This window comes from Streptomyces sp. NRRL S-31 (assembly GCF_000718775.1).
Classification (GTDB): domain Bacteria; phylum Actinomycetota; class Actinomycetes; order Streptomycetales; family Streptomycetaceae; genus Streptomyces.
In genome coordinates, this window is the sequence record NZ_JOCB01000004.1 from 1 (window position 1) to 57,671 (window position 57,671).

Sequence of the window (57,671 nt, forward strand, 5' to 3'; positions counted from 1 at the left end):
GCGGAAGGGGGCCTCCGTGCCGGCCGGCGGACGCCTCGGCTCCCTCCGGTCCCCGACGCCGGACCGCGCCGGCTCGGCCGTCCGGGAGCGGCTCGCGGCCGGCTCGTCGGACGCGGACCGTCCGGGCCCGCCGGTCAGGGCCACCAGCCGGTCGGCGACCTTGCGCTTGACCGGGCGCGGGGCGGCGCGCAGCGCGAGGGTGCCCATCACGGCGAGCAGCGACAGGCTGTAGAGCATCACGAAGACCGGCTTCGCCGAGCGGCCCGCGTACAGGCCGTGCAGCAGCGCCGCGCACCAGGCCGGATAGGCCAGCATGTGCATGGCACGCCAGCGCGCGGCGACCGGGGCCGGGGTGGCGAAATTGCCGCGCAGGGCCCCGGTGATCCCCACGAAGACCATCAGCAGTCCCGCCAGTGAGCCGAGTCCGATCAGGCCGCCGATTCCGGTGACGCCGAGGGAGAAGGGAACGACCGCCGCGATCAGCCGGGTGTGGTCCAGCGCGAGCTTCGTGGTGATGTGCAGCAGCAGGAACGCGATCGAGGCGACCGCGGTGGTGCGGTGCACCGCCTGGCCGACGATCCGCTGGCGGGTGTTCAGGAAGATCCGGTCCTGGGCCAGCAGGCCCCAGATCACCGAGCAGCTCAGCGAGACGAGGGACAGCACGCCCGCGCCGAAGTCCAGGAAGTCGCGGAACCGGTCGCCGCCCGCCCGCACCACCACGGGTATCAGCAGCAGGGCGACGGCGGACGCCACCCCGTAGGCCGATCGGCCCGGCGCGGGGAGCGAGCTGGTACGACGACGAGCGTTCATGGGGGCACTCCGAGCAGTTCCGGGGAAGCGGTCCCGCTGCCGCACTCTAAGTGGGGTCATACCGATCAGTACGTAGGTTCGTGTTATTGCGTTGTTGTCGACACACAATCTGATTGCCGGTGTGTCCCACGGGGGCGCTACGCGAAGTGATCGCCGACCCCCGTCCGGCTCCCGGCGGGCCTCCGGTGTCTCCCCCGGGGGTACGGAAGCGCGTGGCCGCTTGCTCAGGGGCTGCGGTACCCTAGCGCCATGCGTGCCGTACGCCTTCTGCTTAGCGGGCCGCGCTGATCAGTACCGACCCCGGTTCAGCCGTGAGGTCGGCATCGGCGCGGCGTCCCCTCCTGTGCGAGGGGATTTTTCGTTTCTTTGAGTGTCACAGCCGCAGGCAGAGACGATCGATGGAGCTTTGAGGATCATGAGCGAGACGAACCCTGCCGCCACCGCCGCGTCGGCGGAGGCCGCGCCGCACCGCTACACGGCCGCCATGGCGGCCGACATCGAGGCACGCTGGCAGGACTTCTGGGACGCCGACGGCACCTACGCGGCGCCGAACCCCAAGGGTGACCTGGCGGGCGACGCCGAGCTGGTCGCCCGGCCCAAGAAGTTCATCATGGACATGTTCCCGTACCCCTCGGGCACGGGCCTCCACGTCGGCCACCCGCTGGGTTACATCGCCACCGACGTCTACGCCCGGTTCCAGCGCATGACCGGCCACAACGTCCTGCACACCCTGGGCTTCGACGCCTTCGGCCTGCCCGCCGAGCAGCACGCCGTGCAGACCGGCGAGCACCCGCGGATCACCACCGAGGCCGCCATCGCCAACATGAAGTCCCAGCTGCGGCGGCTGGGCCTGGGCCACGACAAGCGCCGGTCGTTCGCCACGATCGACCCGGAGTACTACAAGTGGACCCAGTGGATCTTCCTCCAGATCTTCGACTCCTGGTACGACGAGGAGGCGCGCAGGGCCCGGCCGATCTCCGAGCTGATCGCCCGGTTCGAGTCCGGTGAGCGTGCCGTTCCGGGCACCACGCGCGCGTGGGGCGAGCTGAGCGCCCAGGAGCGCTCCGACGTCCTGGGCGAGTACCGCCTGGCCTACGCCTCCGAGTCGCCCGTCAACTGGTGCCCCGGCCTGGGCACCGTACTGGCCAACGAGGAGGTCACCGCCGACGGCCGCTCCGAGCGCGGCAACTTCCCCGTCTTCAAGGCCAAGCTGCGCCAGTGGAACATGCGCATCACCGCCTACGCCGACCGGCTGCTGGAGGACCTGGAGGAGCTGGACTGGCCCGAGGCCATCAAGCTCCAGCAGCGCAACTGGATCGGCCGCAGCGAGGGCGCCCGCGTCGACTTCCCGATCGACGGCGAGCGCATCACGGTCTTCACCACCCGCCCGGACACCCTGTTCGGCGCCACCTACATGGTGCTGGCGCCCGAGCACCCGCTGGTCGACAAGTTCACCCCCGCGGCCTGGCCCGAGGGCACGCACGAGGTGTGGACCGGCGGCCACGCCACCCCGGCCGAGGCCGTCGCCGCCTACCGCGCGCAGGCCGCCTCCAAGTCGGACGTGGAGCGCCAGGCCGAGGCCAAGGACAAGACCGGCGTCTTCACCGGCGCGTTCGCGACCAACCCGGTCAACGGCGAGCGGGTCCCCGTCTTCATCGCCGACTACGTCCTGATGGGCTACGGCACCGGCGCGATCATGGCCGTCCCGGGGCACGACACCCGCGACTTCGCCTTCGCGCGCGCCTTCGAGCTGCCCATCCGCTGCGTGGTCGAGCCGACCGACGGCCGTGGCACCGACCCGTCCACCTGGGACGACGCCTTCGTCTCCTACGACGCGAAGATCGTCAACTCCGACAGCGACGACGTACGGCTGAACGGCCTGGGCGTCGCCGAGGCCAAGGCCCGCGTCACCGAGTGGCTGACCGCCGCGGGCATCGGCGAGGGCACCGTCAACTTCCGGCTGCGCGACTGGCTGTTCAGCCGCCAGCGCTACTGGGGCGAGCCCTTCCCGATCGTCTACGACGAGGACGGCGTCGCCCACGCGCTGCCCGAGTCGATGCTGCCGCTGGAGCTGCCCGAGGTCGAGGACTACCGCCCGCGCACCTTCGACCCGGACGACGCCGACACCCAGCCCGAGACGCCGCTGTCGCGCAACGAGGACTGGGTCAACGTCACCCTGGACCTGGGCGACGGCCCCAAGAAGTACCGCCGCGAGACCAACACCATGCCCAACTGGGCCGGTTCCTGCTGGTACGAGTTCCGGTACCTGGACCCGCACAACGACCGCGAGCTGGTCGACCCGGAGATCGAGCGGTACTGGATGGGCCCGCGCGAGGGCCAGCCGCACGGCGGTGTCGACCTGTACGTCGGCGGTGCCGAGCACGCCGTCCTGCACCTGCTGTACGCGCGCTTCTGGTCCAAGGTCCTGTACGACCTGGGGCACGTCTCCTCCGCGGAGCCGTTCCACAAGCTGTTCAACCAGGGCATGATCCAGGCCTACGTCTACCGCGACAGCCGGGGCATCGCGGTGCCGGCCGCGGAGGTCGAGGAGCGCGACGACGCCTACTACTACCAGGGCGAGAAGGTCAGCCGCCTGCTGGGCAAGATGGGCAAGTCGCTGAAGAACGCGGTGACTCCGGACGAGATCGCCGCCGAGTACGGTGCCGACACGCTGCGCCTGTACGAGATGGCGATGGGCCCGCTGGACGTCTCCCGCCCGTGGGACACGCGCGCGGTGGTCGGCCAGTTCCGGCTGCTCCAGCGGTTGTGGCGCAACATCGTCGACGAGACGACCGGCGAGGTCACCGTCACCGAGGCGGCGCCGGACGACGAGACCCTGCGCGCCCTGCACAAGGCCGTCGACGGCGTGCGCCAGGACCTGGAGGGCCTGCGCTTCAACACCGCCATCGCCAAGGTCACCGAGCTGAACAACCACCTGACCAAGGCGGGTGCGGCGGTGCCGCGTTCGGTCGCCGAGCCGCTGGTGCTGATGGTCGCCCCGCTGGCCCCGCACATCGCCGAGGAGCTGTGGCGCAAGCTGGGCCACACCGACTCGGTCGTCCACCGGGACTTCCCGGTCGCCGACCCGGCCTACGTCGTGGACGAGACCGTGACCTGCGTGGTGCAGATCAAGGGCAAGGTCAAGGCCCGGCTGGAGGTGCCGCCCGCCATCTCCGAGGAGGAGCTGGAGAAGCTGGCGCTGGCCGACGAGAAGGTCGTCGCGGCGCTGGGCGGCGCGGGCATCCGCAAGGTGATCGTGCGGGCGCCGAAGCTGGTGAACATCGTCCCGGCGTGACCAGGTGAGCAGCTGACCGTGTGACCCGGTGACCGCGTGAGCGTGTGACCACCGGACGGGGGACGCCGACGGCGTCCGGGTAGTCCCCTACGGGCAGGTTCGGGGTTCTTCAGGAACCTCGGGCCTGCCCGTTGCGTTTACCGTGGAGAGCGCGGGAGCGTGGCGAGCGCGACCGCGCGCACCGAACCGACCGGAGGAGGAGCGCCATGGAAGTAGTGCTCACCGTGTTCGCCCTGCTCTTCCTGCTCTTCGTCGGCCTGGGAGCGTACGCCACGGTCAAGGCCGTCGGCGCCGCCAAGCGCGGTGTGGACCGGACGATCGCGCAGGCCCGCCGCACGGTCGAGGACCACACCTTGCGCGCCAAGTCCTTCGCCCAGCTCGGACCGGCCGGCGAGATCGCCCAGCTGCGGCTCGCGCTGCGCACCTCCATGCGCGCCACCCAGGACGCGCTGCACGCGGGCGTGGCCGAGGACGAGTCCCTGAAGGAGTCCCTCGGCCTCTTCGAACGCCTCAGCACGCACGGACACGAGCTGGACGCCGACCTCAAGCGCCTGGAGTCCGAGCCGGACCGCGCCGCTCTCGCCGCGCGCCTGCCCGAACTCCGCGGCCGCACCGAGCGGATCACCCAGTCCGCCGACTCCCTGCGCTGGGCCGTCCGCGACCGCGCCCGCCGCTTCTCGGAGGACGACCTGGACACCCTCAGCGCCCAGATCGACATCGAAGCGGGCGCCCTGCGCCACTGGACCCGGAGCGAGCCCGGCCAGGCACCCCCGCCCTGGCCGGACGCGTCCGCCGACGGCCCGGCCACGGGACAGGCCCGGCCGAAGGCGTCCGGTGCCCGCGCCGCCGGGGAACCCGACGCGATCGCCGCGCCGGCTTGGCGTCCCACCGCCCCCTGGCAGAGGAAACCCCGTCCCGAGAGCACCACATGAGCGAGCCGCTCCCGGGCCGCGCGACAGGGGCCGGGCTGCCGAGCGGGCACTACGCCAGGTAACCTCCAGCTCATGTCCCGCCATGTCGCGATCGTCACCGATTCAACGGCCTACCTGCCGCCCCGGGCGATGGAGCGTCACGGCATCACCGCGGTCCCGCTGACCGTGGTCCTCGGTGACCGAGCCCTCGAAGAGGGCACCGAGATCTCCACCCGCTCCCTGGCCCAGGCGCTGCAGAAGCGGCGCTCCGTCACCACCTCCCGCCCCAGCCCCCAGGTCTTCGCGGAGACCTACCGCAGGGTCGCCGAGTCGGGCGCGAGCGGCATCGTCTCCCTGCACCTCTCCGCCGAACTGTCCGGCACCCACGACGCGGCGGCCCTCGCCGCGCGCGAGGCTCCGGTGCCCGTGCGGGTCGTGGACACCGGCATGGTCGCGATGGCGCTCGGCTTCTGCGCGCTCGCCGCGGCCGAGACGGCGGAGGCCGGCGGCACGGTGGACGAGGCCGTCACGGCCGCGGAGAAACGGGCCGCGGGCACATCCGCCTACTTCTACGTCGACACCCTCGACTACCTGCGCCGCGGTGGCCGGATCGGCGCCGCGCAGGCCCTGCTGGGGTCCGCGCTCGCCGTCAAACCCCTGCTCCAGCTGGACGACGGCCGCATCGAGCTGCTCGAGAAGGTGCGCACGGCGTCGAAGGCGATCGCGCGCCTCGAGGAGCTGGCCGCGGAACGGGCGGGCAGCGCGGAGGTCGACATCGCCGTCCACCACCTCGACGCCGCCGATCGCGCCGCGGCCCTCGCCGACCGGCTACGGGCACGCGTCCCGGGCCTGGCCGACCTGCACGTCAGCGAGGTCGGCGCGGTGATCGGCGCGCACACCGGCCCCGGCCTGCTGGGCGCGGTCGTCTCACCTCGCTGACAGCCGGACTCCCCGGGCGGCCTTCCCCGGCGCGCGGAGTGCGGCCGGCTTCACCCGTGCGGGTGGCGGAGTTTTCCACAACCGGTCGGTAACGCACGGGAATTCACCAAGATCATCGCAATGCGGCGGAATGCCCCATCCTCGTCGCATGGCACTTCGATCACGCACACGCACCGCGACCCCGACCAGCGGCCCCGGCCGTGGGCCCGCCTCCGACGGGCGCGCCCGGCAGCGCGGCACCACCGGACACGGCCGTGCTCGCCGCGGCACGCCCGCGCCGACGGAGGAACTGCGCCGTCGCGCGGAACTCCTCTTCGGCGAACGAGCCGTGCAGTGGCGGGAATCGGGGAACGCCCCGCCGGTCCCGGCCCCGGCCCCGGCCCCGGCCCCGGCCCCGGCCCCAGCCTCGGCCCCAGCCTCGGCCCCGGCCTCGGCTTCGGTCCCGGCCTCGGCTGAGGCGGGCGGTGCGTCGGCGTCGATGGTGGTGCCGGTGGTCGCGGAGAGTCCGGCGGGGGCGAGGGTGGTTCCGGTGGGGGAGGGGGAGCCGCAGGGGCCGCCGGACGGGCGGGACGGACCTGCGGTTGTGGACTGGCGGGCGCGGGCCGGGATGGCGTTGCGGGAGCGGATGCCGGTCTGGTTGCAGGCACGGTACGGAGTCGAACGGCGAGGAGTCGTGGCGCTCACCGTGATCCTCGTCGCCGCCACCGTCTTCGCCGCACAGCACTTCTGGTCGGGCCGGACCCAGTCGGTGAACGCGCCCCAAGTGGTCCGTCCGCACGCGTCGTTCGCCGAGAAGGACGAGAAGGCGGCGGCGGGCACGCCCGTGGGCGCGTCGGCGACACCGGGCGCGGGCATCGTCGTGGACGTCAGCGGCAAGGTCCGTGAACCGGGGATCCGGCGGCTGCCGACCGGTGCCCGGGTGGCCGACGCGTTACGGGCCGCGGGCGGGGTCCGGCCGGGCGTGGACACGGAAGGGCTCAACCGCGCCCGCTTCCTGGTCGACGGCGAACAGGTCGTCGTCGGCACCCCCGGCGGAACCGCCGTACCGCCCGGCCCGGCGGCCGGACCGCTCCTCGGCCCCGGCGGCACCGGCCCGGCCGCGCCGGTCTCCCTCAACACCGCCACCGCGGACCAGCTGGACACCCTGCCCGGGGTCGGTCCGGTACTGGCCCGGCACATCATCGACTACCGCACCCAGCACGGCGGTTTCCGCTCGGTGGACGAACTGCGCGAGGTCAACGGCATCGGCGACCGCCGGTTCACCGATCTGCGTGAGCTGGTACGGCCGTGAACCGCGCGCTCGACGTGACCGGCCCCGGCGCGCGACCCGAGCCGGACGGGACCGCGCACACCGTCCGGAGCGGCCCCCTGGACCTGCGCCTGGTGCCGTCCGCGCTCGCGGCCTGGGGCACGGCGGCCGTCACGTTGGACACACCGGCGGCCTGGACCGCCGGAGCCGTCGCGGCCTGCCTGGTCGGCGGGATCCTGCTGCTGTCGGTACGGCGACCGGGACGCCTGCGGCGGACCGGCCGGGCCGGGTGGACGCACGCCAACCCCCGCGAGGAGGCCACCAATCCCCGCGAGGAGGCCACCAATCCCCGCGGGGAGAACGCTCATCCGCGCGGGGCGTGCGCCAAGCCGCGCTGGGCGCGCACCGCCGTCGCCGCGGTGCTGCTCTGCTCCGCGGCGGCGGCCGTCTCCGCCGGGCTGCACGGGGCCGACGTGCGGCGCGGGCCGGTGCCCGAACTGGCCCGGCGGTTCGCGACCGTCACCGCCGAGGCCGAGCTGAGCGGCGACCCCTGGCTGAGCGAGACACGGGTGCGCGGCGATCACACGGCGCCCGTGGCGGTACTGGCGCGGGCCGAGCTGCGGAGCGTGGAGACGGCCGACGGGGGGCGTGCGCGGACCCGGACGCCCGTGCTGTTGATCGTCGACCCGGACGTCCCGGCGCCCGAAGGGGACGCGGAGAGTCGCGCGAGGGAGCGAGCTGAGGAGCGCACGGACAGTCACGGTGAGGGGCGCGCGGAGGGGAACCAGGGGGCCGAGCCGCCCGTGGGCGGCACCGGACGGGCCGGGCCGGGGGGCCGGGCCGGGCCGGGAGGACGGGCCGCCTGGCTCGGGTTGCTGCCGTCCACCCGGCTCCGCGTCGGCGGACGGCTGGCACCCGCGCTCGCGGGCGGCGACCGGACAGCGGCCGTGCTGCGGGTGCGCGGCCGGCCGGCGCCCCGGATCGTGGCGGGACCGAGCGGACCGCAACGGCTGGCGGGGCGGCTCCGGGCCGGTCTGCGGGAGGCGACCGAAGACCTGCCGGCCGACGCGCGGGCGCTGCTGCCCGGCCTGGTCGTCGGGGACACCTCGCGGATCACACCCGAGCTGGACCACGCCTTCGAGGAGACGGACCTGGCGCACACCCTCGCCGTCTCCGGGAGCAACCTCACCATCCTGCTGGCACTGCTCCTCGGGCCGCCCGGACTGGCCCAACGGGCCGAGCGCCGCGGCCTGGCCCCCCGACTGGGACTCTCCCTGCGGGCGACGGCCCTGGCCGCGGGAGCGCTGACGCTGGGCTTCGTGGTCGTCTGCCGGCCCGACCCGAGTGTCCTGCGGGCCGCTGCCTGCGGCGCGGTCGCACTGCTCGCCCTCGCCACCGGACGCCGCCGCTCCCTCGTCCCGACGCTGGCCACGGCCGTCCTGCTGCTGGTGCTGTACGACCCGTGGCTGGCCCGCGGTTACGGCTTCCTGCTGTCGGTGCTGGCCACCGGCGCGCTGCTGGTGCTGGCACCGGGCTGGAGCGAGGCGTTGCGGCGGCGCCGGGTGCCGCCGCGGCTCGCCGAGGCGCTGGCGGCGGCCGCCGCGGCGCAGGTCGTGTGCGCGCCCGTCGTGGCGGTGCTGTCGGCCCGGGTCAGCCTGGTGGCGGTGCCCTGCAACCTGCTGGCCGAGGTGGCGGTGGCCCCGGCCACGGTGCTGGGGTTCGCGGCGCTCGCGACGGCACCGGTGGCGATGCCGGCGGCCGAGGCGCTGGCCTGGTGTGCGAGCTGGCCGGCCCGGTGGATCGCCGGGGTCGCCCGGTACGGGGCGGCGCTGCCCGGCGCGGGTGTGGACTGGCCGGGGAGCTGGCCGGGGGCGCTGGCACTGGCGGCGGTCACGGCGGCGGTCCTCCTGGCCGGCCGGAGACTGCTGCGGCGTCCGGTGTGGTGCGGACTGCTCGGAGTCCTGGTCGTGCTGCTCGTGACCCGACCGGCGCCGCTGACCCGGATGATCACGGGCTGGCCGCCGCAGGGCTGGCGGTTCGCGATGTGCGACGTCGGACAGGGCGACGCGACCGTGCTGGCGGCGGGCGAGGGAGCCGGGGTGGTCGTGGACGCCGGACCCGACCCGGAACTGGTCGACCACTGCCTGCGCCGGCTGGGCGTCACCCGCGTCCCGCTCCTCGTCCTCACGCACTTCCACGCCGACCACGTGGCCGGGCTGCCCGGTGTCCTGCGGGGCCGCTCGGTGGCCGCGATCGAGACGACGGGGTTCGCGGAACCCGCGGACCAGGCGGAGTTCGTCCGAAGGCAGGCCGCGGAACGGCACATCCCGGTCACGACGGCCGTCGCGGGAGACGAACGGCGTGCCGGACCGCTCACCTGGCGGGTCCTGTGGCCCCCGCCGCGGCGCGCGCGACCTGGGGCACCTTTCCCGGCGCCGGTGCCGGTGCCTCCCGCCGGGCCGGGCGCCCCCTTCGAGCCGGAGGGTCCCAACGACGCCAGTGTCGCGCTGCTGGTGCGCACGGGCGGGCTGCGGCTGCTGCTGCTCGGAGACCTCGAACCACCGGCCCAGCAGGCGTTGTCGCGGTCCCCGGCAGCGGCCGATCTGGCCGGAGTCGACGTCCTGAAGGTGGCCCACCACGGTTCGGCCTACCAGGACCCGCGGCTGATGAGCCTCGCGGCCCCCCGGGTGGCCCTCGTCTCCGTCGGCGCCGACAACCCCTACGGCCATCCGGCGCCGGTGACCACGGCGGCGCTGCGGGCCGGTGGCGCGGCGGTCCTGCGCACCGACCGGGACGGGTCGCTCGTGATCACCGGAACCGGAGGGAGCGACGGGGAGATACGGGTGACGAGAGAGCGCTGACCCGGAAACCCCGCGTGACGGACGGCGGCACGGCCCGTCGGGACCTGGGCGGCGAGGGTTCGGCCTCAAGGCGGTGCGGACCCGGCGAAGGACTCCGGCGGGCACCCAGACTGGGGCCATGACATCAGCTCGCATCGACGCCTACCTCCGCCGCCTCGGCATCGCCCGCCCGCCGCAGCCCACCAGCGAGGCGCTGCGCGAGTTGCACCTGCGCCATCTGCGGACCGTCCCCTTCGAGAACCTGTCGGTCCACCTGGGGGAGGAGATCGCGCTGGACGGGACGCGGCTGCTGGAGAAGGTCACCGAGGCCCGGCGGGGCGGCTTCTGCTACGAACTCAACGGTGCGTTCGGCATGTTGCTCACCGCCCTCGGATACCGGGTCGAGCTGCTCGCGGGACGGGTGTACGACGACGAGGGGCGGCTCGGCATCCCCTACGACCATCTGGCGCTGCGGGTGCGGACGGTGGACGGGGACACCTGGCTCGCCGACGTCGGGTTCGGGGCGCACAGCCACTACCCGCTGGCCTGTGCGGAACGCGGGGAGCAGGACGACCCCGGCGGCGTGTTCCGGGTGGTGGAGGCCGGTCCGTACGAGGCCGGGGTGCGGGGCGGTGCCGCAGCGGACGCCGGTGATCTGGACGTGCTGCGGGACGGCACGCCGCAGTACCGGCTGGAGACCCGCCCCCGGGTGCTCGGGGACTTCACCGCCGGCGCCTGGTGGCACAGCACCTCGCCGTCGTCGCACTTCACCCGGTCGCTGGTCTGCTCCCGGGTCACCGGGGACGGAGGACGGATCACGCTCAGCGGGCGGAAGCTGAAGACGACCGGGGCGGACGGCACGCGCGGGACGCGGGAGCTGGAGACGGACGAGGAGGTGCTGACGGTCTACCGGGAGCGCTTCGGCATCGAGCTGAGCCGGGTGCCGGCGGTGCGCAACCCCGACTCCGGCGACTAATTCGGTCCAGTCCCGGCGCATGGTCCGGATTCCTGTGATGTGGGTCCGTGTTGCCTCGAAAGCCGCATCAGTGATCGAATAAACCTTCGGCAACGGATGATGTCGAGGCGTACAGGGGTGTCGTAGATGTTCGGCCGCTGGCTGGGTAACCGGACGAACCGCATGCAACGGATGAGTCCCCTGGCGGCGGTCCGGACGCCGCCGGACGCGGGGGTGCTCAGCTGCCGGGTGGTCGACCCGGTCAACGAGGCGGTCATGGGCGCGGAGTTGGCGGTCAGCGATCCCATGGGCCGCCGGGTGGTGTCCGGCGGGACGGACCCCTACGGCCTGTTCGTGGCCACGGTGCCGGCGGGGGAGTACCGGCTCGCGGTGACGGCGGAGGGGTACGCGCCGTACCGGGCCACCGCGCTGGTCGGCGTGGGCTCCCTCGCCTCGCTGGGCGATGTGACCCTTCAGGTTGCCCAGCCGCCGGAGCCGCCGGCGCCGGGTGACTGGGACGTCGAACCCCTGCACTCCTCGATCGGCTTCACCGCGCGGCACATCGGACTGGCCCGGATCCACGGACGGTTCAACTCCTTCGCCGGGGTGGTGCGGATCGCCGAGCGCGTGGAGCAGTCGGCGATGCACGTCGTGATCGACGCGGCGTCCATCGACACGGGGGTCCGGATGCGCGACGACCATCTGCGGTCGTCGGACTTCCTGGACGTGGGGCGGTTCCCGACGCTGGAGTTCTACGGCGACCGGTTCGCGCACAAGGGCGGCAGCCGGTGGGCGGTCACCGGAGCGCTGTCACTGCACGGCGTGACCCGCACGGTCACCCTCGACACCGAGTACCTGGGGCTCGGCAACGGCATGGAGGGCGAGACGCGGGCCGCCTGCCGGGCCACCACCGAACTGCACCGGGACGACTTCACGGTCAGCTGGCAGTCGATGCTGGCGCGGGGCATCGCGGTGGTCGGGCCGAGCATCCGCGTCGACCTCGACGTGCAGATCGTGCCGAAGGGCTGAGGCCCCGACGGCATCCGGTCCGGCATCCGGTCCGGCGGCCGGGCCGCGGGCACCGGGCTGGGCGGGCCGGGGTCCCGGGCTTCCGCGGGGTGCCGGAGAATGAGCCCGTGAGCGATGTGAGACACGTGCTGGTGCTGCCCGACCGCGATGCCGCTCAGGAGGTGGCCGAGGCGCTCGGGGAGCGGTTCGGGATCGACGAGGAGCCCCGGCTCGTCCGGGAGGCGCTGGCCGGCGAGGACGACGCCGAGGACGCCCAGTGGCTGGTGGTCCTGCGGGACGAGCGCGAGCGGCTCGACCCCGCCGAGCTGGACGCGTTCGCGGGGCAGTGGGACGGCTGGCGCGAGGAGCCGTGACCCCGACGCGAGGAGCCGTCACCCCCGAGTCGGGACTCGGGGGCCGGTCCGGGACCGGTCGGGGTACCGGGATCGGCGCGTTGTCGGTGCCGCGTGGGATGCTGTGAGCGATGGCCAGGAAGACTGCGAATGACGACCCTCTCGCCCCGGTGACCCTTGCCGTGGGCCAGGAGGACCTCCTGCTCGACCGTGCCGTGCAGGAGGTGGTGGCCGCCGCCAAGGCTGCCGACGCCGACACGGACGTACGTGACCTGACCCCGGACCAGCTCCAGCCCGGCACGCTCGCCGAGCTGACCAGCCCGTCGCTCTTCGCCGAGCGCAAGGTCGTGGTCGTACGCAACGCGCAGGACCTGTCCGCCGACACGGTCAAGGACGTGAAGGCGTATCTCGGCTCACCCGCCGAGGAGATCACGCTCGTGCTGCTGCACGCCGGCGGTGCCAAGGGCAAGGGGCTGCTGGACGCCGCGCGCAAGGCGGGCGCGCGGGAGGTGGCCTGCCCGAAGATGACCAAGCCGGCGGACCGGCTGGCCTTCGTGCGGGGAGAGTTCCGCACGCTCGGACGGTCGGCCACCCCCGAGGCGTGCCAGGCGCTCTGCGACGCCATCGGGAGCGATCTGCGGGAGCTGGCCTCGGCGGTCTCGCAGTTGGTCGCCGACGTGGAGGGGACGATCGACGAGGCGGTCGTCGGGCGGTACTACACCGGGCGTGCCGAGGCGTCCAGCTTCACGGTCGCCGACCGGGCGGTGGAGGGGCGTACGGCGGAGGCGCTGGAAGCCCTGAGATGGTCGTTGTCGACGGGCGTGGCGCCGGTGATGATCACCAGCGCGCTGGCGCAGGGCGTCCGGGCGATCGGCAAGCTGTCCTCGGCCCGGGGCGGCCGGCCGGCCGATCTGGCGCGGGAACTGGGCATGCCGCCGTGGAAGATCGACCGGGTGCGCCAGCAGATGCGGGGCTGGACGCCGGACGGGGTCGCGGTGGCGCTCAGGGCGGTCGCCGAGGCGGACGCGGGTGTGAAGGGCGGCGGCGACGACCCCGAGTACGCGCTGGAGAAGGCGGTCGTGGTGATCGCCCGGGCCGCCCGGTCACGCGGGCGCGGATAGCGGACAGCCGTTCCCGGGTTCCGTTCCGCCTTCGGCCGGGGCGGCGCCCCGGCCCCGGTCAGGGGGTCGCCCCCGGTCCCCAGCCCCGTCGCGCCGAGTAGCCGCGCACCGTCACCCGCGCCGCACCGTCACCCGCGCCGGGAAGGCGCCTCTGTCCGACCTCCCGACATGCCGAAGACCCCGGCGCCCGCCCTGGGGAAGGGAGGAGCGCCGAGGTCTTCGGACCGAGCTTGCGGACTCGCACCCGCGTGGCGAACGCAGGCCGCGTGCGAGTCCTGGGTGCCGGGCGGGAGCGGATGAGAGAGGGCCCGCTCTGAGTCCTTCCGGCGGTCAGATCAGAAAGGAGTTCAGCCCTTGAGGGACGCGACCTTGGAAGCAAGCGCCGACTTCTTGTTGGCGGCCTGGTTCTTGTGGATGACGCCCTTCGAGACGGCCTTGTCGAGCGCACGCGCGGCAGCGCGCTGGAGCTCGGTGGCCTTCTCGGCGTCGCCGGCGGCGGCGGCCTCGCGGGCCTTGCGGATCGCGGTCTTCAGGGAGGACTTGACGGCCTTGTTGCGCAGCCGAGCCTTCTCGTTGGTCTTGATCCGCTTGATCTGGGACTTGATGTTCGCCACGAAGGAGCCTTTTCAGGTTCAGGCACGGGGCCGCGCGGGTCCCGTGCCGGTGATCCAAAATTTCCTGTCGTGCCTCGTGCTGAGAGGGCATGAGGCACAGCCATCTACAGTACCAGTGGCCCTCCGGACGGCCCAAAACGGCCCCCGGTCCCTCCCCGTGGGACCATGGAGACTACGTAACGATCCGACCCGAGGCATAAGGCGCCTCAAGAGACAGGACCCTGCGTGCCCGCGACCCCTAACCATGTGCCCGAGCCGAGCCGTACCGCCCCGGCTCTGATCCGCAATTTCTGCATCATCGCGCACATCGACCACGGCAAGTCCACGCTCGCCGACCGGATGCTCCAGCTGACCGGTGTGGTCGAGCAGCGGCAGATGCGTGCTCAGTACCTCGACCGGATGGACATCGAGCGCGAGCGCGGCATCACGATCAAGTCCCAGGCGGTGCGGCTGCCCTGGGCCCCGACCGAGGGCCCCGACCAGGGCACGACCCACATCCTCAACATGATCGACACCCCGGGGCACGTCGACTTCACCTACGAGGTCTCGCGGTCGCTGGCCGCCTGCGAGGGGACCATCCTCCTGGTCGACGCCGCCCAGGGCATCGAGGCGCAGACCCTCGCCAACCTCTACCTGGCGATGGAGAACGACCTCACGATCATCCCGGTGCTGAACAAGATCGACCTGCCGGCCGCGCAGCCGGAGAAGTTCGCCGAGGAACTGGCGAACCTGGTCGGCTGCGAGCCGGAGGACGTGCTCAAGGTCTCCGCGAAGACCGGTCTCGGCGTGGACGCGCTGCTGAACAAGGTCGTCAAGGAGATCCCGGCGCCGGTCGGGGTCGCCGACGCGCCCGCCCGCGCGATGATCTTCGACTCGGTCTACGACTCCTACCGCGGTGTCGTGACGTACGTCCGTGTCATCGACGGCCAGCTCAACAAACGCGAGCGCATCAAGATGATGTCGACCGGTGCCACCCACGAGCTGCTGGAGATCGGCGTCAGCTCGCCGGAGATGCTGCCGGCGGACGGCCTCGGCGTCGGTGAGGTGGGATACCTCATCACCGGTGTGAAGGACGTCCGGCAGTCCAAGGTCGGTGACACGGTCACCAGCCAGCAGAAGGGCGCCACCGAGGCGCTCGGCGGCTACAAGGACCCGAAGCCGATGGTCTTCTCCGGTCTGTATCCGCTGGACGGCTCGGACTACCCGGAGCTGCGCGAGGCCCTGGACAAGCTCCAGCTCAACGACGCCGCCCTGGTCTACGAGCCGGAGACCTCCGCGGCCCTCGGCTTCGGCTTCCGCGTCGGCTTCCTCGGCCTGCTGCACCTGGACGTGATCCGGGAGCGTCTGGAGCGCGAGTTCGGGCTCGACCTGATCGCCACCGCCCCCAACGTGGTCTACCGCGTGGTCATGGAGGACGGCAGCGAGCACACGGTCACCAACCCGAGCGAGTTCCCCGAAGGCAAGATCAACGACGTCTACGAGCCGGTCGTGCGGGCCACCATCCTCGCGCCCACCGAGTTCATCGGTTCGATCATGGAGCTGTGCCAGACCCGGCGCGGCACCCTGCTCGGCATGGACTACCTCTCGGAGGACCGCGTCGAGATCCGCTACACGCTGCCGCTCGCGGAGATCGTCTTCGACTTCTTCGACCAGCTGAAGTCCAAGACCCGCGGCTACGCCTCGCTGGACTACGAGCCCACGGGCGAGCAGACCAGCTCCCTGGTCAAGGTCGACATCCTGCTGCACGGCGACAAGGTGGACGCCTTCTCGGCGATCACCCACAAGGACCAGGCGTACGCGTACGGCGTGCGGCTCGTCGCCAAGCTCAAGGAGCTGATCCCGCGGCAGGCCTTCGAGGTGCCGGTGCAGGCCGCCATCGGCTCCCGGGTGATCGCCCGCGAGACCATCCGCGCCATCCGCAAGGACGTCCTCGCCAAGTGCTACGGCGGTGACATCTCCCGTAAGCGGAAGCTGCTGGAGAAGCAGAAGGAAGGCAAGAAGCGGATGAAGATGGTGGGTTCCGTGGAGGTTCCGCAGGAGGCCTTCATCGCGGTGCTGTCCAGCGATGACAGCGCGGGGTCGGGCAAGAGCAAGAAGTGACCGGGGGTAACGACCGGTTACGTCGGCAAACCGGACATGTGGGGGCCCGTCGTGCGCGAGCGCGGCGGGCCCCCGCGCGTTCGCCGGGCCGCGAAGCGTGGAAAGTGACAGGCCGAAGCCCCTTACGCAGCGGGCGGTCGCCCCTTACCCTGATCCCTGCTCGCTAGTTACTGGTGAGTTAAACAACAGCCCGAACCCCCACAGTGAGTCAATCCAGCCGCACCGAGTCAGCCGCACCGTCGCGGGCCCCGGAGGATGTCGTGAGCGACACACAGACCCTGATCGAGAACCGTCCGCCGTCCGTGGCGGCCCTCTTCCTGGAGCGCGTGGCGGCGACACCGGACGCCGAGGCCTACCGCTACCCGGTCCCGCCGGCCGCGGGCCAGGGCCCCGACGACTGGAAGTCGCTCAGCTGGGCGGAGGCGGCCGACCGGGTGTACGCCATCGCCGCCGGGCTCATCGAACTGGGCATCGAGCCCGAGCAGCGGGTGGCGCTCGCCTCCTCCACCCGTGTGGAGTGGATCCTCGCCGACCTCGGGATCATGTGCGCCGGCGGCGCCACCACCACGGTCTACCCGCAGACCAACGCCGACGAGTCCGCGTTCATCCTCGCCGACTCCGAGAGCCGCGTACTGATCGCCGAGGACGCGGCGCAGCTCGCCAAGGCCGTGGAGAAGCGCGCCGAGCTGCCCGCCCTGACCAAGGTCGTGGTGATCGACCCGGCCGGCGTGGAGACCGATGACCGGGTGACCACCCTCGCCGAGCTGGAGCGGCGCGGCGCCGCCTACCTGGAGCAGCACCCGCAGCTGATCAAGGAGAAGGTCGGCGCGATCACCGGGGAGCAGCTCGCCACCCTCATCTACACCTCGGGAACCACCGGCCGCCCCAAGGGCGTGCGCCTGCCGCACGACAACTGGGCGTACATGGCGAAGGCGATCGCCGCGACCGGCCTGGTCACCATGGAGGACGTGCAGTACCTGTGGCTGCCGCTGGCGCACGTCTTCGGCAAGGTGCTGACCTCAGGGCAGATCGAGGTCGGGCACGTCACCGCCGTGGACGGCCGCGTCGACAAGATCATCGAGAATCTGCCGGTGGTGCGGCCGACGTACATGGCGGCCGTGCCGCGCATCTTCGAGAAGGTCTACAACGGCGTGGCGGCCAAGGCCCGCGAGGGCGGCGCGGCCAAGTACAGGATCTTCCAGTGGGCCGCCGAGGTCGCCCGCGAGTACGCCAAGGTCACCCAGGACAACTTCCGCCGCACCGGCACCGCCTCGGCGCCCTTCGGGCTCGCGGCCAAGCACAAGGTCGCCGACGGCCTCGTCTACGCCAAGCTCCGCGAGGCCTTCGGCGGCCGGCTGCGCGCCTGTGTCTCCGGTGCCTCCGCGCTCTCGCCGGAGATCGGCTACTTCTTCGCCGGGGCCGGCATCCACATCCTGGAGGGCTACGGTCTCACCGAGACCTCCGCGGCCTCCTTCGTCAATCCGGGCGAGGCCTACCGCACCGGCACGGTCGGCAAGCCGCTGCCCGGCACCGAGGTCCGCATCGCCGACGACGGCGAGATCCTGCTGCGCGGCCCCGGCATCATGCAGGGCTACCACCAGCAGCCCGAGAAGACCGCCGAGGTGCTGGAGTCCGACGGCTGGTTCCACACCGGAGACATCGGCGAGCTGTCGCCCGACGGCTACCTGCGGATCACCGACCGCAAGAAGGACCTCATCAAGACCTCCGGCGGCAAGTACGTCGCCCCGGCCGAGGTCGAGGGCCAGTTCAAGGCGGTGTGCCCGTACGTGTCCAACATCCTCGTGCACGGCGCCGACCGTAACTACTGCACCGCCCTCATCGCCCTGGACGAGCCGGCGCTCCTGGAGTGGGCGAAGGAGAACGGGCTGGAGGGCAGGCCGTACGCGGAGATCGTCGCCGCGCCGCAGACCGTGGAGATGGTCGACGGGTACGTGCGGCAGCTCAACACCGGGCTCCAGCGCTGGCAGACCATCAAGAAGTTCCGGCTGCTGCCGCGGGACCTGGACGTGGAGCACGGCGAGATCACGCCGAGCCTGAAGCTGAAGCGGCCGGTGGTGGAGCGCGAGTACAGGCACCTCATCGACGAGATGTACGCCGGCACGCGGGAGGCGTAGTTCCTCGGGATTCCTCGGGATTCCTCGGAGTTCCTTGGCGCTCCCCCTCTCCCTGTTCCCCTCTCCCCGCCCCTCCCCGGGGGCGGCCGGACCGCCGGGACGCGCGCGCCGTTCCGCGCCCGCGCGTCGGACCGCGCGGATCGCACACGCCCGCGTACGCCCCCTGGGAGATTGCGCTCATCGGCGCTCGAAAGCATGCGATTTCTGCCCACTTCACTGACTCCACGCTTATGAGCGCCCCCGCTCTGTCATCGTGGCGCCATGGACACGGCGGCCATACCGACCCAGCGGGAGAGCGAGCCCGGGCCCGGCACGCGGGGGCGGGCCACGCTGCCCGGCAGCCCCCTCGCCCCGGCGTCGGCCCGCGCGCTGGTGCGGGCCGCGCTCGACGGGGGGCCCGCGGTTCCGCCACGGCTGGCCGACGACGCCCTGGCCGTGGTGAGCGAGCTGGTCACCAACGCCGTCGTGCACGCCGGCACCGAGGTGCGGGTCGACTGGCTGCTGGAGGACACCGGCGCGTTCGTGATCGAGGTGCGGGACCGGCACCCCTCCCGCGCCCCGCGCGACGCCCTGGCCGGCGAGGGGCCGTACGACACCGCGGAGTACGGGCGCGGCCTGCGCCTCGTCGCCACGCTCGCCGAGTCCTGGGGCGTCACCTACCGCGTCGGCGCCAAGACCGTCTGGGCCCGGCTGCCCCCCGGCGGCAGCGACGCCCCGGACGGACCCGCGCCGGACCCCGCCCTGGAGGTCGCCGAGGACCTCGCCCCGCAGCCGCCCCGCGCCGACGGCGACCGGGACTGGCTCGGCCGGGGCGCGCTCTCCTTCCTCGCCGAGGCATCCGACCTGCTCGCCGGACAACTCGACGAGAACCTGGTCACCGCGCTCACCGGCCAGCTGATCGTGCCCCGGCTCGCCGACTGGTGCGCGGTCTGGCTGGAGGACGAGGCGTCCGTGCGCGGCGGCGCCCGCGACGGACCCGCCCGGGTCTGGCACGCCAGCGAGGCCCGCATCGAGGAGCTGCGGTGCGCGCTCGAGAAGGAGCCCCCGGGCCCGCCGGACGGACTGCGTTCCGGCCCCGAGCCCTACCCCTGGCCCGGGCACGCGCTCGGCCCGCGGGGCGCGCACGGCACGGCGCTGTCGTACCGGCTGGTCGCCGGAGGCCGGCCGCTCGGCACGCTGGTCATCGGCCGGTGCGGCCCGGCGGGCTTCCCCGACGAGATCACCGGGCTGGTCGAGGACCTCGGCCGCCGGGTCGCGCTGGCCATCGGCGCGGCCCGCCAGTACGCCCGCCAGGCCACCATCAGCGCCGTCCTCCAGCGCGGCCTGCTGCCCGGCGCGGTCGCCGAGATCCCCGGCATGCGCAGCGCGCTCGTATACGAACCCTGCGACAAGGGCGGCCCGAGCGGCGACTTCTACGACCTGTTCCCGGCGGGCGACGGCCGCTGGTGCTTCGCCGTCGGCGACGTCCAGGGCAAGGGCCCGGAGGCGGCCGTGGTGATCGGCCTGGCCCGCCCCTGGCTGCGCCTCCTCGCCCGCGAGGGGTACGGCATCGCCGACGTCCTGGACCGCCTGAACCAGCTCCTCCTGGACGACGCCACCGAGGCCGCCGACGCCGCCGCCCGCGCCCTGGTCGCCGCCGGGGCGCACCCCCTGGCCTCCGGGGACGGCCCGCAGACCCGCTTCCTCTCCCTCCTGTACGGCGAGCTGACACCACACGACGGCGGGGTCCGCTGCACCCTCGCCTCGGCCGGCCACCCGCTGCCGCTGGTCCTCGGCCCCGACGGCACCGTGCGCACCGCCGCCCACCCGCAGACCCTGCTCGGCGTCGTGGAGGACGAGACGTACACCAGCGAGACCGTGGAGCTGCGGTCCGGCGACAGCCTGCTGTGCGTCACCGACGGGGTCACCGAGCGGCGCTCCGGCTCCCGCCAGTTCGACGACGGCGACGGGCTGGCCCGCGCCCTCGCCGGCTGTGCCGGCCTCGACGCCGAGCGGATCGCCGCGACGATCCGCCGTCTGGTGCACGACTTCGGCGGCGGCGCCCCCGAGGACGACCTCGCCCTGCTGGTGCTCCAGGCGGAGTGACACCGCCGGTGCTGGACAATGGAGGACATGCCTTCCGCACTCCCCGACGGCGAGCCCGTCCCCGCCGACGGCGCGCTGCCCGCCTCCGCGCTCGCCGGGGCCGCCGCCCGCCCGCTCGGTTTCTATCTGCACGTCCCGTACTGCGCGACCCGCTGCGGCTACTGCGACTTCAACACCTACACCGCGACCGAGCTGCGCGGCACGGGCGGGGTGCTCGCCTCCCGGGACAACTACGCGGACATCCTCGCGGACGAGATCCGGCTGGCGAGGAAGGTGCTGGGCGACGACCCGCGCGAGGTCCGCACGGTCTTCGTCGGCGGCGGCACGCCCACCCTGCTGGCGGCAGACGACCTGGCCGGGATGCTGGACGTGATCCGTACCGAGTTCGGGCTCGCCCCGGACGCGGAGGTCACCACGGAGGCGAACCCGGACTCCGTCGACCCCGCCTACCTGGCCACCCTCCGCGCGGGCGGCTTCAACCGGATCTCCTTCGGCATGCAGAGCGCGAAGCGGCACGTACTGCGGGTCCTGGAACGCACCCACACGCCCGGCCGCCCGGAGGCCTGTGTGGCGGAGGCGCGGGCCGCGGGGTTCGAGCACGTCAACCTGGACCTGATCTACGGCACGCCGGGGGAGTCGGACGACGACTGGCGGGCGTCCCTGGAGGCCGCCCTCGGGGCCGGCCCCGACCACGTCAGCGCCTACGCGCTCATCGTCGAGGAGGGCACCCGGCTGGCCCGCCGGATCCGCCGCGGCGAGATACCGATGACCGACGACGACGTGCACGCCGACCGGTACCTGATCGCCGAGGAGATGCTGGCCGCGGCGGGCTTCGACTGGTACGAGGTCTCCAACTGGGCCACCTCCGAGGCGGGCCGCTGCCTGCACAACGAGCTGTACTGGCGCGGCGCCGACTGGTGGGGCGCCGGACCCGGGGCGCACTCGCACGTGGGCGGGGTGCGCTGGTGGAACGTGAAGCACCCGGGCGCGTACGCGGCGGCCCTCGCCGCCGGCCGTTCCCCGGGCGCGGGCCGCGAGCTGCTGTCCGACGAGGACCGCCGGGTGGAGCGCGTCCTGCTGGAGCTGCGGCTGCGGGAGGGCGTCCCGCTGTCGCTGCTGCGGGAGGAGGGACTCGCCGCCTCCCGGCGGGCGCTGGCGGACGGACTGCTCCAGGAGGAGCCGTACGAGCGGGGACACGCGGTGCTCACACTGCGCGGGCGGCTGCTGGCTGACGCGGTGGTGCGGGACCTGGTGGACTGACCACCACGCGAGGGCGGACCGACGGGCGCGGGCCGGCGGGCGTGGACCGGCGCACCTGGATCGGAGGGCGTGGATCGAAGGGCGTGGATCGGCGGGCGTGGACCGGTCACCCCGGTGATGGGTGAGCGGCCCCCGGACCGCGGTCCGCTCCCCGTCCCGGCCCGCTCCGCCCCACGGACCCGTGGGGCGGGACCCCGTCGGCGGGACGGCGGACGCGGAGGGCCGCGCACGGGCGCGGGGCCCGCGCGGCGTCAGGCCCCGCCGTCCCCCGTGACGAAGTCGATCAGCTCCTCCACCCGCCCCAGCAGCTCCGGCTCCAGGTCCTTGTAGGACCGCACCCGCTTCAGGATCGCCTGCCACACCGCCCCGGTGTTCTCCGGCGGCCAGCCCAGCGCCCGGCACACCCCCGTCTTCCAGTCCTGGCCCCGCGGCACCCGCGGCCACGCCGCGATCCCCACCGACGACGGCTTCACCGCCTCCCAGATGTCGATGTACGGGTGGCCGACGACGAGCGCGTGCGCGCTGGTCACCGACTCCGCGATCCGCCACTCCTTCGACCCCGGCACCAGGTGGTCCACCAGCACGCCCAGCCGCGCGTCCGGCCCCGGGGCGAAGGACTCCACGATCGCCGGCAGGTCGTCCACGCCCTCCAGGTACTCCACGACCACGCCCTCGACGCGCAGGTCGTCGCCCCACACCTTCTCGACCAGCTCGGCGTCGTGCCGGCCCTCCACGTAGATGCGGCCGGCGCGGGCCACGCGCGCGCGTGCGCCCGGGACGGCGACCGAGCCGGACGCCGTGCGGGCCGGGCGCGCCGGGCCGCCGGACGCCGGCCGTACCAGCGTCACCACGCGGCCCTCCAGCAGGAAACCGCGCGGCACCAGCGGGAACACCCGGTGCTTGCCGAAGCGGTCCTCCAGGGTCACCGTGCCGGCCTCGCAGCCGATCACCGCCCCGCAGAACCCGGTGCCGGGCTCCTCCACCACCAGACCCGGTTCGGCCGCCACCTCGGGCACGGGCTGCTGCTTCTTCCACGGTGGGGTGAGATCGGCGGAGTACTGGCGCATTCGGATGACGATAGGAGAAGCCGTACGGCGGTGCGCACGACACGCCGGGACCGGTTGCCGGAAGGCGCTCAGATCACGCCGAACCGCGCCGCCAGCGCGTCGCGTTGACGGCGTACGAACCCCGCGTCCACCACCGCCCCGTGACCGGGCACGTACAGTGCGTCCTCGCCGCCCAGCGCCAGCAGCCGGTCGAGCGCGTCCGGCCAGCGGGACGGGATCGCGTCCGGGCCCGCCTGGGGCTCGCCGGACTCCTCCACCAGGTCGCCGCAGAAGACCACCTCCGGGTCTCCCGGCACCAGCACCGCCAGGTCGTGCGCGGTGTGGCCGGGGCCCACGTTGGCCAGCAGCGCCTGCCGGCCGTCGCCCAGGTCGAGGGTCCACTCGCCGGAGACCAGGTGGCCGGGGGAGACCAGCGCGTCCACCGCCTCGTCCGCGTCGCGCACCGGCAGACCGCCCCGCACCGCGTCCAGGCGCAGCTCCTCGCGCCCGAGCGCCAGCACCGCGTCCACGCCCACCGCCCCGTACACCTCCGCGCCGGCGAACGCGGGCGCCCCGAGGACGTGGTCGAAATGGGGGTGGGTCAGCGCGAGATGGGTCACACGGCCGCCGGCGATCCGCTGGGCCCGCGCCCGCAGCCGCGCCCCCTCCGCCAGGCTCGACCCGGCGTCCACCACCAGCGCCGTTCCCACGCCCAATACCAGGCCCGCGGTGCAGTCCCAGCCCGGCAGCCGGCACCGCCCCACCCCGGCGGCCAGCCGCTCCCACCCCAGCTCTTCCCAAGTCACGGTCATACCCGCGACGCTAGCGGTAGGACCCGGTACGGCGGCCCGACCTTGCCCAGTGCGTACCCGACAGCCGTACACTGGCGGGGAATGCTGGCACTCGGATGGGAGGAGTGCCAGGCCGACGGCCCGACGGGGCGGCGGGACCAGGGGACGAGGGACGACGTGCTGGAGGTGCGCGCGCATGCTGAGTGAACGCAGGCTTCAGGTGCTGCGCGCCATCGTCCAGGACTACGTGGGCACCGAGGAGCCGGTCGGTTCCAAGGCGCTCACCGAGCGGCACAACCTCGGTGTCTCCCCGGCCACCGTCCGCAACGACATGGCGGCCCTCGAGGACGAGGGGTACATCGCCCAGCCGCACACCAGTGCGGGGCGCATCCCCACCGACAAGGGCTACCGGCTGTTCGTCGACAAGCTCGCGGGTGTGAAGCCGATGACCGCGCCCGAGCGGCGGGCGATCCAGAACTTCCTGGAGGGCGCCGTCGACCTCGACGACGTCGTGGCGCGGACCGTGCGGCTGCTCGCGCAGCTCACGCGGCAGGTCGCCGTCGTGCAGTACCCGTCCCTGACCCGGTCCACCGTCCGGCACGTGGAGCTGCTCTCGCTCGCCCCCGCGCGCGTGATGCTCGTGCTGATCACGGACACCGGCCGGGTCGAGCAGCGGATGGTCGACTGCCCGGTGCCGTTCGGCGAGACCTCGCTGGCGGACCTGCGGGCACGGCTGAACAGCCGGGTCGCGGGCCGCCGGTTCGCCGATGTGCCGCAGCTGGTCGAGGACCTGCCGGACGGCTTCGACCCCGAGGACCGCGGTACGGTCTCCACGGTGCTCTCCACCCTGCTGGAGACACTCGTGGAGGAGAACGAGGAGCGGCTGATGATCGGCGGTACCGCCAATCTCACCCGCTTCGGACATGACTTCCCCCTCACGATTCGGCCCGTCCTGGAGGCCCTTGAGGAGCAGGTCGTGCTCCTCAAGCTCCTCGGCGAGGCCAAGGATCCGGGCGTGACCGTGCGCATCGGCCACGAGATCGCCCACGAGGGACTCAACTCAACCTCCGTCGTGTCGGTCGGTTACGGTTCGGGCGGCGAGGCGGTTGCCAAGCTCGGCGTGGTCGGACCGACCCGCATGGACTACCCGGGAACGATGGGAGCGGTACGCGCAGTGGCACGGTACGTCGGACAGATCCTGGCGGAGTCGTAAGTGGCCACGGACTATTACGCCGTTCTCGGCGTGCGCCGCGACGCGTCGCAGGATGAGATCAAGAAGGCGTTCCGCCGGCTCGCGCGCGAGCTGCACCCGGACGTCAACCCCGATCCGAAGACCCAGGAGCGGTTCAAGGAGATCAACGCCGCTTACGAGGTGCTGTCGGACCCGCAGAAGAAGCAGGTCTACGACCTCGGCGGCGACCCGCTCTCCGCGTCGGGCGGCGCGGGCGCGGGCGGCTTCGGCGCGGGCGGCTTCGGCAACTTCTCGGACATCATGGACGCGTTCTTCGGCACGGCGTCGCAGCGCGGGCCGCGCTCGCGCACCCGCCGCGGCCAGGACGCGATGATCCGGATCGAGATCGAGCTGGACGAGGCGGCCTTCGGGACGACCAAGGACATCCAGGTCGACACCGCGGTCGTCTGCAGCACCTGCAACGGCGAGGGCGCGGCCCCGGGCACCTCCGCCCAGACGTGTGACATGTGCCGCGGCCGGGGCGAGGTCTCGCAGGTCACCCGGTCCTTCCTGGGCCAGGTCATGACCTCGCGGCCGTGTCCCCAGTGCCAGGGCTTCGGCACGGTCGTGCCGACGCCGTGCCCGGAGTGCGCCGGCGACGGCCGGGTCCGCTCCCGGCGCACGCTCACCGTCAAGATCCCGGCCGGTGTCGACAACGGCACCCGCATCCAGCTCGCCGGCGAGGGCGAGGTCGGCCCCGGCGGCGGACCGGCCGGCGACCTGTACGTCGAGATCCACGAGCTGCCGCACCCGACCTTCCAGCGGCGCGGCGACGACCTGCACTGCACGGTCACCCTCCCGATGACCGCGGCGGCCCTCGGCACCAAGGTGCCGCTGGAGACCCTGGACGGCATGGAGGAGGTCGACATCCGGCCCGGTACCCAGTCCGGCCAGTCGATCCCGCTGCACGGCCGGGGCGTCACGCATCTGCGCGGCGGCGGCCGGGGCGACCTGATCGTGCATGTCGAGGTCATCACCCCGAACAAGCTCGACCCCGAGCAGGAGCGGCTGCTGCGCGAGCTGGCCAAGCTCAGGGGCGAGGAGCGGCCGCAGGGGCAGTTCCAGCCGGGCCAGCAGGGCCTGTTCTCCCGGCTGAAGGACGCCTTCAACGGGCGCTGACGCGGGTCGCGATGCCGGTCCGGGGGCCGGGGGTCCGGCCCCCGGACCGGGCTCGGTCCGCCGCCCCGGCGGGGCGCTCCCGCCCGGCCGGCGGACACCCGCGACGGGCGTCGGAGCGTGCGGCCGCCCCGGTATGTGCCGGGGGACGCCCCGATTCGGACTTGTCCGAAGGACGTGACAACATGCGGTCATGTCCTCCGCGCTGACCGGTCTCTCGCCCCTTCCGATCGTGCAGGCCCCCATGGCGGGCGGTGTCTCCCTCCCGCGGCTCGCCGCCGCCGTCTCCGAGGCCGGCGGCCTCGGGTTCCTCGCCGCCGGGTACAAGACCGCCGACGGGATGTACCAGGAGATCAAGCAGCTGAGGGCGCTCACGGACCGCCCGTTCGGGGTGAACGTGTTCGTGCCGCAGCCGGAGCAGGCCGAGTCCGGCGCCGTCGAGCTCTACGCCCACCAGCTGGCCGGCGAGGCCGCCTGGTACGGGACCGAGCTGGGCGACCCGGACGGCGGCCGGGACGACAACTACGACGCCAAGCTCGCCGTCCTGCTCGACGACCCGGTGCCGGTGGTCTCCTTCCACTTCGGCGTGCCGAGCCGGGAGGTGCTCGACCGGCTGCGCCGGGCCGGGACCCTCACCCTGGTCACCGCCACCACCGCGGAGGAGGCCCGCGCGGTCGAGCGGGCCGGGGCGGACGCGGTGATCGCGCAGGGCCTGGAGGCCGGCGGCCACCAGGGCACCCACCGGGACCTGCCGGAGAACGACGGCACCGGCGTCGGCCTGCTGTCGCTGGTCACGCAGATCCGGGAGGCCGTGCGCCTGCCCGTCGTGGCCGCCGGCGGCATCATGTGCGGCGCCCAGATCGCCGCCGTCCTCGCGGCGGGCGCGAGCGCGGCCCAGCTGGGCACCGCCTTCCTCGCCACCCCCGAGTCCGGCGCGCCCGACCTGCACAAACGGGCGCTGACCGACCCTCTGTTCGCCCGCACCGAACTGACCCGCGCCTTCTCCGGCCGTCCGGCCCGCGGACTGGTCAACCGCTTCCTGCGCGAGCACGGCCCGTACGCCCCCGCCGCCTACCCGGAGGTCCACCACCTCACCTCGCCGCTGCGCAAGGCCGCCGCCCAGGCCGGTGACGCGCAGGGCATGGCGCTGTGGGCGGGCCAGGGCCACCGGATGGCCCGGGACCTGCCGGCCGACCGCCTGGTGGAGGCGCTGGCCGCCGAACTCGCCGACGCCGGGACAGCGTTGTCGGAGCTGACGCGGACCGGAGGTGACCCGCGATGACCGCGCCCGTCTTCGTCGTCGACCGACTCGACCCGGCCGGGCCGGAGTTCGTGCTCGACGGCCCCGAGGGACGGCACGCCGTGTCCGTGAAGCGGCTGCGGCCGGGCGAGGACGTGGTCCTCACCGACGGCCGCGGACGCTGGGCGGAGGGCGTCGTCAAGGCGGCCGAGGGCAAGGACCGGCTGGTCGTCACGGACCTGGAGCCGGTGCGCGAGGAGGAGCCGGCCAGCCCGCGCATCACCGTCGTGCAGGCCCTGCCCAAGGGCGACCGGGGGGAACTCGCCGTCGAGACCATGACCGAGGTCGGCGTCGACACGATCGTGCCCTGGCAGGCGTCCCGCTGCGTCACCCAGTGGAGGGGCGAGCGCGGGCTGAAGGCCCTCGGCAAGTGGCGGGCCACCGCCCGCGAGGCGGGCAAGCAGTCCCGCCGGGTCCGCTTCCCCGAGGTGGCGGACGCGGCGACGACCAGGCAGGTGGGCGCGCTGCTCGCCGGCGCGGACTTCGCCGCCGTACTGCACGAGAGCGGCGAGACGCGCCTCGCCACCGCCGAACTCCCCACCGCGGGCGAGATCGTGCTGGTCGTCGGCCCCGAGGGCGGTGTCTCCCCCGAGGAGCTGGCGCTCTTCGCGGAGGCGGGCGCCCGGCCCTACGTCCTCGGGCCCACCGTGCTGCGGACGTCCACCGCCGGCACCGCCGCCGCGGCCCTGCTGCTGGGCCGTACCGGCCGCTGGTCCTGACCGGCCGGGGGACACCGTGGAACTCGCCCAGGTCCGGCTGCTGGTCACCGACTTCGCCGCCTGCTACCGCTTCTACGCCGACGTCCTCGGCCTCCGGCCGCAGTCCGGCGCGAGCGAGGGCCCGTACGAGAAGTTCGGCCTCCACGCCGGCTCCGCCGGGATCGCCCTCCAGGACCGGACGATGATGGCCGGGGTCCTGGCCGAGCTGGGCGACACCGCCACCGGCCACCGGTCCCTGGTCGTGCTGCGCGTCGACGACCTCGACGCCTACTGCGCGCGGATCATCGAGCGGGGCGCGGACCTGCTGCACGGCCCGGCCCCCATGACCGACCGGATGCGCGTGGCCCACCTCAAGGACCCGGAGGGCAACCTCGTCGAACTCCAGGAGTGGCTGCTGCTGCGCGGCTGACCCGCGCGGCCCCGGCCGCGTCCGTACGGCCCGTCCGGGGCGCGTGCGGGCAAAGGGGAGCGGCGCGCACCGGTCGCTGCGTAGAGTGACGGGGTGACTCAGGGCGCTTCGACGGGAACCACGGAAACCTCCGGCTATCTCCGATACCCCCATGTGCACGGCGACTTGGTGACCTTCGTCGCCGAGGACGACGTGTGGCTCGCCCCGCTCGACGGCGGCCGGGCCTGGCGGGTCAGCGCCGACAACAGGCCGGTGACCCAGCCCCGCGTATCACCGGACGGCCGGCACCTGGCCTGGACCTCCACCCGGGACGGCGCCCCCGAGGTGCACGTCGCCCCGGTCGACGGCGGCCCCGCCGAGCGGCTGACGTACTGGGGCAACCGCCGTACGGAGGTGCGCGGCTGGACCCCGGACGGGCGGGTGCTCGCGCTCGGCGCGCACGGCCGGCACAGCTTCCGGCACACCTGGGCGCACGCCGTCCCGCTGGACGGCGGACCGGCCGAGACCCTGCCGTACGGCCCGGTCGGCGCGGTGGCCCACGGCCCCGCCACCGTGCTGCTGTCCGCGCCGATGGGCCGCGAGGCCGCCTACTGGAAGCGCTACCGGGGCGGTACGGCGGGCAAGCTGTGGATCGACCGCGCCGCCGAAGGGGAGGCGGGCGCCGGGGAGTTCGTACGGCTGCACGAGGACGTCGACGGGAACATCGAGTGCCCGGTGTGGGCCGGCGACCGGATCGCGTTCCTCTCCGACCACGAGGGCACCGGCGCCCTGTACTCCTCCCTCGCCGACGGCTCCGACCTGCGCCGGCACACCCCCCTCGACGGCTTCTACGCCCGGCACGCGGCCGGTGACGGCACCCGGGTCGTCTACAGCTCGGGCGGCGAACTCTGGCTGCTGGACGACCTGGAGGGCGCCGAACCGCGCCGGCTGGACGTACGGCTCGGCGGCCCCCGCGCCGATCTGCGGCCGTACCCCGTCAACGCCTCCCACTGGTTCGGCGAGGCGTCCCCCGACCACACCGCGCGCGGCAGCGCCGTCTGTGTGCGCGGCGGAGTCCACTGGGTCACCCACCGCTCCGGCCCCGCCCGCGCCCTGGCCGCCACCCCGGGCGTCCGGGCCCGGATGCCGCGCGCCTTCCGCGCCGAGGGCGAGGAGTGGGCGGTGTGGGTGACGGACGCCGAGGGCGAGGACGCCCTGGAGTTCGCCCCCGCGACCGGCACCGTGCCCGGCGCGCCCCCGCGCCGGCTGGCCGCCGGACAGCTCGGCCGGGTGCTGGAGCTGGCCGTGGCCCCCGACGGCAGCCGGGCCGCGGTCGCCGCGCACGACGGCCGGCTGCTGCTCGTGGAGCGGGAGACCGGCGAGGTCCGCGAGGTCGACCGCAGCGACGACGGCGAGGTCTCCGGGCTCGTCTTCTCACCCGACTCCGCCTGGCTCGCCTGGGCCCACCCCGGCCCCCGCCCGCTCTCGCAGCTGCGCCTCGCCCACACCACCGACCTGTCGGTCATCGAGGCGACCCCGCTGCGCTTCCAGGACTACGCGCCCGCCTTCACCCTCGACGGCAGACACCTCGCGTTCCTCTCCAACCGCGCCTTCGACCCGGTCTACGACGAGCACGTCTTCGACCTGGCGTTCGTGGTCGGGTCCCGGCCGCACCTGATCACCCTGGCCGCCACCACCCCCTCGCCCTTCGGCCCGCAGCGCCACGGCCGCCCCTTCGAGGCCCAGGACAAGGACGAGACACCCGACAGCGAGGGCACCCCCGTCACCCGCATCGACCCCGAGGGGCTCGCCGACCGGATCGTGCCCTTCCCGGTCGAGGCCGGCCGCTACTCCACCCTGCGCGCCGCCAAGGACGGCGTGCTCTGGCTGCGCCACCCCGTGCGGGGCGTCCTCGGCGCCTCCCGCGCCCACCCCCAGGACCCCGGCCCGCACACCGAGCTGGAGCGGTACGACCTCGCCCGGCGCCGCCTGGACCCCCTCGCCTCCGGCGCCGACCACTTCGAGGTCAGCGGCGACGGCACGCGCCTGCTGCTGTGGACCGACGACCGGCTCCGGGTGGTGCCCGCCGACCGGCGCACCGGCACCGACGAGGACGGCGACACCGGCGTCACCGTCGACCTCGCCCGGGTCCGGCAGACCGTCGACCCGGCCGCCGAGTGGCGGCAGATGTACGACGAGACCGGCCGGCTCATGCGCGACCACTTCTGGCGGCCCGACCTCGGCGGCGTCGACTGGGACGGCGTCCTGCGCCGCTACCGTCCGCTGCTGCGCCGGCTGGCCACCCACAGCGACCTGGTCGACCTGCTCTGGGAGGTGCACGGCGAGCTGGGCACCTCCCACGCCTACGTCACCCCGCCCGGCGGCGCCGGCCGGGCCCGGCACGGCCTGCTCGGCGCCGACATCTCCCGGCACGCGGACGGCAGCTGGCGCATCGACCGCATCCTCCCGTCGGAGACCTCCGACCCGGACGCCCGCTCCCCGCTCGCCGCGCCCGGGGTCGCGATCCGCCCCGGTGACGCGGTCATCGCGGTCGCCGGCCATTCCGTGGACCCGGTGACGGGCCCCGGCCCGCTCCTCGTGGGCACCGCCGGCCACCCGGTGGAGCTGACCGTCTCCCCGGCGGGCGGCGGCGAGCCCCGGCACACCGTCGTCGTCCCGATCGCCGACGAGGAACCCCTGCGCTACCACGCGTGGGTCGCCGACCGCCGCGCCCACGTCCACGCGGCCTCCGGCGGCCGGCTCGGCTACCTGCACGTCCCCGACATGCAGGCCCCCGGCTGGGCCCAGATCCACCGCGACCTGCGGGTGGAGGTCGCCCGCGAGGGCCTCGTGGTCGACGTCCGGGAGAACCGCGGCGGCCACACCTCCCAGCTCGTGGTGGAGAAGCTCGCCCGCCGGATCGTCGGCTGGGACCTGCCCCGCGGCATGCGCCCCACCAGCTACCCGCTGGACGCGCCCCGCGGCCCGGTCGTCGCCGTGGCCAACGAGTTCTCCGGCTCCGACGGCGACATCGTCAACGCGGCCGTCAAGGCCCTCGGCATCGGCCCGGTCGTCGGCACCCGCACCTGGGGCGGCATCATCGGCATCGACAGCCGCTACCACCTGGTCGACGGCACGCTGGTGACCCAGCCGAAGTACGCGATGTGGCTGGAGGGGGTCGGCTGGGACCTGGAGAACCACGGGGTGGACCCGGACGTGGAGGTCGTCCAGCGCCCGCAGGACTGGGTGGCGGGCCGGGACACCCAGCTGGACGCGGCGGTCGCGCTGGCGCTGGAGGCCCTGGAGAGCAGCCCCGCGAAGACACCGCCGGAGATGCCCCGCTGAGGATCCGGGCCCGGGGCCCGGCGGATTCCGCCCGGCCCCGGACGCCACGCGCCCGACCGACTACCATGCCACCGTATTGATCACCGGCGAAGAGGAGCGCACGCGCATGGCCGGAGAGCCGCAGGACGACTGCCTGTTCTGCAAGATCGTCGCGGGCGGGATCCCGGCGACGATCGTCCGCGAGACCGAGACGACCGTGGCCTTCCGGGACATAAACCCCCAGGCCCCCACGCACGTCCTGGTGATCCCCAAGGCCCACTACGAGAACGCGGCCGAACTCGCCGCGAGCGCCCCGCAACTGGCCGCCGACGTCCTCGCCGAGACCAAGGCCGTCGCCGACGAGGAGAAGCTCGACAGCTACCGCCTCGTCTTCAACACCGGCTCCGGCGCCGGCCAGACCGTCTGGCACGCCCACGCCCACGTCCTCGGCGGCCGTGGCCTGACGTGGCCGCCCGGGTAACTCGGCATGTCCGTCCGTGAACTGGTGGTCCTCGGTACCGCCAGCCAGGTCCCGACCCGGCACCGCAACCACAACGGCTATCTGCTCCGGTGGGACGGCGAGGGCATCCTGTTCGACCCCGGCGAGGGCACACAGCGGCAGATGCTGCGCGCCGGGGTCGCCGCCCACGACCTGAACCGGATCTGCGTCACGCACTTCCACGGCGACCACAGCCTGGGCCTCGCCGGGGTCATCCAGCGGATCAACCTGGACCGGGTGCCGCACGGGATCAGCGCGCACTACCCGCTCTCCGGTCAGCGGTTCTTCGACCGCCTGCGCTACGCGACCGCCTACCGGGAGACGGTCCGCCTCACAGAGGCCCCGGTCGCCGCCGACGGCCCCCTCGCGGTGACCCCGTCGTACACGCTTCAGGCCCGCCGGCTCTCCCACCCCGTCGAGTCCTACGGCTACCGGCTGGTCGAACCCGACGGCCGGCGCATGCTCCCCGACCGGCTCGCCGCGCACGGCGTCCGGGGTCCGGACGTCGGCGTGCTCCAGCGCGAGGGACGGCTCGGGAAGGTGACGCTGGAGGACGTCAGCGAGGTGCGGCGCGGACAGCGGTTCGCGTTCGTCATGGACACCCGGCTCTGCGAGGGCGTGCACGCCCTCGCGGAGGGCTGCGACCTGCTCGTCATCGAGTCCACGTTCCTGGACGAGGACGCGGGGCTGGCCGAGGAGCACGGACACCTGACGGCCGGGCAGGCCGCCGCCGTGGCCCGGGACGCCGGCGTGCGGCACCTCGTGCTCACCCACTTCAGCCAGCGCTACACCGATCCCGGGGAGTTCGAGCGGCAGGCGCGGGCGGCCGGGTTCGCGGGGGAGCTGACGGTGGCGTACGACCTGCTGCGGGTGCCGCTTCCGAAACGGCGGTAAAACACCCGTACCATGCTTTGATGCCCCTCCCGAAAGCAGAACTGCACCTCCATATCGAAGGCACCCTGGAGCCTGAGCTGGCGTTCGAGCTGGCCGCCCGCAACAGGGTGACCCTCCCGTACGCCGACACCGACGCGCTCCGCGAGGCGTACCGCTTCGAGGATCTCCAGTCCTTCCTGGACCTGTACTACGAGCTGATGACCGTGCTGCGCACCGAGCAGGACTTCGCCGACCTGGCGAACGCCTACCTCGCCCGGGCCGCCGCGCAGGGCGTACGGCACGCGGAGATCTTCTTCGACCCGCAGGCCCACCTGGCCCGGGGCGTGTCCATGGGCACGGTGGTGGAGGGGCTGTGGCGGGCGCTGGGCGGCAGCGAGGCGGCCCACGGCGTCTCCACCAAGCTGATCATGTGCTTCCTGCGGGACGAGTCCGCCGAGTCGGCGCTCGCCACCCTGGAGGCGGCCGAGCCGTACCTGGACCGGATCACCGGGGTCGGCCTCGACTCCGCCGAGGTCGGGCACCCGCCGGCGAAGTTCCGGGAGGTCTACGAGGCCGCCGCCGCGCTCGGGCTGCGCCGGGTCGCGCACGCCGGTGAGGAGGGCCCGCCGGAGTACATCACCGAGGCGCTGGACGTGCTCGGCGTGGAGCGCGTCGACCACGGTCTGCGCTGCCTGGAGGACTCGGCGCTGGTCGAGCGGCTGGTCCGGGACCGCGTGCCGCTCACCCTGTGCCCGCTGTCCAACGTCCGGCTGCGCGCCGTGGACAGCCTGGCCGGCCACCCGCTGCCGGCCATGCTCGACGCGGGGCTGCTGTGCACGGTCAACTCCGACGACCCGGCGTACTTCGGCGGGTACGCGGGCGACAACTTCGACGCGCTGCGCTCGGCGCTGGGCCTGGACGAGGAGCGGCTGCGCGAACTGGCCCGCAACTCCTTCCTCGCCTCCTTCCTGGAGGACGACGAGGAGCGCCGCGCGCGCTATCTGGCCGAGGTGGCGGCGTACCGGTTCTAGACGGTCCTGGACGGTCCTGGACGGTTCTCGTCCGGCTCGGCCCGGGTCCGCCCCGGACCGGTTCCGTCCCGAGGGCGCCTGGCCGCCGCGTCCGTCGGGGACTCTCGGTGGCGACCGTGCCGGTCAGCGGACTCGGTGACGGCCGTGCCGGTCAGGGAGCCTGGATAGCGGCCGCGGTGTCGTAGGCGCCCCGGGCGGGGACGGCCGGGCTGTCCACCGGGATCTCCACCACCGCCGGAGTCCCGCGGCCGGCCCGCAGCGCGACCGCGGTCACCGGTGCCGCGATCAGCAGCAGCCCGGCCGCGAGGACCGCGCCCATGACCGGGAAGCCCGCCCACGCGGCCAGCAGGCTGCCGGTCAGCGGCCCGGCCGCCGTGCCCAGCGACGAGGCGGAGCCCACGAGCACCGCCCAGCGGCCGTGCGGGTCCAGCGAGGCGGCGAGGCCGATGAGGTACGACAGCACGACCGGGTAGAGCAGGTTCCAGGCGATCTCGCCCGCGGCGAAGGACGCGAGGCCGGTCGCGGACGCGCTCAGCGCGACACAGCCGGCGATCAGGGCCGTACCGGCGCCGATGGGCAGCGCCCGGCCGAACCTCGGGCCGAGCGCCCCCGCGCCCGTCACCCCCAGCAGCCCCGCCCCGAGCGCGACGGCGAAGACCGCCCCCACCGTGGACTCCGACAGGTGGGCCTGGACCAGGCCGATGCGCCCGCTCACCCCCCACAGCGCGTTCTGGGCCAGCGACCAGCAGGGCATCGTGGCGGCGAGGACCAGCCCGCGGCGCAGGTGCGGCGGACGGGCGGCGGACCGCCGGCGGCGACCGCCCGGGGCGGGTGCCGGGCGGTCGCCGGTCGCGTGCCCGGGCAGGCGTCCGGGCAGGCGTCCGGTGAGCGGCCACACGGCGAGCGCGGTGAGCGCGAGCGCCGCCAGCGGCTGGGCGTGCCCCGGCCCGAGGTGCGGCACCGCCAGACAGAGCGCGCCCGCGAGCGCGGACACCCCGAGGAGCCCCAGCGTGGTCACCCGGTGCGGGTCGCGCTGGGCCGCGATGCCGCTCACGGCCACCGCGGTGACCGTGCCGGACCCGGCTCCGCCGAGCACGGCGCCCGCGACCACGGCCGGCACGGCGTCGGTGAGGGCGGCCCCGCCGTATCCGAGGACGGCGAGCGCGAGGCCGACGCGGGCCGCGCGCCGCGCCCCCGCCCGGTCGACCCGGGAGGCCAGGAGGAACCCGGCGCTCGCCGAGCCCAGCAGCAGGGCGCTGCCGACGGCACCGGCCTGAGTGGCCGTCAGCGGCAGTCCCGCCGCCAGGCGTCCGACCGTCGTCGGCAGGAGATACGGGGCGAGGTACCCGGCCGTGAACAGGGCGGCGAGGGGCCAGGGCGGGGTGCGGCGGGCGGACACGGGCGTTCCCAGGGGAGGCGAAAGGAGCGGCGCGGAAAGGGAGATGAAGGGGGAGCGGGCGACGGCCGTCGACGGACGGGAACGCGCGAGCAAGTTGTATCAAGCACGCGGTAACGGAAGAAGGCCGATGGGTGTGATCTGGACCACGGTCGCGTTTGGTGCTGGTGGGGGAGGGTAGAAGCGTCTAGCCTTCGTTCTCATATGTAGACACTATTCACAAGGGGAGATGGTCCGGTGAGCGGTGACCCGGCTCCGCAGGACGTGGCGCGGCGACTGCGGGAGGGGATGGCGCGCGGCGTGCTCTCCTTCCCGCTCACCGCCTTCCACGGCGACGGCGCCCTCGATCCCGACGGCTTCCGCGCCCATGTGGCCGGCCGGCTCGCGGCCGGACCCGGCGCCCTCTTCCCGGCCTGCGGCACCGGCGAGTTCTTCTCGCTGGACGAGGACGAGTACCGCCAGGTCGTCAGCGCCGCCGTCGAGGAGACGGCCGGCCGGGTGCCCGTGGTGGCCGGCACCGGGTACGGCTGGGCGCAGGCCGCCCGGTTCGCGCGGATCGCCGAGGAGGCGGGCGCCGACGCCCTGCTCGTGCTGCCGCACTACCTGACCGACGCGCCACAGGACGGCCTCGCCGCCCAGCTGGAGCGGCTCGCCGCCCGCACCCGGCTGCCGCTCATCGCCTACCAGCGCGGCCAAGTCGCCTACACCGCCGACTCGTTGCGCCGCATCGCCCGGATTCCGAACGTCATCGGCCTCAAGGACGGCCACAGCGACCTCGACCGCCTCCAGCGCCTCACCCTCGCCGCCCCCGACGGCTTCCTCTTCTTCAACGGCGCCGCCACGGCCGAGATCCAGGCCCGCGCCTACGCCACCGTCGGCGTCCCCGCCTACTCCTCCGCCGTGCACGCCTTCGCCCCCGAGATCGCCGGCGCCTTCTTCACCGCGCTGCGCGAGGCGGACCACGGCGCCGTCGACAAGCTGCTGCGCGCCTTCTACGTCCCGTTCGTCGAACTGCGCGACCGCACGCCCGGATACGCCGTGTCCCTGGTGAAGGCGGCGGCCCGGCTGCGCGGGCAGCCCGTCGGGCCGGTGCGCGCCCCGCTCGCCGACCCCTCGCCCGCCGACCTCGCCGACCTCAGGGCGCTGCTCACCGCCGGCCTGGACCTCGTAGGAGCCTCCCTGTGACCCGTGACCTGACCATCGCCGAGGTGCGGCTGACGCCGGTCCTGGTCGCCGACGCGCCGCTGCTCAACACCCAGGGCGTGCACCAGCCGTACACCCCCCGGCTGATCGTGGAGGTCGTCACGGCCGGGGGGGTCACCGGCATCGGCGAGACCTACGGCGACACCAAGTACCTGGAACTGGCCCGGGCGCTGGCCGGACGGCTCGTCGGGCGATCGGTCATGGATGTGAACGGGCTCGAGGGGATCGACGTCGCCGTGGACGCCTCCCGGGTGGAGGGCCAGACGGACGCCGGCGGGCTGCGCGGGGTGCAGACCGCCGGCAAACTGCGGCTGTCCGTGCTGTCCGCCTTCGAGGTCGCCTGCCTCGACGCCCAGGGCAGGGCGTTCGGCCTGCCCGTGCACGCGCTGCTCGGCGGCAGGGTGCGCGACGCGGTCGAGTACAGCGCCTACCTCTTCTACAAGTGGGACGGGCACCCGGCGGGCGTCCCGGCCGAGCCGGACGAGTGGGGTGCCGCGCTCGACCCGGCGGGCGTGGTGGCGCAGGCACGCCGGTTCCAGGAGCGGTACGGCTTCGGCTCGTTCAAGCTCAAGGGCGGGGTCTTCCCGCCCGAGGAGGAGATCGCCGCCGTCCGCGCCCTCGCCGACGCTTTCCCCGGACATCCGCTGCGGCTCGACCCCAACGGCGCCTGGTCGGTCGGTACCTCGCTGGCGGTCGCGCGCGAACTCGGCGACGTCCTGGAGTACCTGGAGGACCCGGCACTGGGCACGCCCGCCATGGCGGAGGTCGCCGCGCGGACCGGCACCCCGCTGGCCACCAACATGTGCGTGACCACCTTCGAGGAGATCAAGGAGGCGTTCACCAGGGGCGCCGTGCAGGTCGTGCTCTCGGACCACCACTACTGGGGCGGGCTGCGCAACACCCAGCGGCTCGCGGCGATCTGCGCCGCCTTCGGCGTCGGGGTGTCCATGCACTCCAACACCCATCTCGGCATCAGCCTGGCAGCGATGACCCAGGTGGCGGCCACGGTCCCCGGCCTCCACCACGCCTGCGACTCGCACTACCCCTGGCAGTCCGAGGACGTCCTCACCGAACGGCTCTCCTTCACCGGCGGCCGGGTCGCGGTGTCCGACGCGCCCGGCCTCGGCGTCGAACTGGACCGGGACGAACTCGCCCGGCTGCACCGGCGCTGGGCCGACGACGACGGCACGTTCCGGGACCGCGACGACGCGGCGGCGATGCGCGCGGCCCGGCCGGGCTGGCGGACCCCGGTGATGCCCCGCTGGTGACCGGCGCGCCCGTCCCGGTGCGTGACCTGGTGCACACTGGCCAGAACCGCACCACGCCAGGGAGCGCACCGTGACGCCGTCGCACATTCTCACCGGAGAGGAACCGGAACACCTCACCCAGGCAGCGCGCCGCCAGGCCCGGGTCGACCCGCTCGCCGCGCTGCGCGCCCCCGGGGACCCGCCCTGGGACGTCTACCTCACCGGCACCGTCTTCCTCGACATCATCTTCACCGGCCTGGACACGGCGCCGGTACGCGGCACCGAGTCCTGGGCCCGGGGCATGGGTTCCAGCCCCGGCGGGGTCGCCAACATGGCCGCCGCCCTGGCCCGGCTCGGCCTGCGCACGGCCCTGGCCGCCGCCTTCGGCGACGACCACTACGGCGAGTACTGCTGGGACGCGCTGGAACAGGGCGAGGGCATCGACCTCGCCGCCTCGCGCACCGTGCCCGGCTGGCACTCGCCGGTCACCGTCTCCATGGCCTACGAGGGCGAGCGGACCATGGTCTCGCACGGGCACGAGCCGCCGCCCGAGGCCGTCTTCGGCCAGGACGGGGCCCCGGCCCGGCCGCCCCGCGCGCGGGCCGCCGTCGCCTCCCTCACCCCGGGCCGCAGCGCCCCGTGGATCGCCGACGCCGCCCGCGCGGGCACCCGCATCTTCGCCGACGTCGGCTGGGACGAGACGGGCGCGTGGGACCTGTCCGGCCTCGCCGACCTGGAGCACTGCGAGGCGTTCCTGCCCAACGCGGAGGAGGCGAAGCGGTACACCGGCGCCGACTGCCCGCGCCAGGCCGCGCACGCCCTGGCCGAACACGTGCCGGTGGCCGTGGTGACGCTGGGCTCCGACGGGGCGTACGCGGTGGACCGGCGGACGGGGGAGACGGCGGAGGTGCCGGCGATCGCGGTGGAGGCGCTGGACCCGACCGGCGCGGGCGACGTGTTCGTCGCCGGGTTCGTGACGGGCACGCTGGCCGGCTGGCCGCTGGCGGACCGGCTGGCCTTCGCGGGGCTGACGGCCGCGCTGTCGGTCCAGGAGTTCGGGGGCTCGCTGTCGGCGCCGGGCTGGTCGGAGATCGGCGCCTGGTGGCGGCGCGTGCAGTCCGTGCCGGGCCAGGAGCCGGCGGCCCTGAGCCGGTACGCCTTCCTGGAGGGCCTGGTCCCCGAGGAACTGGACCGCCCCTGGCCGCTGCGCCGGGCGGTCCCCACGATCGGCTTCCGGCGCTCGCTGTGACGGTCAGCAGACAGAAGCAGACAGAAGCAGACAGAAGCAGACAGAAGCGGACCGGAGCGGACCGGAGCGGACCGGAGCAGGACCGCGGCGGGTCCGGGCGGACCGGGCGTTCGAAAAGCCCTACGGGCTTGTCGGTGCCCCGTCGTACCCTGGACAGTGCGAGGCCGCCCTCAGCTACGCGGCCGTGACGAGGAGGAAGCGCAGGCCTTCAGCGCCGGCCCATGACACAGACACCCACAGCTCACACCCCCGCGCAGGAGCAGGCGAGAGCGCAGTTCACCGTCCCCGCCCAGCACCCCATGGTGACCGTGCTGGGTTCCGGTGACTCCCTCCTGCGCGTGATCGAGAGGGCCTTCCCGGCGGCCGACATCCACGTCCGGGGAAATGAGATCAGCGCGGTCGGCGACCCCGTCGACGTGGCCCTGATCTCGCGCGTGTTCGACGAGATGATGCTGGTGCTCCGCACCGGACAGCCGATGACGGAGGACGCAGTGGAACGCTCGATCGCCATGCTCAAGGCGAGCGAGAACGGAACGAGCGACGGACCGGAGACCCCGGCCCAGGTGCTGACCCAGAACATCCTGTCCTCGCGCGGACGCACGATCCGCCCGAAGACCCTCAACCAGAAGCGCTACGTCGACGCGATCGACAAGCACACGATCGTCTTCGGCATCGGCCCCGCCGGCACCGGCAAGACCTACCTGGCCATGGCCAAGGCCGTGCAGGCCCTCCAGTCCAAGCAGGTCAACCGGATCATCCTCACCCGCCCCGCGGTCGAGGCCGGTGAGCGGCTGGGCTTCCTGCCCGGCACGCTCTACGAGAAGATCGACCCGTACCTGCGCCCGCTGTACGACGCGCTGCACGACATGCTCGACCCCGACTCCATCCCGAGGCTGATGGCCGCCGGGACCATCGAGGTCGCGCCGCTCGCCTACATGCGCGGCCGCACGCTCAACGACGCCTTCATCATCCTGGACGAGGCCCAGAACACGAGCCCCGAACAGATGAAGATGTTCCTCACCCGCCTCGGCTTCGACTCCAAGATCGTGATCACGGGCGATGTGACGCAGGTGGACCTGCCGGGCGGGCAGAAGTCCGGTCTGCGCCAGGTGCAGGAGATCCTCGAAGGCGTGGAGGACGTGCACTTCTCCCGGCTGTCGTCCCACGATGTCGTACGGCACAAGCTGGTGGGCCGTATCGTCGACGCGTACGAGTTGTACGACAGCCAGCACGGCACCGAGAACGGCACCCACAAGGGCGGCCGGGGCAAGACCGGCGCCAAGGGCACCAAGGGGAAGTAGACCAGCACGACCATGTCGATCGACGTCAACAACGAGTCCGGCACCGAGGTAGACGAGCAGGCGGTCCTCGACATCGCCCGCTACGCGCTCGCGCGGATGCGCATCCACCCGCTCTCCGAACTCTCGGTGATCGTCGTGGACGCCGACGCCATGGAGCAGCTGCACATCCAGTGGATGGACCTGCCGGGTCCGACCGATGTCATGTCGTTCCCGATGGACGAGCTCCGGCCGCCGTCCAAGGACGACGACGAGCCGCCGCAGGGGCTGCTCGGCGACATCGTGCTCTGCCCGGAGGTCGCCGCCAAGCAGGGCGCCGAGGCACCCACCCGGCACTCCATGGACGAGGAGTTGCAGCTGCTCACCGTCCACGGAGTGCTGCACCTGCTCGGGTACGACCACGAGGAGCCGGACGAGAAGGCCGAGATGTTCGGCCTCCAGGCCGCCATCGTGGACGGCTGGCGGGCCGAGCGCGGCCTGACCGGCCCGTCCCCGGCGCCGACCGTCTCGTAAGCGGGCAGCATGTCTCCGCAGATCGTGGTCGGCGCGATCGCGCTGGTCGTCGTCGCCTGGCTCGCCGCCTGCGCGGAGGCGGGCCTCGCGCGCGTCTCCAGCTTCCGCGCCGAGGAGGCCGTCAAGTCCGGCCGGCGCGGCAGCGCCCGGCTCGCCCAGGTCGCCGCCGACCCCACCCGCTACCTCAACCTGGCCCTGCTGGTCCGCGTGGCCTGCGAGATGGCCGCCGCGGCGCTGGTGACGTACGCCTGCCTCCAGGAGTTCGCCGCCACCTGGCAGGCGCTGCTGGTCGCCATCGGCGTGATGGTGCTCGTGTCGTACGTCGCCGTCGGCGTCTCCCCGCGCACCATCGGCCGCCAGCACCCCCTCAACACGGCGACCGTGGCGGCGTACGTGCTGCTGCCGCTGGCCCGCGTGATGGGACCCGTCCCCTCGCTGCTGATCCTGATCGGCAACGCGCTCACCCCCGGCAAGGGCTTCCGGCGCGGCCCGTTCGCCTCCGAGGCGGAGCTGCGCGCGCTGGTCGACCTCGCCGAGAAGGAGTCGCTGATCGAGGACGAGGAGCGCCGGATGGTGCACTCGGTCTTCGAGCTGGGCGACACCCTGGTCCGCGAGGTGATGGTGCCGCGCACCGACCTGGTCACCATCGAGCGCTTCAAGACCATCCGGCAGGCCCTCACCCTCGCGCTCCGCTCGGGTTTCTCCCGCATCCCGGTGACCGGCGAGAACGAGGACGACATCGTCGGGATCGTGTACCTGAAGGACCTGGTCCGCAAGACGCACATCAGCCGGGAGGCGGAGGGCGACCTGGTGTCCACGGCGATGCGCCCGGCCGTCTTCGTGCCCGACACCAAGAACGCCGGCGACCTGCTGCGCGAGATGCAGAAGGAACGCAACCACGTCGCCGTCGTCATCGACGAGTACGGCGGCACCGCCGGCATCGTCACCATCGAGGACATCCTGGAGGAGATCGTCGGCGAGATCACCGACGAGTACGACCGGGAGATCCCGCCCGTGGAGGGCCTCGGCGACGACCGCTTCCGGGTCACCGCCCGCCTGGACATCACCGACCTCGGCGAGCTGTACGGGCTGGAGGAGTACGACGACGAGGACGTGGAGACCGTCGGCGGACTGCTCGCCAAGGCCCTCGGCCGGGTGCCCATCGCGGGCGCGTCCGCCGGGGTCGAGCTGCCCGACGGACGCTGTCTGCGGCTGACGGCGGAGGCCGCGGCCGGCCGCCGCAACAAGATCGTCACGGTCCTGGTCGAGCCGGTCCCGGTGCCCGTCGCCCAGGAGGGGACACCCGAGTGACCCCCCGGGAGCTGCGCGCCCTGTGCCTGTCGTTCAACGCGGCCGTCGAGGACTTCCCGTTCAACCCGGAGACCTCGGTCTTCAAGGTGCTGGGGAAGATGTTCGCCCTGACGGCCCTGGACGCGCGGCCCCTGACGGTCAACCTCAAGTGCGACCCGGAGGACGCGCTCCGGCTGCGCGCCGCGCACGCCGGGCTGATCGCGCCCGGCTGGCACATGAACAAACGGCACTGGAACACCGTGACGGTGGACGGCGGACTCCCGGACCGGCTGGTCCGGGAGCTGGTCGAGGACTCCTACGACCTGGTCGTCGCCGGGCTGCCGCGCGCCGAGCGGCTACGGCTGGACCGCCCGTGACCCGGAGGCCCGGGCCCCCGCGGGGCACCGGGGCGCCGGGGACCCCGTGACGGGGCGGAGCCGCCGGGGCTTCGTATGCTCGGGGCATGACCGAGAGCAACGGGCTTGACCCCGAGGACCGCAAGATCGTCACCCTGGCCCGTTCCGCGCGGGCCCGCAACGGTGTGCCCGAGGGAGCGGCCGTACGGGACGAGACCGGGCGCACGTACGTCGCCGGGTCGGTGCGGCTCGCCTCGCTGCGGCTGAGCGCCCTGCGCACGGCCGTCGCCATGGCGGTGGCCTCGGGTGCCACGTCCCTGGAGGCGGCCGCGGTGGTGACGGAGGAGGAGTCCGTGGTGGCCGAGGACCTGGCCGCGGTGGCCGATCTCGGGGGCGCGGGGACGCCGGTGCTGCTGGCCTCGCCGGACGGCACCGTCCGGCGCACCGTGTCCGCCGGCTGACGTACCGGGGCCGTGCCCCGGGCCCCACGCGCCCGGGGCGGGCCGCACGGAAGGTCTTGCTCGGCGAGACCTGGAGCGGGGCGCCCCGGTTCGGCCGGGCCGAGGTGACGCTCACCGCGAGCGCCCGGGACACCCGGGAGTCGGCGAGCGCCGCCTTCCCCGCCGTGCCCTGGCCGCTGGCGGCGCTGGTCTGCGCCGCCGCGCCGACCGGGACGCTGCTGGTCACGGTGCGCCGGGCCCGCGCCCGCCGGTCCGCGCCGGGACGGCCGTCCCGGACGTAGCCGGCCGCCTGCCGGACCGCCGTGCCGGGGCCGGTGGACCGGGGCGGTACGGTCCAGCCCCGTGGATCAGGGACAATGAACGCCATGAGCGTGCGTACCCCGTCATCCGAGCAGCCGGCCGAGGCCGTCCACCGCGCCGGCTTCGCCTGCTTCGTGGGCCGCCCCAACGCGGGCAAGTCCACCCTCACGAACGCTCTGGTCGGGCAGAAGGTGGCGATCACCTCCAACCGCCCGCAGACCACCCGGCACACGGTGCGGGGCATCGTGCACCGGCCGGACGCGCAGCTGATCCTGGTGGACACGCCGGGGCTGCACAAGCCGCGCACCCTGCTGGGCGAGCGCCTGAACGACGTGGTGCGCACCACGTGGGCCGAGGTCGACGTGATCGGCTTCTGCCTGCCGGCGGACCAGAAGATCGGCCCCGGCGACCGCTTCATCGCCAAGGAGCTGGCCGGGATCAGGAAGACCCCGAAGGTCGCGATCGTCACCAAGACCGACCTGGTCGACTCCAAGGCCCTCGCCGAGCAGCTGATCGCCATCGACCAGCTGGGCAAGGAGCTGGGCATCGAGTGGGCGGAGATCGTCCCGGTGTCGGCGACCGGGGCCAAGCAAGTGGACCTCCTGGCCGACCTGCTGATCCCGCTGCTGCCCGAGGGGCCGGCCCTCTACCCCGAGGGCGACCTGACGGACGAGCCCGAGCAGGTGATGGTGGCGGAGCTGATCCGCGAGGCCGCGCTGGAGGGCGTCCGCGACGAGCTGCCGCACTCCATCGCCGTGGTCGTGGAGGAGATGCTCCCGCGCGAGGACCGCCCCGCCGACCGCCCCCTCCTCGACATCCACGCCAACGTCTACATCGAGCGCCCCAGCCAGAAGGGCATCATCATCGGCCCCAAGGGCAAGCGCCTGAAGGAGGTCGGCATCAAGTCCCGCAAGCAGATCGAGGCGCTGCTGGGCACCCCCGTCTTCCTCGACCTGCACGTCAAGGTCGCCAAGGACTGGCAGCGCGACCCGAAGCAGTTGCGCCGGCTGGGTTTCTAGCCGTTCCACCGCCGCCGGACCGGGGTCAGCGCTGCGCGCGCAGCAGTTCCCGGTACCAGTGGTAGGACGCCTTGGGGGTGCGCTCCTGCGTGCCGTGGTCGACGTGCACGAGGCCGAACCGGCGGGCGTAGCCCTCGGCCCACTCGAAGTTGTCCATCAGCGTCCACACGAAGTAGCCGCGCACGTCGGCCCCGGCCTCGATCGCCCGGTGCAGGGCCCGGATGTGGGCGTCGAGGTAGCCGATCCGCTCCTGGTCGTCGACGCCGTCGTAGGAGCAGCCGTTCTCGGTGATGACGACGGGCGGGAGCCGGTCGCCGTAGCGCGCGCGGAAGCCGGCGAGGAGTTCGGTCAGCCCCTCCGGTACGACCGGCCAGCCGAAGTCGGTCACCGGGCGCCCCTCGATCCGCCGCACCGAGAAGGGGAGTTCGGCCGGGAGCGCGAGTCCGCCGTACTCGGAGCCGCCGTCGCCGGGCGCCCCGACCAGACTCGGCGCGTAGTAGTTGACGCCGTAGAAGTCGACGGGCCCGGCGATCACCTCCAGGTCCGCCCCGGCGTCGCCGGGCATCAGCTCGGCCATGCCCTCCGGGTAGGCGCCGAGGAGGACCGGATCGGCGAACAGCCGGTTGAGCAGGGCGTCGTGGAAGTCCGCCGCCGCCACGTCGGCCGGTGCCGCGGAGGCCGGCCAGGTGGGGCCGTGGGAGTTGGCGATGCCGATGTCCGTGGCGCCGGCCGCGCGCAGCGCCCGTACCGCGAGGCCGTGCGCGAGGAGCTGGTGGTGGGCGACCGGGAGGGCGTCGAACAGGAGTCGCTTGCCGGGGGCGTGGGCGCCGATCGCATGGCCCAGCAGGGTGTGCTCGGCGGGTTCGTTCAGCGTGATCCAGGTGCCGATCCGGTCGCCGAGCCGTTCGGCGACGAGGGCCGCGTAGTCGGCGAACCGGTGTGCCGTGTCCCGTTCCAGCCAGTCCAGCGAGGCCGGCAGGTCCCAGTGGAAGAGGGTGGGGACGGGCCGTACCCCGGCCGCGCACACCTCGTCCACCAGGCGGTCGTAGAAGTCCAGGCCCCCGGGTGAGTTCACCCGGGGCCAGGAGATCGAGAAGCGGTACGCGTCCACGCCGAGCCCGGCGAGGAGGGCCACGTCCTCGGGGTAGCGGTGGTAGTGGTCGCAGGCCACCGCCGCCGTCGAGCCGTCCCTCACCCGCCCGGGCCCGGCCGTGAACACGTCCCAGACGGACGGCTCCCGCTCCCCGGCCGCGCCCTCGATCTGATGGGCCGAGGTCGACACGCCCCACAGGAAGCCGGCCGGGAACCGGGGGACCTCGGTGCCTGCGTCAGTCGCCATGGGCGGATCATCCGCACCCCCGGCGACGGAAGTCAACGCCCCCGGGGGAACCGCCGCTCACGCCCCCTCCTTCAGTACCCTCGACACCAACTCCCGCTGATCGTCGGTGAGTCGGGGGTCGGCCGCGTACACCGTGCGGCCGTCCACCGTGATCTCGTAGCTGAAGCCGTCCGGGACCCCCGTCGGGGGCGTGCCCGGACCGGACGCGAGGACGCGTCCCGCCAGGGCCTGCCACTCCAGGGCGTCGGGCCGGTCCGAGGTGTCCACCTCGGCCCGGCGCTCGATGCCCGCGAAACCGCCCGTGCGCCGCACTCGAATACGCATGGGTCCGTGTCTAGTACGGATCTACAGCGTCCGCACCCCCACCTGTCCCCATGCCTTCTGCACGGCCTGGAGTTCGTCCCCGGCGCCGAACCGCTCGCGCGCCGCCTTCACCGTGAGCGTGGCGAAGTCGGCGAAGAGGGCGTCCTCCTTCAGGTCGCCGCCGGTGAGCACGTCGTACCAGATCTGCCCGGCCTTCTCCCAGGAGTGGCCGCCGAGCGCCGTGGCGGCCAGGTAGAAGGCGTGGTTGGGGATGCCGGAGTTGATGTGCACGCCGCCGTTGTCGCGGCCGGTGCGGACGTAGTCCTCCATCCGCGCCGGCTGCGGGTCCTTGCCGAGGACGTCGTCGTCGTACGCCGTGCCCGGGGCCTTCATCGAGCGCAGGGCCACCCCGGTGACGCGCGGGGCGAGCAGGCCCGCGCCGATCAGCCAGTCGGCCTCGGCGGCGGTCTGGCCGAGGGTGTACTGCTTGATCAGCGAGCCGAAGACGTCGGAGACCGACTCGTTCAGGGCGCCGGACTGGCCGTAGTACTCCAGGTTCGCGGTGTGCTGGGTGACGCCGTGGGTCAGCTCGTGGCCGATGACGTCGACCGGGATGGTGAAGTCGAGGAAGACCTCGTTGTCCCCGTCGCCGAAGACCATCTGCTCGCCGTTCCAGAAGGCGTTGTCGTAGCCCTCGCCGAAGTGCACGGTGGCGTCCAGCGGCAGCCCGTTGCCGTCGATGGAGTGCCGGCCGTACGCCTTCAGGTACAGCTCGAAGGTGGCGCCGAGGCCCGCGTAGGCGCGGTTGACCGTGGCGTCCGAGCCGGGCTCGGAGCCCTCCTCGCGGACCTTGGTGCCCGGCAGGTCCTGGCCGTGCTCGGCGTCGTAGATGGTGCGGTGCGGCCGGTCGGCGGCGGCGCCCGCGGGCGGGGTGACGGCGGTCGCGCCGATCACCGTGGTGAGGCGGCGCTTGGTGCGCTGGTAGGAGTCGTGCTCCAGGGAGCGGCGGGCCGGGCCGGAGAGCGCGGGGTCCTCCTGGCGTGCGAGTCGGTCGAGGACGTGCGGCGGCACGATCGTGCAGAAGACGGGCTCGAAGCCTCCGTGGGTCGTCATCTCAGCACCATTGCACTGTGTGACGTTCGTGTCACTACCTGCCACCATGATTGGTGAAATACCGGGACAGGCGACGCGACACTGCGTGACGATGTGGTACGGCGATGTGGGGCAGCGCACTTTTTGTCCCGTTATGCCGTGCGGTCCCGCATACTGGGACAGGCCCGCGCGCCCGGAACGGCTCGGCTAGGCTGCGGAGCATCATGCGTAACTGGCTGCTTCTCCTTAGCTGCCGCGGTGAGGGCCTGTAGTCGAGGCCGACCCCCTCCCCGCGGAGCTCGGCGTTGCGTCGTCGGCCGTCCACTCGGACATCCGGACACCCAGAGGAGCCCCCGCAGTCATGGCCAACCGCCAGCAGCCCAGCCCCATGCCGATCCACAAGTACGGCCGGTACGACCAGGTCGACATCCCGGATCGCACCTGGCCCGACCAGCGGATCACGATCGCCCCCCGCTGGCTCTCCACCGACCTGCGCGACGGCAACCAGTCCCTGATCGACCCGATGTCGCCCGAGCGCAAGCGGCGGATGTTCGACCAGCTGGTCAAGCTGGGCTACAAGGAGATCGAGGTCGGCTTCCCGGCCTCCGGCCAGACCGACTTCGACTTCGTGCGCTCCATCATCGAGGAAGAGGGCGCGATCCCGGACGACGTCACGATCTCCGTACTGACCCAGGCCCGCGAGGACCTGATCGAGCGGACCGTGGAGTCCCTGAAGGGCGCCCGGCGCGCCACCGTCCACCTGTACAACGCCACCGCCCCCGTCTTCCGTCGGGTCGTCTTCCGCGGCTCCAAGGACGACATCAAGCAGATCGCCGTCGACGGCACCCGCCTGGTGATGGAGTACGCCGAGAAGCTGCTGGGCCCGGAAACCGAGTTCGGCTACCAGTACTCGCCGGAGATCTTCACCGACACCGAGCTGGACTTCGCGCTGGAGGTCTGCGAGGCGGTGATGGACGTCTACCAGCCGGGCCCGGGCCGCGAGATCATCCTCAACCTGCCGGCCACCGTGGAGCGTTCGACCCCGTCGACGCACGCGGACCGCTTCGAGTGGATGCACCGCAACCTCTCCCGCCGCGAGTACGTCTGCCTGTCCGCCCACCCGCACAACGACCGCGGTACGGCCGTGGCCGCCGCCGAGCTGGCGGTGATGGCCGGCGCCGACCGCGTCGAGGGCTGCCTGTTCGGACAGGGCGAGCGCACCGGCAACGTCGACCTGGTCACCCTGGGCATGAACCTGTTCTCGCAGGGCGTCGACCCGCAGATCGACTTCTCCGACATCGACGAGATCCGTCGTACGTGGGAGTACTGCAACCAGATGGAGGTCCACCCGCGCCACCCGTACGTGGGCGACCTGGTCTACACGTCCTTCTCCGGCTCCCACCAGGACGCCATCAAGAAGGGCTTCGACGCCATGGAGGCCGACGCGCGGGCCAAGGGCGTCACGGTCGACGAGATCGAGTGGGCGGTGCCGTACCTGCCGATCGACCCCAAGGACGTCGGCCGCTCCTACGAGGCCGTCATCCGCGTCAACTCGCAGTCCGGCAAGGGCGGCATCTCCTACGTCCTGAAGAACGACCACAAGCTGGACCTGCCCCGCCGCATGCAGATCGAGTTCTCCCGGATCATCCAGGCGAAGACCGACGCCGAGGGCGGCGAGATCACGCCGAAGGAGATCTGGGAGGTCTTCCAGGACGAGTACCTGCCGAACCCCGAGAACCCGTGGGGGCGCATCCAGGTCAGGACCGGCCAGTCCACGACGGACACCGACGGCGTGGACACCCTCACCGTCGAGGCCACCGTGGACGGCGCGGACACCGTCCTGACCGGCTCCGGCAACGGTCCGATCTCGGCCTTCTTCGACGCCCTGCACGCCCTGGACTTCGACGTACGCCTGCTGGACTACCAGGAGCACACGATGAGCGAGGGCGCCTCCGCGCAGGCCGCCTCCTACATCGAATGCGCGATCGACGGCAAGGTCCTGTGGGGTATCGGCATCGACGCCAACACGACCCGCGCGTCGCTGAAGGCGGTCGTCTCGGCCGTCAACCGCGCGGCCCGCTGAACCCCGCCACACCGGGCCTCTCCGGCGCCCCGACCGCCCCGTACGGCGGCCGGGGCGCCGTCATGTATCGGCCAACACGCCCCACAGGTCACGGAAAGGTCTCTCCCGGGGTACTGACTCCGCCTCGCCGATGTGGCTAACATCACGCCAGCGCGGCGATGTTGCCGCGCCGTTACGGAGGTGCGACGTGCTGCCAGTACGGGGACGAGACGACCGCGCCGCCAGGGCTGCGCGCATCCTGGGCACCCGCACCGCGTGGACACCCGTCGGGGACGGCGAGTTCTTCTGCCCCGGCTGCGGCGGCGACCGCAACTACCAGCGGCTCACCGGCCGCCGCCGGCTCACCCTGCTCGGCGTGCCCGTGCTGCCGCGCGGCGCGACCGGACCGGTGGTGGAGTGCGCGGCCTGCGGACACCACTTCGGCACCGAGGTGCTGGACCACCCCACCACCCGCCGCTTCTCCGCGATGCTCCGCGACGCCGTGCACACCGTCGCCCTCGCGGTGCTCGCCGCGGGCGGCACCTGCTCCCGCACGGTGCTGGAGACGGCCGCCGCCACGGTCCGCGCGGCCGGCTTCGCCGACTGCACCGAGGACCGGCTCGCCGCCCTGGTCGAGGCCCTCGCCGCCGACACCGGACGCTACTTCGAGCAGCCGTGCGGGGCCGGGCTGACCATAGAGCTGCACGAGTCGCTGGACCCGCTCGCCCCGCACCTGTCCCCGGCCGGCCGCGAGTCCCTGCTCCTCCAGGCCGCCCGCATCGCCCTCGCCGACGGCCCCTACACCCCCGCCGAACGCGACGCCCTGGCGACGGTGGGAGCGGCCCTGACGATCCCCGCGGACGACGTGACCCGGCTGCTGGCGGCGGCGCGGACCCCGTCCTGACCGCCCCCGGGCCCCCGCCGGACCCGCCCGCGGCACCGGGCGGCGCGGCCTCCTTCCCCCCGATGTTCCCCCGGATGTTCCCCCGGATGGAGTAAGGCCGGCCCGGTGATTGCGGGGAGCATCAGGGCGTGATGCCGCGCAGTCGTTCCCTCCTGGCCCCGCTGGTGCTCCTCGCCTCGCTGACCGTCGCCCTGCCCGCGCACGCGGCGCCGCACGCGGCGCCCGGCGGCTGCGGCTCCTCCGTGCCGTACGTGTCCGGGCGGGACGGCTACGCCGTCTACCGCATCCCGGCCGTGGTGCGGACCCGGCACGGCACGCTCCTCGCGTTCGCCGAGGGCCGGCGCGGCGGCGCCGGCGACACCGGCGACATCGACGTCGTCCTGCGCCGCTCCACCGACGACGGCTGCACCTGGGGCCCGCTCACCGTGGTGACCGCCGGACACGGGGACACCCGGGGCAACCCGGCGCCCGTCGTCGACCCGCGCACCGGCGCCGTCGTCCTGGTGACCTGCGGCAACCCCGGGACCGTGACGGAGGCGCAGATCATGCGCGGCGAGGTGGCGCCGGGGCGGGGCCGCCGGGTGTTCGTGCAGCGCAGCCGGGACGACGGCGTCAGCTTCGGCGCGCCCCGGGACATCACGGCCCAGGTGACCCGGCCGGGCTGGCGCTGGTACGCCACCGGACCCGGCCACGCGGTCGCGCTCACCCGGGGCCCGTACTCCGGGCGTCTGCTGATCCCCGCCAACCACTCCGCGGCCCCGCCCGCCGGCTCCCGCGACACCGGGCGGGAGTCCCGGTACTACGGCGGCCACGCCCTCTACAGCGACGACGGCGGCCTCGGCTGGCACCTCGGCTTCGTGGACGCCGGGTACGACGGCGTGACCAACGCCAACGAGACCAGCGCCGCCCAGCTCCCCGACGGCCGCGTCTACTTCGGCGCCCGGGACCAGAACGGCACCGCCCCCGGCAACCGGCTCGACAGCTACTCCGGCGACGGCGGCCGCACCCTGGACCGCCCCTACGCCGTCCAGCCGTCCCTCGACGCCGTCCCGGTGGTCCAGGGCAGCGTCCTCCAGCCCCCGGACCCGGACGCGCCCCTGCTGTTCTCCGCGCCCTCCGTGCCGACCGCCCGCCGCGCCCTGGCCCTGTGGACCAGCACGGACGCCGGCCGCACCTTCACCCGGGCCCGCACCCTCACCGACCGCCCGGCCGCCTACTCCGACCTGGTCCGGCTCGCCCGTGACCGGATCGGCGTCCTCTACGAGACCGGCGCCCGGGGGCCGTACGAGGCCCTGGTCTTCCGGCGTGTCGACCTGCGCTAGCGAAGACGCCGGGACGTCACCGCCGGTCCTCGCCGGGGCCGAGCAGTCCGGCCGCCGCCAGGAACTTGCCGACCCGCTCGACCTCCTCGCCGGACAGCGGCACCTGCGGCTCGGCGGTCACCGGGCAGTCGATGACGCCGCGCAGGTGCAGCGCCGCCTTGAACGCGCCCAGCGCCGAGGAGCTGCCGCCCATCCGCGCCGGATGCCCCGCCCCGACCATCCCGAACAGGGCGCACAGCCGGTCCTGCTCGGCCCGCGCACCCTCCAGGTCGCCCGCCCGGCACTGCCGGTACAGGCGCACGTACCCGTGCGGGTCGACGTTGGCCAGGCCCGGCACGGCCCCGTCGGCGCCCAGCGCCAGCGCCGCGTCGGCGATCAGCTCCGAGCCGGTCAGCGCGCTGAACCCGGGATGGGCGCGGGCGCCCGTGACGACCTCCCGGAAGGCCGCCAGGTCCCCGCTGGAGTCCTTGATCCCGGCCAGCACCCCGTCCCCGGCGAGCCCCAGCACCAGATCCGCCGGGAGTTTGGTGTGCACGGCGACGGGGATGTCGTAGGCGATCACCGGGACGGGACTGGCGGCGGCGATCCGGCGGTAGTGGTGGACGATCTCCGACGGGTGGGTGCGGGCGTAGAAGGGCGCGGTGACGACGACGGCCCCGGCGCCGGCCGCGGTGACCGCCGCGACGTGCTCCAGGACGCGCGGGGTGGTCATGTCGATGGCGCCCGCCAGCACGGGCAGCTGTCCGCCCACGTGCGCGGTGACGGCCTCCACCACCTGCCGGCGCTGCCGGTCCGTCAGGAAGGCCGCCTCCGAGGTCGAGCCGAGCAGGAACAGCCCGTGCACCCCGGCCTCCGTCAGGAACTCCACCAGGCGCAGCAGCGAGGCCACGTCCACCTCGCGGTCCGGTGTCAGGGGCGTGCAGACGGGCGGGACGACACCGGTGAGCGGGGCGGGGAAGGTCATTCAGGGCTCCTGGCGCGCTAGGTCTCGGGTCGAGGCGTCCTCCTCCACAGGATGGTGGCACCGGAAGCGGTGTCCGGGCCGCGACGCGGCCGAGAAGTCCGGCATCACCTCGGCGCACACCCCGTCCGCCTTCCAGCAGCGGGTGCGGAACGGGCAGCCGCTCGGCGGCCGGGTCGCCGAGGGCACCGGCCCGGTCAGCGGGATCGGGTCGACGGGGTCCAGCAGCCCCGGGGTGGCCGAGAACAGGGCACGGGTGTACGGGTGCCGGGCGGCGTCGGTGACCCGGTCGGCCGGGGTCTCCTCCACGATCCGGCCGAGGTACATGGTGATCACCCGGTCGCTCATCCGCCGCACCGTCTGGATGTCGTGGGAGACGAAGACCAGGGCGAGCCCGAGGCGTTCGCGCAGGTCCAGCAGCAGGTTGAGGATCTGCGCGCGGACCGAGACGTCCAGCGCGCTGGTCGGCTCGTCGGCGACGACCAGGGCCGGTTCCAGGGCGAGCGCGCGGGCGATGGCGACGCGCTGCCGCTGCCCGCCGGAGAGCTGCGCGGGCAGCGCGTCGGCGAGCGCCAGGGGGAGCCCGACCAGGGCCATCAGCTCCCGCACCCGCTCCTCCCGTCCGGCCCGGGTGCCGCGCCGGTGGACGTCCAGCGGGTCGCGCAGGATGCGGCGGACCGTCAGCCGGCGGTTCAGCGCGGTCGACGGGTCCTGGAAGACCATCCCGGTGCCCGCGCCGACCGTGGCCCGGCGCTCGGCGGGCGGCATCGTCCACAGGTCCCGGCCGCCGAACGCCACCGTCCCCGCCACCGGCCGTTCGACGCCCACCAGCACCTTCGCCAGCGTCGACTTCCCGCACCCCGACTCGCCGACCACACCGACCGTCTCACCGGCCGCGACGGTGAGATCGGCGCCGGTCAGCGCGTACACCCGGTCCCGCCGGAACAGGCCGCCGCCGCGCGCCCTGTGCACGACGTGCGCGTCCCGCACCTCGACGACAGCGGTCACCGGAGGGCCTCCTCGCTCTCCGTGGACGACAGTTCCACCGCCGGGCGGTGGCAGGCGGCCGTGTGCGCGGCGGTGCCCGCGAGGACCGGGGCGCTGCGGTGGCACACCTCGGCGGCCAGCGGGCAGCGGTCGGCGAACCGGCAGCCCGCCGGGAAGTCGGCGGGGGCCGGGACCACCCCCTTGATCTGCGTCATCCGCTGCTCGGCGGACTCCAGCGAGAGCACGCTGCCGAGCAGCCCGCGCGTGTAGTGGTGGGCCGGAGCCGCCACCAGGTCGGCGGTCACCCCGGTCTCCACGATCTGCCCGCCGTACATCACCACCACCCGGTCCGTGACGTCGGCGACCAGCGCCAGGTCGTGCGAGACCAGGACCAGCGCGAACCCGAGTTCCGCGCGCAGCCGCAGCAGCAGCTCCATGACCTGCGCCTGCACGGTGACGTCCAGCGCGGTGGTCGGCTCGTCGGCGATGATCAGCTTCGGGTCCCGGGAGAGCGCCATCGCGATGAGCACCCGCTGGCGCTGCCCGCCGGACAGCTCGTGCGGATAGCTGCGCAGGGTGCGCTCCGGGTCGAGCCCGACCAGCGACAGCAGCTCCCGGGGGCCGCGCCGGCCCCCGCGCCGGACCAGCTGCCCGAGCTGGGCGCGGACGGTCATGGCCGGGTTCAGCGAGGACAGGGCGTCCTGGTACACCATCGCCATCTCATGGCCGAGCAGCCGCCGCCGGGCCCGGGCCGGCTCGGTGAGCAGGTCCCGCTGCCGGAACCGCACCCGGCCGCCGATCCGGGCCCCCTTCGGCGCCAGGCCCATGACGGTGAGCGCGGTCAGCGACTTGCCGCAGCCCGACTCGCCCACCAGCCCGAGCACTTCCCCGGGGTGCACCTCGAAGCCGACCCCGGCCACGACGTCCACGCCCCGGTGCCGGTCCGGGAAGCCGATGGTCAGGTCCTCCACGGCGAGCACCGGCGGTCCGCCCCGGTCCGGCAGCGGCCGGGCGCGGGAGCGCAGCCGGCGGGCGGCCCCGGCGAGTCCGGGCAGCGCGAGCACCTCGCCGGTGCCGGGCTCGGGGGTCTCCAGCCGGTCCCCGGGCGCCGGCACCTCGCGCGGCGCGGGCGCCGCCCACGCGTCCGAGACGCCCTCGGAGAGGATGTTCAGCGACAGCACGGTCAGCAGGATGAGCAGCCCGGGGAAGACGGTCGCCCACCAGCCGCCGGTCAGCACCATGTTCCTGCCGTCGGCGATGACGCTGCCCCAGGACGGGTCCGGGGGCCGGACACCGGCGCCGATGAAGGACAGCGACGCCTCGAAGACGATGGCCTCGGCGACCTGGACCGTGCAGAACACCAGCACCGGGGCGGCACAGTTGACGGCCACGTGCCGCAGCACGATGTACGGGGTGCGGGCACCGATGACCCGCTCGGCGGTGACGTAGTCCTCCCCGTACTGGTCCAGCACGTTGGCCCGCACCACCCGGGCCACCGGCGGGGTGAACAGGAACGCGATCGCGCAGATCAGCACCCCGATCCCGCCGCCGAACACGGCCACCAGCACGGCCGCCAGCGCGATGCCGGGGAACGCCATCACCACGTCCAGGCAGCGCATCAGCGTCTCGTCCACCGCCTTGCGGGAGGTGGCGGCGAGCGCCCCGAGGACCGCGCCGGCGAGCAGCGCCAGCGCGGTCGCGCCCAGCCCGATCGCCAGCGACCACCGGGCGCCGTACATCAGCCGGCTCAGCACGTCCCGGCCGAGGCTGTCCTGCCCCATCCAGTGCGCGACGGACGGCGCCCCGGTCCCGCCGGCCGGGTCCCGCTGGTCGAGCGGATCGTCCGGCGCCAGCACCGGGGCGAGGACGGCGACCAGCACGACCACGGCCAGGAAGCAGAGCGCGGCCTTCGACGGCGGCGGCAGCCGACGCCATCCCCGCAGCCGGACGCCGGGCCGGGACAGCCGCTCGGCGATGTGCGCGCGCGTGACCATCAGCCCGTCCTCAGTCGTGGGTTGACCAGCAGGTACAGGATGTCGATGACCAGGTTGACGACGACGAACCCGGTGGCGGTGGTGAGCACGACGCCCTGCACCACCGCCGGATCGCCGTTCTGCACGGCGTCGATCATCAGCTTCCCCATGCCGGGCAGCGAGAAGATCGTCTCGATGACGACCGCGCCGCCGAGCAGATAGCCGACCCGCAGTCCGAGCACGGTCAGCGGGTTGACCAGGGCGTTGCGCAGGACGTTCCGGCCGACGACGACCCGGGGCGGCAGCCCGCTCCCGATCGCCGTACGGACGTAGTCCTTGTCCAGCTCCTCCACCACCGAGGTGCGCACGATCCTGGTCAGCTGGGCGGCGACCGGCAGGGACAGGGCGAGGGCGGGCAGCGCCATGGTCTTCAGCCAGCCGGTGACGGAGTCGGCCGGGTTGACGTAGCCGCCGGTCGGGAACCAGCCCCGGTCCACCGCCAGGTACTGGATCATCAGCAGCGCCAGCCAGAACCCCGGGGCGGCCACCCCGACCAGCGAGACCACCCGGATGACCTGGTCCGGCAGCCGGTCGCGGTACACGGCCGCCGTCACCCCGCCCGCCAGCGCCAGCACGACCGCGAGGGCGAGGCCGAGGAAGGTCAGCTGGAGGGTGAGCGGCAGGGCGGTGGTGACCTGCTCGGCCACCGGGGCGCGGGTCAGGGCACTGGTGCCGAGATCGCCGTGGAGCAGGGCGCCGACGAAGCGGACGTACCGCACGGGCAGCGGGTCCAGCAGGCCGGCGCGCTCCCGGAAGTCGTGCAGCTGCTCCGGCGTCGGATTGGCGCCCTGGAAGAACGCGGACGCCGGGTCGGCGTCCGAGAAGCGCATCACCAGGAACACGAACAGCACGATGCCGAGGAGCAGCGGCACGAGCAGGGCGACCCGGCGCAGCAGGATCCGTACGACGGTCGTCACCGGTCAGATCCACTTGGCCTGGAGGAGGTTGACGCCGGGGTACGGCTGGGCCCTTATCCCGCTCAGCTCCCGCGCGTCCCAGGCGGTCATCAGCTCGTTGTGGACGACCGGGTAGAGCACGGCCTGTTCCGCGACGACGTCGATGTAGTCCTGGATCATCGCCTTCTTCCGCGCGGGGTCCGGCTCCCGGGTGGCCCGGTCCATGTCCTGGAAGAGCCGCTTGGCGACCGGGTCGTCGGCCCAGCGGGTGTAGCGCATCCACAGGTTCCCGGGCCCGTGGTTGTAGTGCATGATCAGGTCGGCGTCGAGGCCGAACTGGTTCGGGTTGGAGGCCGCCGCCACCACCTGGTAGTCCCGGTTCTGGTCCATCTTGGTGAAGACGGCCGTGGTCTCCTGCGGCGACAGCGTGGTCCGCACCCCGATCGCGTCCCACGAGGACTTGATGGTGGGCAGGCAGTCGGCGATCCAGCTGACGTTGACCGCGAGGAGGTCGACCTCCAGCCTGGTGACCCCGGCGGCCTTCAGCAGCGCCTTCGCCTTCTCCGGGTCGTGGTCGTAGACGGTCCGGGCCCTTCGGTAGCCGGGATTTCCCTCGTCGAGGAAGGAGGACGCCGGCTTCCCGTGCCCCTTCAGCGCGACGCGCACCATCTTCTCGGTGTCGATGGCGTAGTGCAGGGCCTGCCGCACCCGGATGTCGTCGAAGGGCTTGTGCCGGGTGTTGAACATCAGGAAGAGGTTGTTCATCCCGGCGCCCCCGGCCACCTTCAGCCCGCCCTGTTCCAGCCGCGCGATGTTGGCGTAGGGGATGTTGTCGGCGATCTGCGCTCCGGCGCCGGTGCCGGAGATCTTCGCGACGCGCGGCGCCGCGTCCACGATCGTCAGCCAGTTCATGCGCCGGAAGGCCGGTTTGCGGGGCCCGTTGTAGCCGGCGAACGCCTCGAAGGTGGTGTTCGACTTCGGGTGGTGCGCGGTCTGCCGGTACGGCCCCGAGCCCACGGCCAGCCCCTTGATCGCATCGTCCCAGGCCCCGGGCTTCGCATAGACGTGCCGGGGCATGATCTTGGCCAGGGTGAGCCGGGACAGCCCGTCCGGGAAGGGGAACCGCAGCCGCAGTTCGACGCCGCGCGGGCCGGTCTTCACGACGCTGCCCAGCCAGCCGGCGAAGAACCCCTTGGCCAGGGTCTGCGTCCCGGGGTCCAGGATGCGGTCGAAGACGAACACGACGTCGTCGGCGGTGACGGGCTTGCCGTCGTGGAAGGTGGCGCCCGGGCGGAGCGTGAACCGCCAGGTGGTGGCGCCCGGGTCCTTCGGCACCTCGGTGCCGAGCGCCGGATAGGGCAGCCGGGTGATCGGATCGGTGTCCAGCAGCCCCTCGTAGATGTGGTTGTTGGCGGCCATCGCGAACGCCGACGCCGTCTGCGTCGGG

General features: G+C 73.5%; 47 protein-coding genes and 1 pseudogene (1 of these 48 running past the window's edge). 35 read left to right on the forward strand and 13 right to left on the reverse strand.

All coding sequences use genetic code 11. The annotated features are described in order from the left end of the window. Nucleotides 1–810, reverse strand: a pseudogene (locus IF37_RS0102870) (cytochrome b/b6 domain-containing protein); the annotation flags it as partial. A 415-nt stretch (nt 811–1,225) separates the two neighbouring features. On the opposite strand from IF37_RS0102870, the gene leuS reads away from it, so the two are divergent. From leuS to holA, 9 genes are all read left to right on the forward strand, one after another. Next, complete coding sequence (gene leuS, locus IF37_RS0102875; protein WP_030735545.1) at nt 1,226–4,105, forward strand: leucine--tRNA ligase; 2,880 nt, start codon at nt 1,226–1,228, stop codon at nt 4,103–4,105. Nucleotides 4,106–4,311: 206 nt separating this feature from the next. Further along, on the forward strand, nt 4,312–5,037 hold the full coding sequence (locus tag IF37_RS0102880) for a hypothetical protein (protein WP_030735546.1): 726 nt from the start codon (nt 4,312–4,314) through the stop codon (nt 5,035–5,037). A gap of 72 nt (nt 5,038–5,109) precedes the next feature. Next, nucleotides 5,110–5,955 (forward strand): DegV family protein, encoded by an 846-nt coding sequence (locus IF37_RS0102885; RefSeq protein WP_030735547.1) that lies wholly within the window; start codon nt 5,110–5,112, stop codon nt 5,953–5,955. A gap of 148 nt (nt 5,956–6,103) precedes the next feature. Further along, nucleotides 6,104–7,246: a ComEA family DNA-binding protein gene (locus IF37_RS41460; protein ID WP_079165525.1), complete on the forward strand. Its 1,143-nt coding sequence runs from the start codon at nt 6,104–6,106 to the stop codon at nt 7,244–7,246. Then, the gene (locus IF37_RS0102895; protein ID WP_253915627.1) at nt 7,243–10,065 is read left to right on the forward strand and encodes a ComEC/Rec2 family competence protein; all 2,823 of its coding nucleotides are present in this window, start codon (nt 7,243–7,245) and stop codon (nt 10,063–10,065) included. The genes IF37_RS41460 and IF37_RS0102895 overlap by 4 nt, the downstream gene beginning before the upstream one ends. Nucleotides 10,066–10,183: 118 nt before the next feature. Then, nucleotides 10,184–11,020 (forward strand): arylamine N-acetyltransferase, encoded by an 837-nt coding sequence (locus tag IF37_RS0102900; protein ID WP_030735555.1) that lies wholly within the window; start codon nt 10,184–10,186, stop codon nt 11,018–11,020. 126 nt (nt 11,021–11,146) lie between these two features. Next, nucleotides 11,147–12,028 (forward strand): YceI family protein, encoded by an 882-nt coding sequence (locus IF37_RS0102905; RefSeq protein WP_030735558.1) that lies wholly within the window; start codon nt 11,147–11,149, stop codon nt 12,026–12,028. Between the two features lie 107 nt (nt 12,029–12,135). Then, on the forward strand, nt 12,136–12,381 hold the full coding sequence (locus tag IF37_RS0102910) for a hypothetical protein (protein ID WP_030735561.1): 246 nt from the start codon (nt 12,136–12,138) through the stop codon (nt 12,379–12,381). A 110-nt stretch (nt 12,382–12,491) separates the two neighbouring features. Beyond that, entirely contained in the window at nt 12,492–13,481 is a 990-nt protein-coding gene (gene holA / locus IF37_RS0102915; RefSeq protein ID WP_030735563.1) for a DNA polymerase III subunit delta, read from the forward strand. A gap of 347 nt (nt 13,482–13,828) precedes the next feature. Here holA and rpsT read toward each other — a convergent pair whose 3' ends face one another. Next, complete coding sequence (gene rpsT, locus IF37_RS0102920) at nt 13,829–14,095, reverse strand: 30S ribosomal protein S20 (protein ID WP_030735567.1); 267 nt, start codon at nt 14,093–14,095, stop codon at nt 13,829–13,831. Nucleotides 14,096–14,320: 225 nt separating this feature from the next. On the opposite strand from rpsT, the gene lepA reads away from it, so the two are divergent. From lepA to hemW, 4 genes are all read left to right on the forward strand, one after another. Beyond that, nucleotides 14,321–16,195 carry a translation elongation factor 4 gene (gene lepA, locus IF37_RS0102925; protein ID WP_030735569.1) on the forward strand — a complete coding sequence of 625 codons (1,875 nt, stop codon included), beginning with the start codon at nt 14,321–14,323 and terminating at the stop codon, nt 16,193–16,195. A 260-nt stretch (nt 16,196–16,455) separates the two neighbouring features. Next, complete coding sequence (locus IF37_RS0102930) at nt 16,456–18,330, forward strand: long-chain fatty acid--CoA ligase (RefSeq protein WP_030735572.1); 1,875 nt, start codon at nt 16,456–16,458, stop codon at nt 18,328–18,330. Nucleotides 18,331–18,591: 261 nt separating this feature from the next. Next, nucleotides 18,592–20,415 carry a SpoIIE family protein phosphatase gene (locus IF37_RS0102935; protein WP_253915628.1) on the forward strand — a complete coding sequence of 608 codons (1,824 nt, stop codon included), beginning with the start codon at nt 18,592–18,594 and terminating at the stop codon, nt 20,413–20,415. A gap of 27 nt (nt 20,416–20,442) precedes the next feature. Then, nucleotides 20,443–21,675, forward strand: coding sequence for a radical SAM family heme chaperone HemW (hemW, locus tag IF37_RS0102940; protein ID WP_030735579.1), 1,233 nt, complete (start codon nt 20,443–20,445; stop codon nt 21,673–21,675). Nucleotides 21,676–21,926: 251 nt separating this feature from the next. On the opposite strand, the gene IF37_RS0102945 is transcribed toward hemW, so the two are convergent. Continuing rightward, a complete protein-coding gene (locus tag IF37_RS0102945) occupies nt 21,927–22,742 on the reverse strand; it encodes a DUF3097 domain-containing protein (RefSeq protein WP_030735583.1) in 816 nt (271 codons plus the stop codon). A 68-nt stretch (nt 22,743–22,810) separates the two neighbouring features. Beyond that, nucleotides 22,811–23,533, reverse strand: coding sequence for an MBL fold metallo-hydrolase (locus IF37_RS0102950; protein ID WP_030735585.1), 723 nt, complete (start codon nt 23,531–23,533; stop codon nt 22,811–22,813). Between the two features lie 175 nt (nt 23,534–23,708). On the opposite strand from IF37_RS0102950, the gene hrcA reads away from it, so the two are divergent. The 9 genes from hrcA (at nt 23,709) to IF37_RS0102995 (ending at nt 33,993) form a co-directional block, all read left to right on the forward strand. Then, nucleotides 23,709–24,725, forward strand: coding sequence for a heat-inducible transcriptional repressor HrcA (hrcA, locus tag IF37_RS0102955; RefSeq protein WP_030735587.1), 1,017 nt, complete (start codon nt 23,709–23,711; stop codon nt 24,723–24,725). Continuing rightward, complete coding sequence (gene dnaJ, locus IF37_RS0102960) at nt 24,726–25,862, forward strand: molecular chaperone DnaJ (protein ID WP_030735591.1); 1,137 nt, start codon at nt 24,726–24,728, stop codon at nt 25,860–25,862. It begins immediately after the preceding gene. 190 nt (nt 25,863–26,052) lie between these two features. After that, complete coding sequence (locus IF37_RS0102965) at nt 26,053–27,141, forward strand: nitronate monooxygenase (RefSeq protein ID WP_030735594.1); 1,089 nt, start codon at nt 26,053–26,055, stop codon at nt 27,139–27,141. Next, on the forward strand, nt 27,138–27,878 hold the full coding sequence (locus IF37_RS0102970) for a 16S rRNA (uracil(1498)-N(3))-methyltransferase (RefSeq protein WP_030735597.1): 741 nt from the start codon (nt 27,138–27,140) through the stop codon (nt 27,876–27,878). Before IF37_RS0102965 ends, IF37_RS0102970 begins: the two co-directional genes overlap by 4 nt. A 16-nt stretch (nt 27,879–27,894) precedes the next feature. Next, on the forward strand, nt 27,895–28,287 hold the full coding sequence (locus IF37_RS0102975; RefSeq protein WP_030735599.1) for a VOC family protein: 393 nt from the start codon (nt 27,895–27,897) through the stop codon (nt 28,285–28,287). 93 nt (nt 28,288–28,380) lie between these two features. Continuing rightward, nucleotides 28,381–31,611, forward strand: a complete 3,231-nt coding sequence (locus IF37_RS0102980; RefSeq protein WP_173456703.1) for a S41 family peptidase — start codon at nt 28,381–28,383, stop codon at nt 31,609–31,611. 106 nt (nt 31,612–31,717) lie between these two features. Then, nucleotides 31,718–32,071: a histidine triad nucleotide-binding protein gene (locus tag IF37_RS0102985; RefSeq protein ID WP_030735605.1), complete on the forward strand. Its 354-nt coding sequence runs from the start codon at nt 31,718–31,720 to the stop codon at nt 32,069–32,071. A gap of 6 nt (nt 32,072–32,077) precedes the next feature. Then, nucleotides 32,078–32,983 (forward strand): ribonuclease Z, encoded by a 906-nt coding sequence (locus IF37_RS0102990; RefSeq protein WP_030735607.1) that lies wholly within the window; start codon nt 32,078–32,080, stop codon nt 32,981–32,983. 20 nt (nt 32,984–33,003) lie between these two features. After that, complete coding sequence (locus tag IF37_RS0102995; protein ID WP_030735609.1) at nt 33,004–33,993, forward strand: adenosine deaminase; 990 nt, start codon at nt 33,004–33,006, stop codon at nt 33,991–33,993. Between the two features lie 151 nt (nt 33,994–34,144). Here the strand turns inward: IF37_RS0102995 and IF37_RS0103000 are convergent, their stop codons facing one another. Beyond that, complete coding sequence (locus IF37_RS0103000) at nt 34,145–35,392, reverse strand: MFS transporter (RefSeq protein ID WP_030735610.1); 1,248 nt, start codon at nt 35,390–35,392, stop codon at nt 34,145–34,147. A gap of 285 nt (nt 35,393–35,677) precedes the next feature. Between IF37_RS0103000 and IF37_RS0103005 the strand changes: the two genes are divergently transcribed. The 10 genes from IF37_RS0103005 (at nt 35,678) to era (ending at nt 44,325) form a co-directional block, all read left to right on the forward strand. Next, nucleotides 35,678–36,574: a 5-dehydro-4-deoxyglucarate dehydratase gene (locus tag IF37_RS0103005; RefSeq protein ID WP_253915631.1), complete on the forward strand. Its 897-nt coding sequence runs from the start codon at nt 35,678–35,680 to the stop codon at nt 36,572–36,574. Beyond that, entirely contained in the window at nt 36,571–37,860 is a 1,290-nt protein-coding gene (locus IF37_RS0103010) for a glucarate dehydratase family protein (protein WP_030735612.1), read from the forward strand. Before IF37_RS0103005 ends, IF37_RS0103010 begins: the two co-directional genes overlap by 4 nt. A gap of 85 nt (nt 37,861–37,945) precedes the next feature. Next, nucleotides 37,946–39,088 (forward strand): carbohydrate kinase family protein, encoded by a 1,143-nt coding sequence (locus IF37_RS0103015; RefSeq protein WP_301540304.1) that lies wholly within the window; start codon nt 37,946–37,948, stop codon nt 39,086–39,088. A 221-nt stretch (nt 39,089–39,309) separates the two neighbouring features. Continuing rightward, nucleotides 39,310–40,389 carry a PhoH family protein gene (locus IF37_RS0103020; protein WP_079165527.1) on the forward strand — a complete coding sequence of 360 codons (1,080 nt, stop codon included), beginning with the start codon at nt 39,310–39,312 and terminating at the stop codon, nt 40,387–40,389. A gap of 12 nt (nt 40,390–40,401) precedes the next feature. After that, complete coding sequence (ybeY, locus tag IF37_RS0103025) at nt 40,402–40,899, forward strand: rRNA maturation RNase YbeY (RefSeq protein ID WP_030735618.1); 498 nt, start codon at nt 40,402–40,404, stop codon at nt 40,897–40,899. Between the two features lie 9 nt (nt 40,900–40,908). Then, complete coding sequence (locus tag IF37_RS0103030; RefSeq protein WP_030735620.1) at nt 40,909–42,210, forward strand: hemolysin family protein; 1,302 nt, start codon at nt 40,909–40,911, stop codon at nt 42,208–42,210. Continuing rightward, a complete protein-coding gene (locus IF37_RS0103035) occupies nt 42,207–42,566 on the forward strand; it encodes an MmcQ/YjbR family DNA-binding protein (protein WP_030735622.1) in 360 nt (119 codons plus the stop codon). Before IF37_RS0103030 ends, IF37_RS0103035 begins: the two co-directional genes overlap by 4 nt. An 86-nt stretch (nt 42,567–42,652) precedes the next feature. Next, nucleotides 42,653–43,006 carry a cytidine deaminase gene (locus IF37_RS0103040; RefSeq protein WP_030735625.1) on the forward strand — a complete coding sequence of 118 codons (354 nt, stop codon included), beginning with the start codon at nt 42,653–42,655 and terminating at the stop codon, nt 43,004–43,006. Between the two features lie 56 nt (nt 43,007–43,062). After that, complete coding sequence (locus IF37_RS0103045) at nt 43,063–43,287, forward strand: hypothetical protein (protein ID WP_030735628.1); 225 nt, start codon at nt 43,063–43,065, stop codon at nt 43,285–43,287. An 84-nt stretch (nt 43,288–43,371) separates the two neighbouring features. After that, entirely contained in the window at nt 43,372–44,325 is a 954-nt protein-coding gene (gene era, locus IF37_RS0103050) for a GTPase Era (RefSeq protein WP_030735631.1), read from the forward strand. Between the two features lie 25 nt (nt 44,326–44,350). On the opposite strand, the gene IF37_RS0103055 is transcribed toward era, so the two are convergent. The 3 genes from IF37_RS0103055 to IF37_RS0103065 are packed head-to-tail and all read right to left on the reverse strand — an operon-like array spanning nt 44,351 to nt 47,080. Further along, nucleotides 44,351–45,664, reverse strand: a complete 1,314-nt coding sequence (locus IF37_RS0103055) for a GH1 family beta-glucosidase (RefSeq protein WP_030735635.1) — start codon at nt 45,662–45,664, stop codon at nt 44,351–44,353. A gap of 57 nt (nt 45,665–45,721) precedes the next feature. Next, on the reverse strand, nt 45,722–45,988 hold the full coding sequence (locus IF37_RS0103060) for a protealysin inhibitor emfourin (RefSeq protein ID WP_030735638.1): 267 nt from the start codon (nt 45,986–45,988) through the stop codon (nt 45,722–45,724). Between the two features lie 21 nt (nt 45,989–46,009). Further along, complete coding sequence (locus IF37_RS0103065; protein ID WP_030735640.1) at nt 46,010–47,080, reverse strand: M4 family metallopeptidase; 1,071 nt, start codon at nt 47,078–47,080, stop codon at nt 46,010–46,012. Between the two features lie 340 nt (nt 47,081–47,420). On the opposite strand from IF37_RS0103065, the gene leuA reads away from it, so the two are divergent. The 3 genes from leuA to IF37_RS0103080 all read left to right on the forward strand — a co-directional run bounded on the left by leuA (nt 47,421) and on the right by IF37_RS0103080 (nt 51,347). Further along, nucleotides 47,421–49,142: a 2-isopropylmalate synthase gene (gene leuA, locus IF37_RS0103070; protein WP_030735643.1), complete on the forward strand. Its 1,722-nt coding sequence runs from the start codon at nt 47,421–47,423 to the stop codon at nt 49,140–49,142. A 187-nt stretch (nt 49,143–49,329) separates the two neighbouring features. Continuing rightward, the gene (locus IF37_RS0103075) at nt 49,330–50,025 is read left to right on the forward strand and encodes a TerB family tellurite resistance protein (RefSeq protein WP_030735645.1); all 696 of its coding nucleotides are present in this window, start codon (nt 49,330–49,332) and stop codon (nt 50,023–50,025) included. Between the two features lie 128 nt (nt 50,026–50,153). Then, entirely contained in the window at nt 50,154–51,347 is a 1,194-nt protein-coding gene (locus IF37_RS0103080) for an exo-alpha-sialidase (protein ID WP_037855516.1), read from the forward strand. Nucleotides 51,348–51,363: 16 nt separating this feature from the next. Here IF37_RS0103080 and IF37_RS0103085 read toward each other — a convergent pair whose 3' ends face one another. The 5 genes in view from IF37_RS0103085 to IF37_RS0103105 are tightly spaced (at most 3 nt apart) and all read right to left on the reverse strand, a layout consistent with a single transcriptional unit that may run on beyond the window. Then, nucleotides 51,364–52,311: a dihydrodipicolinate synthase family protein gene (locus IF37_RS0103085; RefSeq protein WP_030735649.1), complete on the reverse strand. Its 948-nt coding sequence runs from the start codon at nt 52,309–52,311 to the stop codon at nt 51,364–51,366. Continuing rightward, complete coding sequence (locus IF37_RS0103090) at nt 52,312–53,316, reverse strand: ABC transporter ATP-binding protein (RefSeq protein WP_030735651.1); 1,005 nt, start codon at nt 53,314–53,316, stop codon at nt 52,312–52,314. After that, entirely contained in the window at nt 53,313–55,289 is a 1,977-nt protein-coding gene (locus IF37_RS0103095) for a dipeptide/oligopeptide/nickel ABC transporter permease/ATP-binding protein (protein WP_030735653.1), read from the reverse strand. The genes IF37_RS0103090 and IF37_RS0103095 overlap by 4 nt, the downstream gene beginning before the upstream one ends. After that, the gene (locus tag IF37_RS0103100; RefSeq protein ID WP_030735655.1) at nt 55,289–56,245 is read right to left on the reverse strand and encodes an ABC transporter permease; all 957 of its coding nucleotides are present in this window, start codon (nt 56,243–56,245) and stop codon (nt 55,289–55,291) included. Before IF37_RS0103100 ends, IF37_RS0103095 begins: the two co-directional genes overlap by 1 nt. A gap of 3 nt (nt 56,246–56,248) precedes the next feature. Continuing rightward, nucleotides 56,249–57,671, reverse strand: partial view of an ABC transporter substrate-binding protein gene (locus IF37_RS0103105; RefSeq protein ID WP_030735657.1) — the 3' portion only. 200 nt of this gene lie beyond the right edge of the window; the window shows 1,423 of its 1,623 coding nt (coding positions 201–1,623); its start codon lies beyond the right edge, outside the window; its stop codon occupies nt 56,249–56,251.

What these genes read in the sequence shown, in the direction of transcription:
- leuS (WP_030735545.1), top strand. Translation starts at nt 1,226, where the DNA reads ATGAGCGAGACGAACCCTGCCGCCACCGCCGCGTCGGCGGAGGCCGCG.
- IF37_RS0102880 (WP_030735546.1), top strand. Translation starts at nt 4,312, where the DNA reads ATGGAAGTAGTGCTCACCGTGTTCGCCCTGCTCTTCCTGCTCTTCGTC.
- IF37_RS0102885 (WP_030735547.1), top strand. Translation starts at nt 5,110, where the DNA reads ATGTCCCGCCATGTCGCGATCGTCACCGATTCAACGGCCTACCTGCCG.
- IF37_RS41460 (WP_079165525.1), top strand. Translation starts at nt 6,104, where the DNA reads ATGGCACTTCGATCACGCACACGCACCGCGACCCCGACCAGCGGCCCC.
- IF37_RS0102900 (WP_030735555.1), top strand. Translation starts at nt 10,184, where the DNA reads ATGACATCAGCTCGCATCGACGCCTACCTCCGCCGCCTCGGCATCGCC.
- IF37_RS0102905 (WP_030735558.1), top strand. Translation starts at nt 11,147, where the DNA reads ATGTTCGGCCGCTGGCTGGGTAACCGGACGAACCGCATGCAACGGATG.
- holA (WP_030735563.1), top strand. Translation starts at nt 12,492, where the DNA reads ATGGCCAGGAAGACTGCGAATGACGACCCTCTCGCCCCGGTGACCCTT.
- IF37_RS0102935 (WP_253915628.1), top strand. Translation starts at nt 18,592, where the DNA reads ATGGACACGGCGGCCATACCGACCCAGCGGGAGAGCGAGCCCGGGCCC.
- hemW (WP_030735579.1), top strand. Translation starts at nt 20,443, where the DNA reads ATGCCTTCCGCACTCCCCGACGGCGAGCCCGTCCCCGCCGACGGCGCG.
- IF37_RS0102945 (WP_030735583.1), bottom strand. Translation starts at nt 22,742, where the DNA reads ATGCGCCAGTACTCCGCCGATCTCACCCCACCGTGGAAGAAGCAGCAG.
- IF37_RS0102950 (WP_030735585.1), bottom strand. Translation starts at nt 23,533, where the DNA reads ATGACCGTGACTTGGGAAGAGCTGGGGTGGGAGCGGCTGGCCGCCGGG.
- hrcA (WP_030735587.1), top strand. Translation starts at nt 23,709, where the DNA reads ATGCTGAGTGAACGCAGGCTTCAGGTGCTGCGCGCCATCGTCCAGGAC.
- IF37_RS0102965 (WP_030735594.1), top strand. Translation starts at nt 26,053, where the DNA reads ATGTCCTCCGCGCTGACCGGTCTCTCGCCCCTTCCGATCGTGCAGGCC.
- IF37_RS0102970 (WP_030735597.1), top strand. Translation starts at nt 27,138, where the DNA reads ATGACCGCGCCCGTCTTCGTCGTCGACCGACTCGACCCGGCCGGGCCG.
- IF37_RS0102985 (WP_030735605.1), top strand. Translation starts at nt 31,718, where the DNA reads ATGGCCGGAGAGCCGCAGGACGACTGCCTGTTCTGCAAGATCGTCGCG.
- IF37_RS0102990 (WP_030735607.1), top strand. Translation starts at nt 32,078, where the DNA reads ATGTCCGTCCGTGAACTGGTGGTCCTCGGTACCGCCAGCCAGGTCCCG.
- IF37_RS0102995 (WP_030735609.1), top strand. Translation starts at nt 33,004, where the DNA reads ATGCCCCTCCCGAAAGCAGAACTGCACCTCCATATCGAAGGCACCCTG.
- IF37_RS0103005 (WP_253915631.1), top strand. Translation starts at nt 35,678, where the DNA reads ATGGCGCGCGGCGTGCTCTCCTTCCCGCTCACCGCCTTCCACGGCGAC.
- IF37_RS0103020 (WP_079165527.1), top strand. Translation starts at nt 39,310, where the DNA reads ATGACACAGACACCCACAGCTCACACCCCCGCGCAGGAGCAGGCGAGA.
- ybeY (WP_030735618.1), top strand. Translation starts at nt 40,402, where the DNA reads ATGTCGATCGACGTCAACAACGAGTCCGGCACCGAGGTAGACGAGCAG.
- IF37_RS0103030 (WP_030735620.1), top strand. Translation starts at nt 40,909, where the DNA reads ATGTCTCCGCAGATCGTGGTCGGCGCGATCGCGCTGGTCGTCGTCGCC.
- IF37_RS0103040 (WP_030735625.1), top strand. Translation starts at nt 42,653, where the DNA reads ATGACCGAGAGCAACGGGCTTGACCCCGAGGACCGCAAGATCGTCACC.
- era (WP_030735631.1), top strand. Translation starts at nt 43,372, where the DNA reads ATGAGCGTGCGTACCCCGTCATCCGAGCAGCCGGCCGAGGCCGTCCAC.
- IF37_RS0103055 (WP_030735635.1), bottom strand. Translation starts at nt 45,664, where the DNA reads ATGGCGACTGACGCAGGCACCGAGGTCCCCCGGTTCCCGGCCGGCTTC.
- IF37_RS0103060 (WP_030735638.1), bottom strand. Translation starts at nt 45,988, where the DNA reads ATGCGTATTCGAGTGCGGCGCACGGGCGGTTTCGCGGGCATCGAGCGC.
- IF37_RS0103065 (WP_030735640.1), bottom strand. Translation starts at nt 47,080, where the DNA reads ATGACGACCCACGGAGGCTTCGAGCCCGTCTTCTGCACGATCGTGCCG.
- leuA (WP_030735643.1), top strand. Translation starts at nt 47,421, where the DNA reads ATGGCCAACCGCCAGCAGCCCAGCCCCATGCCGATCCACAAGTACGGC.
- IF37_RS0103085 (WP_030735649.1), bottom strand. Translation starts at nt 52,311, where the DNA reads ATGACCTTCCCCGCCCCGCTCACCGGTGTCGTCCCGCCCGTCTGCACG.
- IF37_RS0103095 (WP_030735653.1), bottom strand. Translation starts at nt 55,289, where the DNA reads ATGGTCACGCGCGCGCACATCGCCGAGCGGCTGTCCCGGCCCGGCGTC.